The sequence below is a fragment of the Alteromonas sp. G4i13 genome, assembly GCF_054960505.1.
In genome coordinates, this window is sequence record NZ_JBHNYX010000034.1 from 1 (window position 1) to 49492 (window position 49492).

The 49492-nt window shown below is 44.1% G+C and carries 40 protein-coding genes, 3 tRNA genes, 1 other RNA gene and 1 pseudogene; 34 read left to right on the forward strand and 11 right to left on the reverse strand.

Features of this window, described 5'->3' with window-relative positions; translation table 11 throughout:
* Positions 1 to 192 precede the first annotated feature (192 nt).
* Positions 193 to 2616, forward strand: coding sequence for a TonB-dependent receptor domain-containing protein (locus tag ACFI6J_RS15620; protein ID WP_156086076.1), 2424 nt, complete (start codon positions 193 to 195; stop codon positions 2614 to 2616).
* Positions 2617 to 2689: 73 nt separating this feature from the next.
* Positions 2690 to 3265 carry a transcriptional regulator BetI gene (betI, locus tag ACFI6J_RS15625; RefSeq protein WP_289617962.1) on the forward strand — a complete coding sequence of 192 codons (576 nt, stop codon included), beginning with the start codon at positions 2690 to 2692 and terminating at the stop codon, positions 3263 to 3265.
* Between the two features lie 228 nt (positions 3266 to 3493).
* Here the strand turns inward: betI and ACFI6J_RS15630 are convergent, their stop codons facing one another.
* Positions 3494 to 5569 carry a M13 family metallopeptidase gene (locus tag ACFI6J_RS15630; RefSeq protein ID WP_156086077.1) on the reverse strand — a complete coding sequence of 692 codons (2076 nt, stop codon included), beginning with the start codon at positions 5567 to 5569 and terminating at the stop codon, positions 3494 to 3496.
* A complete protein-coding gene (locus ACFI6J_RS15635; protein ID WP_156086078.1) occupies positions 5559 to 6884 on the reverse strand; it encodes a GNAT family N-acetyltransferase in 1326 nt (441 codons plus the stop codon). The genes ACFI6J_RS15630 and ACFI6J_RS15635 overlap by 11 nt, the downstream gene beginning before the upstream one ends.
* Before the next feature lie 118 nt (positions 6885 to 7002).
* On the opposite strand from ACFI6J_RS15635, the gene ACFI6J_RS15640 reads away from it, so the two are divergent.
* From ACFI6J_RS15640 to ACFI6J_RS15685, 10 genes and pseudogenes are all read left to right on the forward strand, one after another.
* Entirely contained in the window at positions 7003 to 7461 is a 459-nt protein-coding gene (locus ACFI6J_RS15640) for a regulatory protein RecX (RefSeq protein WP_014948670.1), read from the forward strand.
* Positions 7462 to 7758: 297 nt separating this feature from the next.
* A complete protein-coding gene (gene alaS / locus ACFI6J_RS15645) occupies positions 7759 to 10356 on the forward strand; it encodes an alanine--tRNA ligase (protein ID WP_014948671.1) in 2598 nt (865 codons plus the stop codon).
* Between the two features lie 134 nt (positions 10357 to 10490).
* Positions 10491 to 10682 carry a carbon storage regulator CsrA gene (gene csrA / locus ACFI6J_RS15650; RefSeq protein ID WP_012517705.1) on the forward strand — a complete coding sequence of 64 codons (192 nt, stop codon included), beginning with the start codon at positions 10491 to 10493 and terminating at the stop codon, positions 10680 to 10682.
* A 565-nt stretch (positions 10683 to 11247) separates the two neighbouring features.
* Positions 11248 to 11339 (forward strand) — tRNA-Ser (locus ACFI6J_RS15655).
* A 37-nt stretch (positions 11340 to 11376) separates the two neighbouring features.
* A tRNA-Arg gene (locus tag ACFI6J_RS15660) sits at positions 11377 to 11453 on the forward strand.
* 53 nt (positions 11454 to 11506) lie between these two features.
* Positions 11507 to 11583 (forward strand) — tRNA-Arg (locus ACFI6J_RS15665).
* A gap of 141 nt (positions 11584 to 11724) precedes the next feature.
* Positions 11725 to 12215: pseudogene (locus tag ACFI6J_RS15670) on the forward strand (acyl-CoA thioesterase).
* Positions 12216 to 12434: 219 nt separating this feature from the next.
* Positions 12435 to 12722, forward strand: a complete 288-nt coding sequence (locus ACFI6J_RS15675; protein ID WP_041693403.1) for an OadG family protein — start codon at positions 12435 to 12437, stop codon at positions 12720 to 12722.
* A gap of 19 nt (positions 12723 to 12741) precedes the next feature.
* Complete coding sequence (gene oadA, locus ACFI6J_RS15680; protein ID WP_156086079.1) at positions 12742 to 14562, forward strand: sodium-extruding oxaloacetate decarboxylase subunit alpha; 1821 nt, start codon at positions 12742 to 12744, stop codon at positions 14560 to 14562.
* A gap of 3 nt (positions 14563 to 14565) precedes the next feature.
* Complete coding sequence (locus tag ACFI6J_RS15685) at positions 14566 to 15696, forward strand: sodium ion-translocating decarboxylase subunit beta (protein ID WP_014948675.1); 1131 nt, start codon at positions 14566 to 14568, stop codon at positions 15694 to 15696.
* A gap of 171 nt (positions 15697 to 15867) precedes the next feature.
* Here ACFI6J_RS15685 and ACFI6J_RS15690 read toward each other — a convergent pair whose 3' ends face one another.
* Genes ACFI6J_RS15690 through pspF form a run of 6 tightly spaced genes read right to left on the reverse strand, consistent with a single transcriptional unit; the run spans position 15868 to position 22464 of the window.
* Positions 15868 to 16674, reverse strand: a complete 807-nt coding sequence (locus ACFI6J_RS15690; protein ID WP_014948676.1) for an ATP-binding cassette domain-containing protein — start codon at positions 16672 to 16674, stop codon at positions 15868 to 15870.
* A complete protein-coding gene (locus tag ACFI6J_RS15695) occupies positions 16674 to 17669 on the reverse strand; it encodes a peptide ABC transporter ATP-binding protein (RefSeq protein ID WP_014948677.1) in 996 nt (331 codons plus the stop codon). Before ACFI6J_RS15695 ends, ACFI6J_RS15690 begins: the two co-directional genes overlap by 1 nt.
* Position 17670: 1 nt before the next feature.
* Positions 17671 to 18564, reverse strand: coding sequence for an ABC transporter permease subunit (locus ACFI6J_RS15700; RefSeq protein WP_014948678.1), 894 nt, complete (start codon positions 18562 to 18564; stop codon positions 17671 to 17673).
* Entirely contained in the window at positions 18551 to 19519 is a 969-nt protein-coding gene (locus ACFI6J_RS15705; RefSeq protein ID WP_014948679.1) for an ABC transporter permease, read from the reverse strand. The genes ACFI6J_RS15700 and ACFI6J_RS15705 overlap by 14 nt, the downstream gene beginning before the upstream one ends.
* A 59-nt stretch (positions 19520 to 19578) precedes the next feature.
* Entirely contained in the window at positions 19579 to 21339 is a 1761-nt protein-coding gene (locus tag ACFI6J_RS15710; RefSeq protein WP_014975926.1) for an ABC transporter substrate-binding protein, read from the reverse strand.
* Positions 21340 to 21342: 3 nt separating this feature from the next.
* Positions 21343 to 22464 carry a phage shock protein operon transcriptional activator gene (gene pspF / locus ACFI6J_RS15715; protein ID WP_061485076.1) on the reverse strand — a complete coding sequence of 374 codons (1122 nt, stop codon included), beginning with the start codon at positions 22462 to 22464 and terminating at the stop codon, positions 21343 to 21345.
* A 222-nt stretch (positions 22465 to 22686) separates the two neighbouring features.
* Between pspF and pspA the strand changes: the two genes are divergently transcribed.
* From pspA to maiA, 7 genes are all read left to right on the forward strand, one after another.
* The gene (pspA, locus tag ACFI6J_RS15720) at positions 22687 to 23370 is read left to right on the forward strand and encodes a phage shock protein PspA (RefSeq protein ID WP_014948682.1); all 684 of its coding nucleotides are present in this window, start codon (positions 22687 to 22689) and stop codon (positions 23368 to 23370) included.
* A 75-nt stretch (positions 23371 to 23445) separates the two neighbouring features.
* Positions 23446 to 23685 (forward strand): envelope stress response membrane protein PspB, encoded by a 240-nt coding sequence (pspB, locus tag ACFI6J_RS15725; protein ID WP_014948683.1) that lies wholly within the window; start codon positions 23446 to 23448, stop codon positions 23683 to 23685.
* On the forward strand, positions 23682 to 24128 hold the full coding sequence (gene pspC, locus ACFI6J_RS15730) for an envelope stress response membrane protein PspC (protein ID WP_014948684.1): 447 nt from the start codon (positions 23682 to 23684) through the stop codon (positions 24126 to 24128). Before pspB ends, pspC begins: the two co-directional genes overlap by 4 nt.
* Before the next feature lie 203 nt (positions 24129 to 24331).
* Positions 24332 to 25132 (forward strand): phenylalanine 4-monooxygenase, encoded by an 801-nt coding sequence (gene phhA, locus ACFI6J_RS15735; RefSeq protein ID WP_014948685.1) that lies wholly within the window; start codon positions 24332 to 24334, stop codon positions 25130 to 25132.
* A 215-nt stretch (positions 25133 to 25347) separates the two neighbouring features.
* On the forward strand, positions 25348 to 26904 hold the full coding sequence (tyrR, locus tag ACFI6J_RS15740; RefSeq protein ID WP_014948686.1) for a transcriptional regulator TyrR: 1557 nt from the start codon (positions 25348 to 25350) through the stop codon (positions 26902 to 26904).
* A gap of 416 nt (positions 26905 to 27320) precedes the next feature.
* A complete protein-coding gene (locus ACFI6J_RS15745; RefSeq protein ID WP_061485077.1) occupies positions 27321 to 28331 on the forward strand; it encodes a fumarylacetoacetate hydrolase family protein in 1011 nt (336 codons plus the stop codon).
* A gap of 155 nt (positions 28332 to 28486) precedes the next feature.
* The gene (gene maiA / locus ACFI6J_RS15750) at positions 28487 to 29140 is read left to right on the forward strand and encodes a maleylacetoacetate isomerase (RefSeq protein WP_061485079.1); all 654 of its coding nucleotides are present in this window, start codon (positions 28487 to 28489) and stop codon (positions 29138 to 29140) included.
* 45 nt (positions 29141 to 29185) lie between these two features.
* Here the strand turns inward: maiA and ACFI6J_RS15755 are convergent, their stop codons facing one another.
* Positions 29186 to 29653, reverse strand: coding sequence for an Lrp/AsnC family transcriptional regulator (locus tag ACFI6J_RS15755; protein ID WP_014948689.1), 468 nt, complete (start codon positions 29651 to 29653; stop codon positions 29186 to 29188).
* Between the two features lie 308 nt (positions 29654 to 29961).
* Between ACFI6J_RS15755 and ACFI6J_RS15760 the strand changes: the two genes are divergently transcribed.
* Positions 29962 to 31020, forward strand: a complete 1059-nt coding sequence (locus ACFI6J_RS15760) for a Glu/Leu/Phe/Val dehydrogenase dimerization domain-containing protein (protein ID WP_061485081.1) — start codon at positions 29962 to 29964, stop codon at positions 31018 to 31020.
* An 86-nt stretch (positions 31021 to 31106) separates the two neighbouring features.
* An RNA gene (ffs, locus tag ACFI6J_RS15765) (signal recognition particle sRNA small type) lies at positions 31107 to 31203 on the forward strand.
* 15 nt (positions 31204 to 31218) lie between these two features.
* Here the strand turns inward: ffs and ACFI6J_RS15770 are convergent.
* Positions 31219 to 31500: a late competence development ComFB family protein gene (locus tag ACFI6J_RS15770; protein WP_014948691.1), complete on the reverse strand. Its 282-nt coding sequence runs from the start codon at positions 31498 to 31500 to the stop codon at positions 31219 to 31221.
* 236 nt (positions 31501 to 31736) lie between these two features.
* Here ACFI6J_RS15770 and ACFI6J_RS15775 point away from each other — a divergent pair, with 236 nt between their 5' ends.
* The 7 genes from ACFI6J_RS15775 (at position 31737) to ACFI6J_RS15805 (ending at position 43472) form a co-directional block, all read left to right on the forward strand.
* On the forward strand, positions 31737 to 32825 hold the full coding sequence (locus ACFI6J_RS15775) for a tryptophan 2,3-dioxygenase family protein (protein WP_061485082.1): 1089 nt from the start codon (positions 31737 to 31739) through the stop codon (positions 32823 to 32825).
* Between the two features lie 250 nt (positions 32826 to 33075).
* Positions 33076 to 36021 (forward strand): TonB-dependent receptor, encoded by a 2946-nt coding sequence (locus tag ACFI6J_RS15780; protein WP_061485084.1) that lies wholly within the window; start codon positions 33076 to 33078, stop codon positions 36019 to 36021.
* A 322-nt stretch (positions 36022 to 36343) separates the two neighbouring features.
* The gene (locus ACFI6J_RS15785) at positions 36344 to 39181 is read left to right on the forward strand and encodes a TonB-dependent receptor (RefSeq protein ID WP_348670627.1); all 2838 of its coding nucleotides are present in this window, start codon (positions 36344 to 36346) and stop codon (positions 39179 to 39181) included.
* A gap of 69 nt (positions 39182 to 39250) precedes the next feature.
* A complete protein-coding gene (locus ACFI6J_RS15790; RefSeq protein WP_348670626.1) occupies positions 39251 to 40390 on the forward strand; it encodes a 2OG-Fe(II) oxygenase in 1140 nt (379 codons plus the stop codon).
* A gap of 17 nt (positions 40391 to 40407) precedes the next feature.
* Complete coding sequence (locus ACFI6J_RS15795; RefSeq protein WP_239299860.1) at positions 40408 to 40665, forward strand: hypothetical protein; 258 nt, start codon at positions 40408 to 40410, stop codon at positions 40663 to 40665.
* A gap of 1 nt (position 40666) precedes the next feature.
* On the forward strand, positions 40667 to 41680 hold the full coding sequence (locus ACFI6J_RS15800) for an aspartyl/asparaginyl beta-hydroxylase domain-containing protein (protein WP_239299859.1): 1014 nt from the start codon (positions 40667 to 40669) through the stop codon (positions 41678 to 41680).
* Positions 41658 to 43472 carry a putative 2OG-Fe(II) oxygenase gene (locus ACFI6J_RS15805; RefSeq protein WP_462555852.1) on the forward strand — a complete coding sequence of 605 codons (1815 nt, stop codon included), beginning with the start codon at positions 41658 to 41660 and terminating at the stop codon, positions 43470 to 43472. The genes ACFI6J_RS15800 and ACFI6J_RS15805 overlap by 23 nt, the downstream gene beginning before the upstream one ends.
* A 6-nt stretch (positions 43473 to 43478) precedes the next feature.
* On the opposite strand, the gene ACFI6J_RS15810 is transcribed toward ACFI6J_RS15805, so the two are convergent.
* A complete protein-coding gene (locus ACFI6J_RS15810; protein ID WP_014975937.1) occupies positions 43479 to 44036 on the reverse strand; it encodes a 2OG-Fe(II) oxygenase in 558 nt (185 codons plus the stop codon).
* Between the two features lie 460 nt (positions 44037 to 44496).
* Between ACFI6J_RS15810 and ACFI6J_RS15815 the strand changes: the two genes are divergently transcribed.
* Genes ACFI6J_RS15815 through ACFI6J_RS15840 form a run of 6 tightly spaced genes read left to right on the forward strand, consistent with a single transcriptional unit; the run spans position 44497 to position 49440 of the window.
* A complete protein-coding gene (locus tag ACFI6J_RS15815) occupies positions 44497 to 45258 on the forward strand; it encodes a DUF3450 domain-containing protein (RefSeq protein WP_014948702.1) in 762 nt (253 codons plus the stop codon).
* A 6-nt stretch (positions 45259 to 45264) separates the two neighbouring features.
* On the forward strand, positions 45265 to 46623 hold the full coding sequence (locus ACFI6J_RS15820; protein WP_156078053.1) for a MotA/TolQ/ExbB proton channel family protein: 1359 nt from the start codon (positions 45265 to 45267) through the stop codon (positions 46621 to 46623).
* A gap of 1 nt (position 46624) precedes the next feature.
* On the forward strand, positions 46625 to 47149 hold the full coding sequence (locus ACFI6J_RS15825; RefSeq protein WP_012517736.1) for a MotA/TolQ/ExbB proton channel family protein: 525 nt from the start codon (positions 46625 to 46627) through the stop codon (positions 47147 to 47149).
* A gap of 11 nt (positions 47150 to 47160) precedes the next feature.
* Complete coding sequence (locus ACFI6J_RS15830) at positions 47161 to 47559, forward strand: ExbD/TolR family protein (protein WP_012517737.1); 399 nt, start codon at positions 47161 to 47163, stop codon at positions 47557 to 47559.
* 1 nt (position 47560) lies between these two features.
* Positions 47561 to 48172, forward strand: a complete 612-nt coding sequence (locus ACFI6J_RS15835; protein WP_014948704.1) for an energy transducer TonB — start codon at positions 47561 to 47563, stop codon at positions 48170 to 48172.
* Positions 48173 to 48174: 2 nt separating this feature from the next.
* Positions 48175 to 49440 (forward strand): tetratricopeptide repeat protein, encoded by a 1266-nt coding sequence (locus ACFI6J_RS15840; RefSeq protein WP_014975939.1) that lies wholly within the window; start codon positions 48175 to 48177, stop codon positions 49438 to 49440.
* Positions 49441 to 49492 lie beyond the last annotated feature (52 nt).

A 49492-nucleotide genomic window follows, 5' to 3' on the forward strand; every position in this document is an offset into this window, starting at 1 on the left:
GTCTGTTAGGCAAAGATTTCTTTGCTAAATTTCTGGGTCCGTTTACAGCTGGTGCGTGTTTACTTGGATGTCATTGAGTAAACAAACATGGAAAATGTTTTATTAATTGATTGTTCAATTAAACTTAACGCTACTGTAACAATTCCTCCCTAGAGTAGTGAGTAAACATTACACAACTACTTTGGGAAACACATGAAAACACACAATAAACTCTCGTTAGCTGTACTTGCAGCACTTTCGTCTATGACTACACCTACAGTGGCGTGGGCAGAGGAAGCAGAGCGTGCTGACGAAGAGCGCATAGAAGAAATTACCGTTGTTGGGCGAAGCGTTTCTTACGCGAATAACGCAACGAGCGACGATATGTTTAAACAACAGGCTAATCTTAGCAGTGTGTTAGCCGCGGTTGATAACCTGCCGGGTGTGCTTATTAACGAAGGTGATACCTTTGGGGCTGATGACTGGTCAACGTCTATTGTTATTCGTGGCTTTCAAGTAAACCTAAATGAGCAGCAAATTGGCATGACGGTAGATGGCATCGCCAACGGTAACTCGAATTACGGTGGTGGCGCGAAAGCGAATCGCTATATCGATACCGAAAACGTAAAAGGCGTTGAAGTTTCTCAGGGTACGGCGGATATCGCTTCCCGTTCACACGAAGCCTTGGGCGGCACACTGAATTTCACCACCATTAACCCGTCTGCGGAGCAGGGCTTAATAACCAGTGTAACTGCGGGTTCATTTGATGCGTCAAAATACTATGTACGCTACGAAACAGGCGAAATCTTTAAAGATACTTACGCGTGGATAAGCCTTTCAAGTCAAGAAAGTTCTGACTTTATGCAGCAGGCAGCAGAGAACACCCGTGATCATTTAGCCATGAAGTTTATCTCTACCGTTAACGACGTGTCTCTTACAGGTTACCTGTCTTACGACGATACCCACGAAGATAACTACCAGCGCATATACGGGCTGGCGCAATATGAGCAAAATCCAGATTGGGACCAGTTAACTGACGAGTGGACAGGCGTGCCTTATCAAGATCAGGCGTATCGTCGAGGTTGGTCTACCCTACGCGAAAACCTTTTCGCTTATTTACAGGCTGACTTTACTATTGGCCAGGTCGATTTTATGACTAACGTGTATTATCACGACAATGAAGGACGCGGCGAATGGGTTCCACCCTATATTGTTGATATCACTGATGACGGAGCAGAAGGGCACTCAGAGCTTATTGTTGGAAATACAGTATTCGGTGGAGAGGAGCTGGGACAAATCTACTTTGTTGATAGACAAGGCAACCAGCTAAGCCCTATTGAGGGGTGTCAAAGCTCACTGACCTTCCCTTATGGTGGTGCAGGTGCAGAATATGACCCAGGCTGTCATGCGCAAGGCGCTATTCCCGTGGGCTCATATCGTCACACCCATTATGATAAAGAGCGTTTTGGCATTAATGCTGATGCTGTGTGGTACACCAAAATTGGTGATTTTGATAATACCGTACGTTTTGGTATTTGGTGGGAAGACTATGAGCGTGGCGAGTCTCGCGATTGGCATAAAATTACCAACTCGTCTATTAGCGTCGATTATGACAACGTGCCTTACTGGGTGCAGTACGACAGAACCTTCCCAGTTGATACCTTGATGTACTATGTGGAAGATGAGCTTGATCTAGGCTTTGCCCGCATTCGCGCTGGTGCCAAGAAGTTTAACGTAGATATCGAGAAAACGGACAACTTTGATTCAGCCAACAACTTAGCGGTGAATACTGACTCAGATACCTTATTCTCTGCCGGTATCGTTGCACCTTTACCCATTGAAGGAGTGGAAGTTTTCGCAGGTTACGGTGAGAACTTTGCGGCAATCAAAGATGCACAACTAGAGCGCAACGATACTGACCTTCGCTTTATAAAGCCAGAAACCGCTGACAACATTGACGTAGGTTTCCGCTACTCTTCACCTGGTTTCAATGCCAGCGTGACCTACTACAATATTGAGTTTAACGACCGTATTCAATTTACCAGTAACGAAACCTCAGAGGGTATAGACTTTCTTGAAGCAGCCGCGGGTGGATACAAAAACGTGGGCGGTATTGAGTCTAGTGGTTTTGAAATTTCAGCAGACATTATGCTAACCGAAGACTTCTCGTTGTTCACTTCTATTACCTTAAGCGAATCAGAATATGTTGCGACGGTAGGTAGTTCAGGTACGCAATACGATACACTTGACGATGCGCTGGCAGCCATCGCAGACCCTGAAAACCCTGAAGTGTCACTGGTAGCTATTGAAGGTAATACGGGTATCGGTACGCCTGACACTATGGCGGTAATTAGCCTTGATTGGGCACGCGATAACTACTTTGCAGGCCTGTCTACCAAGTACGTTGATAGCCGCTACCTGGATATTGATAATGCGGCACAAGTTGATGACTATATCGTTAGCGACTTCTATATTGGCGGCTTTATCGAAAACATTGGTTCAGGTGCTGAAGAGCTAGAAGTGCGTTTAACAGTAAACAACCTGTTTGATGAAGACTATGCGTCTACCATTGCACCAGGTGCATTTTGGATTGGCGCACCTCGCGCTGTTGCAGTCAACGCACGCTTAACCTTTTAATCGTGATATCATGCCTGCGGCGGCATTGTGCTGTCGCAGGTTATTTTTTAGATTTAAGGTTTGGAGTTGTAGCATGCCCAAGGTGGGAATGGAGCCAGTTCGCAAGAAGCAATTAATAGAAGCAACGCTAGAAGTGATGGCAGAAGTTGGCTATCACGGTACAACGATTAGCTTAATTAGCAAAAGAGCTGGGCTTTCTTCAGGGATAATCAGTCACTATTTTGGTGACAAGCAAGGTTTAATTGAAGCAACGATGCGCCACCTTCTCGATGCGCTAAAAATCACGCAGCGTATTGACGATCCGCTAGAGCGGATTGATTTCATTATTGAAAATAACTTTTCACAAACGCAAGGGGCGAGTTCCGCCACCAATACTTGGTTCAACTTCTGGGCGTTGTCACTTCACAACGAAGGCTTGCATCGTTTGCAGTGTATTAACCACAAACGCTTAGAGCGTAATTTAGCGTTTAGTTACCGCAAGCTACTTAAACCTGAGCAGGTCAAAAACGCCGCTGCGTCTACCGCTGCATTAATTGATGGGTATTGGCTTCGTTATTCCATGGGCAGTGTGGGTAACGGTGATTTTTCAGAGGCTGTAGCCCGTTGTAAACAATACGTTCGCGATATAGTTGCCCAATACGGAAGATAAATAAGCAAACGGAAGTTAAACAAGTACTCGGGGCTGGCGTATAAGTACCACCGAGCGAATACTGATTAGAAAAATAAAAAGGGCGGTTCGAGATAAGTCGAACCGCCCTTTTTAATTATCTACATTTTCTAAATGAGCTATGCGGACTGGTATTAGCTGGCGCCAGATACAAATCTCTATCCGGCGCGAGAAGCTAGCATGTGCTCACTAAGTGCTTAACTCAATGAGTTACCAAATTCTTACGCGCTCTTCTGGCGCAAGATAAAGTGCATCATCTGGTTTCACATCAAACGCTTCATACCATGCATCATGGTTTCTTGGTGCTTGTGCACGATAACGACCAGGCGCGTGTGTACCTGCGCGAAGTTGATTCAGCATGCTTTCTTCAGTGCGTTTTTCTTTCCACACTTGTGCCCATGCAAGGAAGAAACGCTGATCGCCTGTTAGGCCGTCAATTACCGGTGCTTCTTTGCCGTTAAGGCTAAGTTTGTAGGCGTGGTAAGCCATGGCTAGACCACCCACGTCACCAATGTTTTCACCCAAGCTGTTGCGACCATTTACGAAGTTACCTTCGATAGGCTCGTACTGGCTGTATTGCTCGGCTAGCATATCTGCTTTTTCTTCAAACGCTGCGCGGTCAGCATCGGTCCACCAGTTGCGCTGAATACCGTTTGCATCTGACTTCGAGCCTTGATCGTCAAAACCATGTCCCATTTCGTGACCAATTACCGCACCGATTGCACCGTAGTTAACTGCTGCGTCGGCGTTTGGATCAAAGAATGGTGGTTGCAAAATAGCCGCTGGGAATACAATTTCGTTGAACGAGCTATTGTAGTAGGCGTTAACGCGCTGCGGTGTCATACCCCAGCGATTGCGATCCGTTTTCTCTAGCTCACGTTCTACCGATTGGTCTTGGAAGAATGTGCGTAGGTTTCGAACATTGCCTACTAAGTCTTTGTCGCTGATGGTTACGCCGTCGAAAGACTGCCATTCGTCTGGGTAGCCAATTTTAGGGTTAAATGCCATTAGCTTTTCTTTGGCATTTACCTTGGTTTCTTCGCTCATCCAGTCTAGGTTTTCAATACGCTCACCTAGTGCTGTACGCAAGTTCTCAACCAGCTCCGCCATCTGCTCTTTTGAGCTTTCTGGGAAGTATTCGTTTACGTAAATCTTGCCGATAGCAAAACCAAGTGACTCAGTACCAGACATTTGGCTCACTGCGCGTTTCCAACGAGGACGAGGCTCTTGCTGACCGCTTAGTGTACGACCAAAGAAGTCAAAGTTGGCTAGGTAGATATCTTCAGAAAGGAAATCCGCATTGTTTGAAATAGTGTGATATTTCAAGTACGACTTCCAATCAGCGAGATCAGCTTCGTTAATAATTTTAATAACGTCTTTTACTGGCTCAGGCTGTGTAATATTTAGCTCAGGTACCTTATAACCGGTTTGAGCAAAATACGTATCCCAATCAAAGCCAGGGTACTCGTCAGACAGCTTGCTACGTTCAATCTGGTTAAGAGTAAGATCGCGGTCACGGCGTTTTTCGCGAGGCCACTGAATTTCTGCAATTTGTGTTTCAAGGGCAAGAATGTTCGCCGCTTTTTCAGCTGCGTTTTCTTCGCCTGCAAAATTTAGCATCTGCTCGATGTGCGCTACATAAGCTTCACGAATTTTAACAAAACGTTCGCTATCGCTCAGGTAGTAGTCGCGATCAGGAAGGCCTAAACCACCAACACCAACACTTAATTGGTATTCATTTGGGTCAAGGCGGTTGTACCACATACCGCCGCCAATTGGCGTGGTTGAGCCTACTAACCAGCTGTTACCAAATGCTTTGGTTAGGTCAGTTTTGTTTTCAATGCTATCGATAGACGTGAGTACGTCTTTAATTGGCTCAATACCTTTTTCGTTGATGGTATCTGTATCCATATAAGCAACGAAAAAGTCGTGAACAAGCTTTTCTTCTGCATTTAGAGAAGACTTTTCCATTAGCCCATCAATGATGTTTTTAACTTGCTCTTCACTACGCTCTGCAAGACCCGTAAACGCGCCGTAGCGAGTTTTGTCAGCGGGCAGCTCGTAGTTGTCGTACCATGTACCGCTCGCGTACATGAAGAAGTCATCACCAGGTTTTACCGCTTCATTACGAGCGGTCAAGTCTACGCCAAAAGAGCCTAGTTCCGCTTCGCCCTTCATTTCTGGCGCTTCAACATTGCTGGTTTGCTCTTGGGCTTTTTCAGGCTGACCGCAACCAGCAAGTCCCAAAGATGCCGCAATCGCTACGGCAAGAAGTTTATATTTCATCGTTTTTCTCGTTGTGATTATAAGTGTCGTCGTTAGGTGCAGTGACACTCGTTGTTTTTAAAGTAGGCACAAATTCCTTGTTAAACGGTAAAGCATTCCGTGCCTGATTAAAATAGCTTGCGATATGTGGCGTTTCTCGCTGTAAAAAGTCTGCTACAGCAGTGTGAAACGACGGATGTTGTAATTTGTGATGAGAACGGCAATAAATGGGCTCGAAGCCTCGAAGTATTTTATGTTCACCTTGGGTGCCGGGATTAAAAAGCGATAGCTTTTTCTCAATGGCGAATTCAATGCCTTCAAAATAACAGCAGGCAAAATGTAGCCCGTCTATTTCTTTCAGTGCTCCCCAGTATCTGCCATACAGTCCTGTCTCATCATAGAAAAAGAGGGCGCTGGCTACTGCTACCTCATTCTCTATTGCCGTAACTATAAGCATGTTATCGCTCATGCTCTCGACTAGCTGCTCAAAGAACGCATCGTTCAAATATCCCACGTGACCGCTTCGTTTTAAATAGGTTACTTTGTAACACTTTGTGAAAAACTGCAGTGTCTCTGGGCTAATCTCACTGCCGGTATGATGGGTGAAGCGAACGCCTTGCTCGTTCAGTTTACGTCGACTTTTCTTGATATCTTTTCTTTTGCGGGAAGTAAGCGCGTTAAGAAAATCGTCGAAATCACCATAACCGTAGTTATGCCACTGAAACTGAACCGCGTATCGGGTCAGGTAGTGGTTGGGAATACTGGGTTGAACTTTGAATTGGTCATTAGGCAAATCATCGGCTAATTCACTGGCCTCAGGCTCGTCTTTACCAATAAGTTGAGCTGAGGTGCTTTCATTGGGAAATAGCCAATGAAAAGAAGATAAAGCCTCACCAAAAACGGACTCTACATGCGCTGTCAATGTATTTTCCAGTTCACTTAAAAGTGACGGAGTAAGCGCAATGTGCCCATCAGAAAGTAGTCTAGAGCCTGTTACAGGCGTGAAGGGGATGGCCGATATCCATTTAGGATAATAGTCGAGACCGTGCTGTGCATAAGCATTAGCCCATGCGTGGTCAAACACGTATTCACCGTAGCTGTGAGTTTTCAGGTAGCCGGGAATAACGAGATTAACAGCCTCATGCTGACCTTTCGCTATAGCAATATGGCAAGGCTGCCACCCAGATTCATTGCTGCACGAGCCGCTGCGTTCTAGCGCATGTAAAAATTCATAAGAAACGAAAGGACCCGATTCTTTTGCGAGGTATTGCCAGCGCTCTTTAGAGATCTGTTCAATCGAATCTATTATTGTTATGCGATAGTTGGATGCTGTCATGCAGTTTACATCATGTAGAGGTTAAGTGCGTAAAACGCTAGATAGTCGCAATGTACGAGTAATTAACGCTAAAATAACGCGGTTTCTACGTTTAATACAGAAGAGTAAGTTTACAAAAATGTCAGAGTTCGACCGAAAAATCATTACCGACGCGATTACTCGCATGCTGGCACGACGAGAGCATAGCTTTAACGAGATTATGCGAAAGTTGCAGCAGAAGGGAATAGCGAGTGATGCTTTCATGCCTATTCTGGAGGAATTCAAAGATGCTGATATCCAAAGCGATGCTAGATTTGCAGAAAGCCGAGCTCGCGCACTGTATTTAAAAGGGAAGGGACCCCGCGCAATTAAATTAGACTTACAGCAATACGGTGTAGATGAAAGTACTGCAGAACACGCAATGAGAGAGATTGACGCTGACTGGTTTGAAAGTGCTAAAAAAGTAAAAGAGAAAAAGTTTGGCGAGTTTTATGAAACCGAATTCGCGTTGAGACAAAAGCAGAAACAATTTCTTCAATATCGTGGCTTTTACCAAGATCACATTGAATATGCTGTAAGCGCAAACGAATCTAGCTAAAACGGCTGGTTTATGCTCATGTTTACCGACAAATAGATGCCGTTGGCGATTCGTTTTATGAATACTGGCTATTTTCGTCTACTTAAAGTGAAATTTGAGCCTATCTTCTCCCCGTTACACTTAACAAAATTGCGTTATCCATGGTATTGTTGCGCAAATTTGTGTGCATTTTAATTATCCAGAGAATTATAGCGAGGATAAGCGTATTGCGTATTCGCAAACTGCCCCGATTATAAAGCTCATTAGAACAGGCAAATCGCACGTTTCAAAAATAGAATAAAGGAAGTTAGGTTTTCAATGACATTATCAACTGCTGACTTACGTAACAAGTTTATCGATTATTTTAAAAGCCATGGCCACCAAGCGGTGGCGAGCTCGTCACTGGTTCCGGCAGATGATCCCACACTTCTTTTTACCAACGCGGGCATGAACCAGTTTAAAGACTGTTTTTTAGGTGCGGAAAAACGCAGCTATACCCGTGCGGTATCGTCACAGCGCTGCGTTCGCGCAGGTGGTAAGCATAACGACCTTGAGAACGTAGGTTACACTGCGCGTCACCATACCTTTTTTGAAATGCTGGGTAATTTCAGCTTTGGCGATTATTTCAAAAAAGAAGCGATAGAGTTTGCGTGGAATTTCCTTACCAAAGAAATTGGTTTGCCAAAAGAAAAGCTCTTAGTCACCGTTTATTCTGAAGATGACGAAGCTTTCGACATCTGGGAAAACCATATTGGTGTTCCAAAAGAAAAGATTATTCGCATTAGTACGTCAGATAACTTCTGGTCTATGGGCGATACCGGTCCATGTGGTCCTTGTTCTGAAATCTTTTACGATCACGGTGCGCACATTTGGGGAGGTCCTCCGGGAACACCAGAAGAAGACGGCGACCGCTTTATCGAAATTTGGAACCTGGTATTTATGCAGTTTAACAAACAAGCTGACGGTACCATGGAGCCACTCCCTAAGCCTTCAATCGATACCGGTATGGGCCTAGAACGTATTTCCGCTATCTTGCAGAACGTGCACAGCAACTACGAGATCGACCTTTTCCAAAACTTGATCAAATCAGCAGCATCAATTGTTGGAAGCGAAGATTTAGAAAATAAATCGCTACGGGTCATCGCCGATCACATTCGTTCGTGCAGCTTCTTAATTTGCGATGGCGTTATGCCATCAAATGAAGGGCGCGGATACGTATTACGTCGCATTATTCGTCGCGCTGTCCGCCACGGCTATCAACTTGGCGCAAACGATATTTTCTTCTATAAGCTTGTAGCATCACTTGCCAAAGAAATGGGTGAAGCGTATCCAGAACTTGTAGACCAGCTACCGGTAATTGAAAAAGTACTACGTGTTGAAGAAGAGCAGTTTAGCAAAACGTTAGCCCGTGGTATGGCTATTCTAAACGATACACTAGAAACTCTAGAAGGCGACACAGTGCCGGGTGACGTAGTGTTTAAGCTTTACGACACCTATGGTTTCCCTACTGACTTAACCAATGATGTAGCGCGTGAGCACGACCTTAAGATTGACGAAGAAGGTTTTGAAGCTGCTATGCAAGCACAACGTGCCCGTGCACAGCAGGCTAGCAACTTTGGTGCAGACTACAATAGTAAACTCGCCATTGACCACACAACCTCATTTACTGGGTACACCGATGTAGAAGGCCAGGCGAATGTGGTTGAACTTATTGCCGACAATGCGTTTGTTGAGAAGCTTGAAGACGGTCAAGAAGGCGTTGTGGTATTAGACAGCACACCGTTCTACGCTGAAAGCGGTGGTCAGGCAGGTGACAAAGGTGTGCTTCGCGTGGCAAACGGTGAATTCATCGTTACTGACACCCAAAAAATGGGTAATGCGTTTGCACACAAAGGTATTGCTAAAGGTTCGGTATCTAAAGGTGATACGGCAACCGCAGCGATTGATGCAGCAAATCGTGAAGCCATTAAAAAGAACCACAGCGCAACGCATTTACTTCATGCAGCACTGCGTGAAATTTTAGGTGAGCACGTAACTCAGAAAGGTTCATTGGTTGAAGCGCCGCGCATGCGTTTTGACTTCTCGCATTTTGAGGCAGTAACGGCTGAGCAACTTGCTGAGATTGAAAGACGAGTTAACCAAGAAATACGTGCAAACCACACGTTAGCAACTGAACTAATGGATTTGGATGAAGCCAAAGCATCAGGCGCAATGGCGCTATTTGGTGAAAAGTACGACGAAAAAGTTCGCGTGGTAACCATGGGGCCATTCTCTGTTGAGCTATGTGGTGGTACTCACGTTACACGTACTGGTGATATTGGCTTGTTTAAAATTACCAGTGAAGCGGGTATTGCATCGGGCGTTCGACGTATCGAAGCAGTTACTGGCGAGCATGCACTTGAAGTCGTGCAAACCCAACAAGCGACACTGTCTTCATTGTCTGCGTTATTGAAAACAGACAGCCAAAATGTACTTGATCGCGTAGTTTCTCTACAAAATCAGACTAAAGAACTAGAAAAAGCACTCAATTCTGCGAAACAAAAATTGGCGAGTCAGCAAGGTGCTGATATGCTTAGTAATGCAGTAGAGATAAATGGCGTTAAAGTTCTTATTGCGAATTTGGAAGGTGTTGAAGCGAAGTCATTGCGTTCAATGATGGATGACATTAAAAACCGAATTGGTGAAGGGATCGTAGTATTAGGTGTGGCTAATGACGCGAAAGTGAATCTTATTGCTGGCGTTACTAAAAACCTCACTAGTAAAGTTAAAGCGGGCGAGCTAGTTAACTTTGTTGCATCACAAGTAGGTGGCAAAGGGGGCGGTCGTCCAGATATGGCACAGGCAGGCGGTGACCAGCCTGAAAACTTGGGCCAGGCGCTAGATTCGGTTAACGCTTGGTTACAAGATAAGCTATAATTATTTTTGTGTATAACAGTGAGTTTTTGAAGTGACGCAGAAACATGGAATCACTGTCGCTTCCATCGGGTCGTGCCGATGGGTTGGCAAATCTTAATGGATGATGTTCAGTATTAAGGAACAGGAGCAAGCGAATGCTTATTTTGACTCGTCGAGTTGGTGAAACGCTTATGGTTGGTGACGATGTAACCGTTACCGTACTAGGTGTAAAAGGGAATCAGGTACGTATCGGTGTGAATGCACCAAAAGAAGTTTCTGTGCACCGTGAAGAGATATACATGCGCATTCAAGCAGAAAAAGGCGGTCAGCCAGGCTCTGCAGAATAATTGCATTATACGCTTCATTGGAAAAGGTCAGCTTACGCTGGCCTTTTTTGTTTTAAGTGAGTAAATCTTATCGGGCTTTAGCGCAAGTCTATTGTTTCTGTTCTATTTCGCCAGAAATGACGTTGTGATGTCTCGCGCTAATGACCAAGTTAAGTCTCTGGGTCGTGCACAGCTTTTTTCTAGCACAATGCCTTCTGGGTGGACGATTTTTAAATAGAGACATATACCGCTTTATTTGAGATTTTGGAGCGTTTTTAAATAACTTAAGTAAGTAATACGAATCAGCGTACTTGGTTATGAACAAATAAATTCAAAACTTTTTGATATTATTCTTGAAAAATTGACTAAATTATTAAGGCGGGTCAGTTAAAACTGCAATGAAGCTGCGCATATTCAAATGCAAATTAACGAGCATCGTTAAATAAAATTCGGTTTAATTGCTTGTATTGCGAACAAATTACTGGTTTTTTGCTCGAATCGTTTAAAATGGCAGCGGGTGAACAATTTCTTTATAAAAAAGGTTTGACTCAGGCCAATGAATCCGTAAAATGCACCCCGCAGTCAAGGAGAGGTGGGTGAGTGGCTGAAACCAGTTCCCTGCTAAGGAACCATACGCATATACGCGTATCGAGGGTTCGAATCCCTCCCTCTCCGCCATTATTCGTTGGCAGTGACGGCCAACAACAAGTTTTGCGCGTGTGTAGCTCAGCTGGATAGAGTACCTGGCTACGAACCAGGCGGTCGGAGGTTCGAATCCTTCCACACGCGCCACTTATTTTAAAGCGTCACCTTTTGATGTAAAATTCAAAAGTACACAAGTTTACGCGTGTGTAGCTCAGCTGGATAGAGTACCTGGCTACGAACCAGGCGGTCGGAGGTTCGAATCCTTCCACACGCGCCACATTGAAAAACCCACCTTTTTAGGTGGGTTTTTTCATTTCTACTCCTTTTATTTTTGTTCTCTCCACTTTCGTCTAAGCGCACTGTTTAAAATTTAAGCTAAACTTAATGTGTCTAACAGCAGTAAAGCGCGAGGTACGCTATGGCACATCCATCTACTACTTTTCGATTTTTAGCAGAACCTACCGACGTAAACTTTGGCGGTAACGTTCACGGTGGCATGCTCTCTATAACAGCTTAATGAAATGGATTGACCAAGCAGCCTATGCCTGTGCCGCGCAGTGGTCCAAATGTTACTGCGTCACGGTGTCTGCCAATGGCATACGTTTCATAAAACCTATAAAAGTAGGTCAGCTAGTTGAGATAACCGCATCGTTGGTACACACTGGAGCGTCAAGTATGCATATCTATGTTGTGGTTAAATCGGGCGACGCCACGGAAAACACTACGTCTGTCGCAAATCGCTGTTTTATAACTTTTATGGCGGTGGACTGTGAGGGAAGCCCAGTAAATGTGCCTGCTTACGTACCCGAGGATGAACGACATATGCAGCTAGAATTAGTGGCGATGCATGCGAAAGATTTCGCTAAACAGCTAGACAGTGACTTTACGGAAAATATAGGCTTTCATTAAGGCGTGAGTATAAATGAACGTAAACGTAGATTGCTGGCATCGGCAACGCTTATGCTAATTCCTAAAATATACTTTTGTTGCAAATTTATTAAAGAATAATGCATTAAGTTTCATTTTGGCGGGTTTTATTCATTTTAAAGTGGTTTTTTATGCTGCTTTGTTGTGTTTTGAAAAACCACGTGATACTTATTCAGGTACGAAATAACAACAGGTTTGAATATGAATTCGGGATCCGTCGCTAGCCTGCTCTTTGAAGCAGCTTCTCTTATGCTTATAGGAATGGTATTTGTTTTCTCATTCTTAGGGCTTCTTATTGTGGGTATTCATCTCATTGCCCGATTTTGTGAAGCTTTTCCCGGTGAAACAGCAGAGCCTTCAGCTCATTTAAAAGGGCCTTCAGCTAATTTGAGTCGAAACAATCAAGCGGTACAACCAGGAATAGACGGAAACGTTATCGCAGCTATTTCTGCCGCAATTCATACCCATCGCCAAAATTCTAAAAAATAAAGCCTAATCAGGAGTTACCATGTCTAAGCCTCTGGCCCTTACCGAGCTGGTTCTGCGTGATGCCCACCAATCCCTTCTTGCTACGCGCATGCGTATTGAAGATATGCTTCCCATAGCGGAAAAACTAGATAAAGCTGGCTTTTGGTCAGTTGAATCTTGGGGTGGTGCTACATTTGATGCCTGTATTCGTTATTTAGGGGAAGACCCTTGGGAGCGCATCAGAAAGCTAAAAGCAGCCATGCCTAACACGAAACAGCAAATGCTGTTGCGTGGTCAAAACCTATTGGGTTACCGCCATTATGCTGACGATGTTGTCACTCGCTTTGTAGAGCGTGCTCACGAAAGTGGCGTAGATGTATTTAGAATTTTTGATGCCATGAATGACATTAGGAATTTGAAAACCGCAATAAAAGCGACCATAGACAGTGGCGCTCACGCGCAAGGGACAATTTCTTATACGGTAAGCCCTGTGCACAATCTTAAGCTTTGGCTCGAAATGGCGAAACAGCTTGAAGACCTAGGGGTTCATTCTATCTGCGTAAAAGATATGGCTGGGCTTTTAAAACCGTACGAGTGCGAGGCATTGATTACCGGATTAAAAGAAACGGTTGATGTACCAATTGCCATGCAGTGCCATGCCACAACAGGGTTGAGTACGGCGACGTATCAAAAAGCTATCGATGCCGGTATTGATATGCTGGACACGGCTATTTCTTCAATGAGCATGACTTATGGTCATAGTGCAACTGAGACCATGGTTTCTATCGTAGAAGGTACAGAGCGCGATACGGGTATTGCACTACCCGAACTAGAAGAAATTGCCAGTTACTTCAGGGAAGTAAGAAAGAAATACAGCAAGTTCGAAGGCAGTCTCAAAGGGGTAGATGCACGTATTCTTTTGGCTCAAGTACCGGGCGGAATGCTAACCAACATGGAAAGTCAGCTCAAAGAGCAGGGCGCTGAAGATAAATTCGAAGAAGTGTTAAAAGAAATTCCACGGGTAAGGGAAGATCTTGGGTTCATTCCTCTTGTTACGCCAACCTCACAAATCGTGGGCACGCAGTCAGTGCTTAACGTACTCACCGGCGAGCGTTACAAAAGCATTACAAAAGAAACCGCAGGCGTTCTTAAAGGTGAATATGGCGCTACCGCAGCACCAGTAAACAAGGAGTTGCAGGCGCGTGTGCTTGATGGCGCAGAGCCCGTGACATGCCGGCCTGCTGACAATATTGCACCAGAGCTGGATACACTGAGTAAAGAGCTTGATGAACTGGCTCAGAAAAAGCAACTCTCGCTGTCAGACGATAAAATTGATGATGTTTTGACTTATGCCTTATTCCCGCAGATAGGCCTAAAGTTTATCGAAAACCGCGGCAACCCTGATGCGTTTGAACCTGCACCTAGCGCGCAAGAGTCGCAAAGCTCGAGTGCGCCTAAGCCTGCTGAAGCCAAGTCAAGCTCACAAGGGGCTACCGCGAGTGAAACTTACGACGTAAACGTAGATGGAAGAGTGTATCGCGTAGAAGTGGCACCTTCAGGTACGCTGACGAGCGTTACACCTGCTAGTGGCTCTCAGACGCAAGCACAGCCTCAAACCAACAGCGCTGCGCCATCAGACTCTAACTCTTCTCAGTCTATTGATGCACCGCTTGCAGGTAACGTATTTAAAGTTTTGGTGAGAAACGGCGACAGCGTGTCAGAAGGCGATGTGGTGATGATCTTAGAAGCCATGAAAATGGAGACAGAGATCCGCTCCGCATTTACAGGTACTGTTACTGACATTACCGTTGGTGAAGGCGATGCCGTAACCAGTGGTCAACCGTTAATCTTATTGGGGTAGTACATGGATAAGTTAATGGTACTTTGGGATAGTACCGCGCTTGCGCACTTTGAAGCCGGCCAGCTGATTATGATGGCAGTGGGTTTCGGCTTGTTGTACTTGGCCATTGTTAAAAAGTTTGAGCCATTGCTTTTACTGCCCATTGGTTTTGGTGCATTGCTTACTAACATCCCTATCGCTGGTTTTTCAGAAGCGGGTGGCTTGCTGCACTACATATACAAAATCGGCATAGATACAGGGGTATTTCCTCTGCTCATCTTTATGGGGGTAGGCGCAATGACTGATTTCAGTGCACTTATTGCTAACCCCAAAATGTTGTTACTTGGCGCAGCTGCGCAGTTCGGTATTTTTGCTACTTTGTTTGGCGCGATAGCGTTAAACCTTATACCTGGCTTTGAGTTTACGTTAAAAGACGCGAGTGCCATTGCTATCATAGGTGGCGCGGATGGGCCTACTGCCATTTTCCTCGCCTCACGCCTTGCGCCTGATTTGCTCGGTGCGATTGCAGTCGCTGCATACTCTTATATGGCGTTGGTACCTATTATCCAGCCACCTATCATGAAAGCGCTGACCACAAAAGAAGAGCGCGAGATAAAAATGGGTCAACTACGACCTGTGTCAAAGCGAGAGAAGATTATTTTTCCGCTTGCTGTTCTGTTTATGACTATCTTGTTTTTACCTGCAGCAACGCCACTTGTCGGTATGTTCTGCTTCGGTAACTTAATGAAAGAGTGTGGCGTGGTAGACAGATTGAGCAAAACAGCCCAAAACGAGCTCATCAATACGGTCACTATTTTCCTTGGTTTAGCAGTAGGATCAAAGCTATCAGCTGAAGCATTCCTTACGGTCGAGACTTTAGGTATTTTGGGGCTTGGGGCTATCGCGTTTGGTATAGGCACTGCCGCAGGCGTACTCATGGCCAAGCTTATGAGTAAGCTGTCTGGTGGCAGTATAAATCCACTGATTGGCGCAGCTGGCGTCTCTGCTGTGCCGATGGCAGCCAGAGTGGTGAACAAAGTTGGGCTAGAAGCAAACCCTCATAACTTCTTACTTATGCATGCAATGGGACCTAACGTGGCTGGTGTGCTAGGTAGTGCGGTTGCCGCAGGTATTCTATTGGCTCTGGTTGGCTAGAAAGCACGAATGCATTGCTGTACAAGGGGCAATTTATTTGCCCCTTTTTTATTGCATGGCGTTTGTTCAAAAAAAGGCTTTCTAGGGTTTTCTTTTTGTGACGAGTCGAGCGTGCCAGTTCGGAACATAAGTGCGCTTCTCAAAGAAAACAGCACCCAAACGATAAGCTCTTTATTCTCGAATTGTGTTTTGTGGCACCAGTGATTGGTAGGCGGTAACGAGTTTCTTAGTGCGCGTATGCTGGGGCCACCTAAAGATAGTTTCGGTCTTGCCTTCTTCTACAATTTCACCGCCTTCCATCACAATAATCCTGTCTGCAATGTGTCGTACAATACCCAAGTTGTGACTAATAAAGATAAACGCCAAGCCAAGTTCTTGCTGAAGCTTCAATATAAGATTCACCGTTTGCGAACGAATGGAAGGGTCTAACGCTGCAAAGGGTTCATCAGCCACTAACACTTTGGGCTTTAACACAATGGCTCTGGCTAGCGCTACGCGCTGCTGCTGTCCATCAGAAAGCATATGTCGATAAAAGTAATAGTGTTCGCGCAAGAGGCCTACCTTCACCAACATATCTTCTATAATTGGTTTGCGTTCTGCTTCGCTTAGGCCTGTATTCAAACGCAATGGCTCATCCAAAATTTTTCCCACAGGAACCGATGGATTCATCGACTCGGAGCTATGCTGCAAGATCATACGAATGTCATGGGTACGTTTTTGCTGGCTATCTTTAGACTGATATTTGGCTAAATATTTGTGTGTGTTAATTTCAATTTCACCTGCATCAGCAGGCAGTGCACCTACCAAGAGCTTAGCCAACAGGGATTTACCTGAGCGGTTTTCACCAATTATTGCAATGGTTTCACCGCGCTTTACGCTTAAGTTCACTGGACCAAGTTGAAAAACTTCAGGACGTTTTAGCCAACGTTTCCTCTCGTTATGAATAAACGTGAGATCTTTCACCTGCATGATATCCATTACAGCTTCTCCATATGTAGAGGGAAGTGACAGCTGTAATTGTGATCGTGAATTTTACGCACGGCTGGCGTTTGTACACAGGCGCGCTGTGCACGAGGGCAGCGCGGACCTAATCGGCAACCAATAGGCAAATGCTGTAGTGTGGGAATAGAGCCACCAAGCGTGGGTAGCAGCGATTTCGGTGGTAAATCTTTTCTGAAGCTCGGCGCGCTGTCTAGTAATGCTTTTGTGTAAGGGTGCAGAGGGCGCTTCTTAATGTGCTTCATTCTACCTGATTCTACAGTCTGCCCTGCATACAACACCGTCATAGAGTGAGACATACTTGCAATTGCCAGTAGGTCGTGACTAACAAACAAGATCGAGAGCGAGCGGGTCTGATTCAAACGCGTGAAGAGCTTCAGAATTTGTGTTTTTGTTGTAGGTTCCATTCCCCGAGTTGGATCATCGGCGATGAGCAATTTAGGCTGTGAAACCAAGGCCATCGCAATCATGAATTTTTGACCTATGTCAGCCGGTATTTGATGAGGAAAAGCGCTTAAATAATGCTTGTGGTACTTTATTCCTACTTTGTGAACGGTGCTTATTGCGATCTTTTTGCGGTGTTGTGCTCGTTGCCAGAACCAGCTCCCTTCAACAAATTCATCGGGAATGCTCTCTTCCAACTGCTCTCCAAGCGTTGCCGATGGGTCTAAACTTGCCTGTGGGTTTTGGAATACGACCGCTATTTCTCGGCGCATTACCTCACGACGCTGCTGCACAGACATACTCAGCAGGTTTTCACCATTCCAACTCATGCGGTCAGCCGTTAAATTCCATTGGCTAGGAAGGGCTCCGCAAATGGCGGACACGATCAAGCTTTTGCCTGAGCCAGATTCTCCTACCAGTGCGCGAATCTCCCCGCTGCTAACTGACAGGTTAACTTTGTCCAACGCTTTAATTGCGCCATCGCTGCTCTGCATTTCCAAGGTGAGGTTTTTAATATCAAGCATTGGCATATTAATGACTCACTCTTTTTCTAAGTGCTGAACGCAAACCGTCACCCACAATGTTGATAGATAGCACCATGAAGAATATTGCCATTCCGGGGACGGCAACGTTCCACGGTGCTAGATAAGCAACATCTAGCCCATCAGCTAGAATAACGCCAAGTTCAGGAAGCGGTGACTGTGCGCCTAAATTCAGAAAACCAAGTGCAGATATGTCGATAACGGCAATAGAAAGTGCAAGCGTGCCCTGTACAACCAGCATTTCGGTCATGTTGGGTAGTATAGAATGAACAAAAAGTTGCCATCTACTGGCACCGTCCAATTTAGACGCCACTATATATTCTTTTTTCATTTCGGCGCGCACAAAACTTCTTGTGTGGTGCACAAACTGTGGAATAAGTGCAAGGGTAATTGCCCACATGCTGTTAACCAGACCGGTACCCAATATTGCAACGATAATAATCGCAATAAGTAGCGTGGGAATGGCCATAAGTGCATCGAGTAAGTGGTTGACGATACTTGAGCGAACACCCCGCAGCATGCCAGCAAAGGTCCCAAGGCTAACGCCGACTAACATGGCAAGCACAACAGTAATGAATGCGGAGCCTAGTGTGATGCGACACCCATAAATTATGCGGGTAAATAGGTCTCTACCCAACGCATCAGTACCGAAAATGTGCGATATAGAGCCATTAGCTAACCAGCTAGGCGGTATTAACAGTCCGTCGATATTTTGTTCCACGGCATCATAGGGAGTGATGATTGGTGCGAACAGCGCGCAAACAACAAACAACGCCAGCATAATCAGGCCAAGCATGGCGATGTGGCTCGCTTTAAATGATGCCCAAGTCCGTTGCCACGGCGACGGATGGAATTCTTCGTCGTATAAACTAAACTGTGGCACGTTCGTATTTCTCTCTGCTTGGGTCAATCATTCGGTTAAACAAATCAACGAGAATCGTGAGTGTAATTACTACCGTGGATACTGCCATCATACCAATTCTAAGGGCAGGGTAATCTCGCTGATAAATAGCTTGAATCAGCCAATTACCGATCCCCGGCCAAGAAAACAAGGTTTCGACAATCATCGCGTTCGTTATTAATGTCGTAATTTGTATCGCCATTAGCGGTAAAATGGGCAGTAACGCGTTGCGCAGAATATGACGAAAGAATATCTGCCAACTTGAAAGGCCTCTAGATATTGCTGCAGCGATATAGGGGCGGTGTTTCACGTCTATAACAGAACGTCTTGTTATACGTATCATCGAAGCGGTGGCGATAGCACCAATGGCAAACGTAGGTAATGCTAAGTGCGATAACGCATCCTTGAAGGCTAAGGTCTTGTTTTCTATGTCAGACAATAATATATCAATGAGAATAAAGCCTGACACGGGTTCGATGTTATAAAGCAAACTGATACGACCCGACAGCGGTGCAGCGTCTAGCTGCAAACTGAAAACCAATATAAGCAGGAGCGCAAACCAAAAAACAGGAAAAGAATAGGTTGTTATACTTGCACTATTTATTAGGTGATCCGACGTTGAATAGCTGCGAATCCCCGCATAATAACCAAGCGGTATTCCAATGAATAACGCCATCAACATGGCATAGGTTGCCAGTTCTATTGTGGCTGGCATCGCAATACCTACCTCTTCTCTTAACGGCAGGCCTGACGTAAAGCTGTATCCCCAGTCACCAGTGAGCAAATTGCCTACATAATAGAAAAACTGGAAAATATAGGGCTGATCTAGTTTAAATTGCCGCTCCAATGCCGCGCGTTGAATTTCATTTTGCGGCACGAGTCCTGTTAGGTTTTCAAGTGTATCGCCTGGAAAAAGGTAGGCGAGTGAAAACGACATAATCGCTAACACCAAAAGCGTTAATATAAATAAAGTGCAGTATCTTACGAGGATCTGGATCACAGTGCTTTTTTTACTCCACCAAAGCGTACACCGCCAAAGGGATTAATGGTCATTCCTTCTAGTTCATTCCTGTATGCCTGATAGCGATAGGCATGTGCGATGGGAACAAGAGGAAGGCGTTCGTATAATAATCGGTTAACTTGCCGGTATATGGCTGTGCGTTCTTCAATATCATCTGTCTGAAGAGCGTCGTTGAGTAACTTATCATAGTCTTCACTGCACCACATGGCACGATTTGTACCTGAGGGTATAGCGCCACAGCTCAATAGCGGACGATAGAAGTTATCTGGGTCTCCGTTGTCGGCAGACCAACCAATTAATACCGAGTCGTGCAGGCCTTCCTGAAGATGGCGTCTGAAGGTAGTCCAATCGTAACTGACAATGGTTGCTTCTACGCCTACATCACGCAAATAACGCTGAATGAGCTCGGCCATCTTTGTTGCGTTAGGATTGTAAGAGCGTTCAACAGGCATAGCCCATATCGTCATAGAAAAGCCGGCCTTAACTCCGGCGTCAGCTAATAATTTGCGCGCTAGAACTGGATTGTAGGCGGTATCGTCTGCGTCATTTTGAAACGCCCAGCTTGCCGCAGGCAGCAGGGTCTTAGCTCTAGTAGCACTGTCAAAATACACCGCTTCTAGCAATGTGTTCTTATCGATTGCGGCCGCTAGCGCACGTCTTACATCTGGGTTATCAAAAGGAGGGCGTTGAGTGTTAAACGCCCAAAATCCAATGTTTAGTCCTGGTTTTTCCGCTAGCGTCAGATCTTCTTTTGCCCGAATCACTTCAAGTTCAGTCTGTGCAGGAAAAGCGGTAGCGTCACATTCACCTGTCATTAATTTAGCCAGTCTCAGTGAGCTTCTTGGCGTAATGTCAAATATAAGCTGCTCTACAACAGGGCGCGTTTCGTCACCGTTTTGTGCTGTACCATCTTGAACAGTATCTTCGCCACCTTGGCCATTTTCAACTTCTTGGTTGGCACTCTCTACAGTATTGTTATCGCTTAGGACTTCATCACTCGTAGGCGCATCTTCCATTTGGTCACGCCAATAGTTGTCGTGGCGCAGGAACTTAATGAAATGGTCTTTGCGATAGCTATCGAATTTAAAGGGGCCAGTACCTACTGGAAGCTCATCGATTTTGCCCGGCGTGCCGGTCTGTGCCAGCTGGTTAGCATATTCTTCTGATAAGATAACGGCGAAATCGGTTGCTAGATTTGCCAAAAATGAGCTATCCCTGCGCTTAAGCGTAATTTCAACGCGGTAGCCGTTTACGCGCTCTACCGACGCGATATTTTGTGCAAGGCCTATGCTTTCGAAGTAGGGATAGCGCCCACCAGATACGTAGTGGTATGGATGGGAGCGTAGGCGCCATCTGTCTATACTGAAGATAACATCGTCGGCGTTAAAGTTTCGTGTTGGCGTGAAGTAGCGCGTATTGTGAAACCATACATCCTTTCTCAGTTGAAAAGCGTAGGTAAGACCGTCATCACTCACTAACCAGCTACTCGCCAAACTAGGCACGATGCGGCCAGACTCAGGGTCGAAATCAAGCAATCTGTCGTAGAGTTGGTGTGAAGATGCATCTGACGTTGTACTTGATGTATCTAGCTGCGGATTGAAGGTAACTGGATTGCTTTCAGAGCAGTATATAATACCCGTATTGTAAAACGCTTGTTTGTTCTGCTTAGCACAGGATGCAACAAGAAGCGCTGTACATATACATAATGACAAACGCTTTACCAAACCATGGGACATGCTTTACGCCTCGACGCTTTCCGCGGAAGAATCTAGTAAGTTATATTTTTTGAGATAGCCTCGCAGCTGATGATACGTCAGGCTCAATTTTTCAGCAGTCTTCTTCTGATTAAACTGACTGTCAGCAAGTGCCTGTTTTATCATATCTATCTCATGTTGTTGAGAACGTTCTTTCAAATCTATGGGATATTCAACAATTTCTGGCTTTTTCACTGGTGCCAGTGGCGTAATGTCTGCACTTTCAATGCGTTCATTGGTGGCAGCGGTCTCTGAAGGGGATTGAGAAACGGGTGAGTCGGACGTATTCACTCTGTCATTGGTCTTCACTCTACCTTTCGGGCGATAAGCTGACTCAAAGGGGTCAAGAACGATTTCATGTACGGGCAGATGAGGGTTATTTGTTCGATATACTGCACGTTCGACCACGTTCTTAAGTTCACGTATATTGCCTGGCCAATCGTAATCAAGAAGGGTTCGCTTCGCCTTCTCTGTAAAGCCGCTGAATAATTCCATTTCCATTTCACGGGCCATATTAATAGCAAAGTTTTCTGCCAACATCATGATATCTTCCCTACGCTCGCGTAGCGGAGGAATGGTAATTACGTCAAAGGCAAGTCGGTCGAGTAAGTCTGCACGAAATTCACCTGCATCGGCAAGCGCGGGTAAGTCTTCGTTTGTAGCTGCAATAAGGCGTACGTCAGTTTTTACTGACTTGCTTCCGCCAACGCGCTCAAATTCGCCATATTCGACAACGCGCAGTAGCTTCTCCTGAATAAGGCCAGAAGTATTAGCCAGCTCATCAAGAAATAAGGTGCCGTTGTGGGCCACTTCAAAGCGACCTTCGCGGCGTTTTGAGGCACCGGTGAACGCACCTGCTTCATAACCGAATAATTCACTTTCCAATAGGCTTTCACTTAAGGCAGCACAATTAAGCTTAATATAGTTCTGATCCCAGCGCTTAGATAAGAAGTGAAGTCGCGCGGCAATAAGCTCTTTACCTGTGCCTCGCTCACCTATTACCAGCACAGGTTTATCTAGCGGTGCAATTTGTGAAATTTGCTCTAAAACTTCTAGAAAACTATTCGCTTGGCCAAGTAAATTGTCTTGCTGTCGATACCTACTCATTAAATCCCTCAAAAGTTAGTCATTTCGACCAATTAATAGTGTAGAACAAAACATATTGAGAAACGAGTATTATTTGAACTTATAAAAAGTGTATGAAAAATAGCAGGTTAGCACAGTTATAAAGTTGGCAAGCATATTGAATACAACTAATACCAAGAGTAACCTATTTATCAAGTGTGGTGTTTTTTAAACACTTACCATTTTTAGCAAGAGGTAATTATTATGGGTATCTTCTCGCGTTTTACAGATATTGTGAATTCGAATATTAATGCGCTTTTAGATAAAGCGGAAGATCCTGAGAAAATGGTTAGATTAATCATTCAGGAAATGGAAGACACATTGGTTGAGGTGCGCTCAGCATCAGCAAAGACCTTAGCCAACAAAAAAGAAATTGTTAATCAAATTGCAAAGTATGAAAGCGATGCAAGTGACTGGGAAGCCAAAGCTGAGCTTGCTTTGAGCAAAGACAGAGAAGACTTGGCGCGTGCTGCGCTGCAGGAAAAGAAGAAGTCTGCAGAAGCTGCTGAAGCGTTAAGTAAAGAGCTGGCTATTGTTGATGAGCAAATCAGCAAACTTCAGGATGAAATTGGTCAGCTTCAAGAAAAGCTAGCGGATGCGAAGAGTCGCCAAAAAGCGATTATTATGCGCCAGAAAACTGCAAGCTCTCGTCTTGAAGTGAAAAAGACGCTGGATAGCACTAAAGTAGATAATGCGATGGGACGCTTTGAGCAATATGAGCGTAAAATCGATGACCTTGAGTCGCAGGTTGAAGCTTACGATCTAGGTAAGAAAACGTTACAGGATGAGTTTGCTGAACTAGAGGCCAGTGACAAAGTTGAAGACGAACTTGCTGCGCTTAAAGCGAAAGTAAAAGGTGCAAACACAAGCACCGAAAAATCAGAATAATAAGAATAGGGTGTACCCTCCGGATGTGAAATCGGAAGGAGGGTAATTACATCAGAGTTTGTAGGAGAGATTGAGATGGATGAAGGTACGATTGCAATGTTGGTGATGCCCCTTGTGGTGTTTTCAATATTCGTTGCTCCAATTTGGCTAATATTACACTATCGAAGCAAGAAGCAAGTGAATCAGGGATTGAGTGCAGAAGAGCACGCATCTTTGCAAGACTTAGCCGAGAAAGCCGAGAAAATGAGCGAACGCATTGAGACTCTAGAGGCCATTTTAGACAGCGAGGCACCTGAGTGGAGGAATAGAGCATGAGAAACGGTAAGCAGCTCTATCGCAACCCAGAAAATGCAAGAATTGCAGGCGTGTGCTCGGGTGTAGCTGAATATTTCGGCTTAGAAACTTGGTTAGTAAGGATTTTAGTTGTAACAGGTTTCTTCTTGTTAGCCGGACCTTTCATCTTTGTTGCATACATTGCAGCTTGGTTCATTCTCGATAAAAAACCTGTTGGGTTAAAAAATGCGCCAACGCAACCTGTTTTCTCAAAAGGTAAGGGATGGACAAATCCCAACGGTGGTCAGGTAAAAAGCCCAAAAGTGGAAGTGAAAACGAAAGTTTGGCAGGCGGGCGAGCCACCAAAACAAGCGTTTCACGATATTCGTAATCGTTTTGAAAAAGCAGAAGTTCGACTTCGTAAAATGGAAACTTATGTAACGTCTCGCGAATATCAACTCAATAAAGAAATTAGCCGTCTTTAATTAGCGATGGCGCACCAAGCAAACTTGAATGAAGCCGCTCGTAATGAGCGGCTTTTTGTTATATAAAACAATGCGTTTACTTGGTTTTGTAAAATTCCTGTTACAGCAAAATCGAGTCGCTCGTAAGGGCTTACACTTTTCGACGTCGCGAATTTCATTAGACTGATAGACAAGTTTTTCAACTCTTATTGGTTACAGAAGTTATGCCAAAGTCAACGCAATACCAGTCGAGACAATCTGACGAGAATGGCATTATCCATTGGTCAGACGAAGAGAACCAAATTTGGTCTGAACTCTATGCGAGACAAATTCCGCTGGTGAAAGAAAGAGCGTGCCAAGAATACTTGGACGGGCTTGATTTGTTGAAGTTAAATGAAAAGGAAATTCCTCAGCTACCCGACATCAACAAAGTACTGATGGAGAAAACGGGTTGGCAAACAGCTGAAGTGCCTGCGTTAATTAATTTTGGCGAATTTTTCAGATTACTGGCGAATAAGCAATTTCCTGTTGCCACCTTTATTCGCACCAGAGAAGAATTCGATTATTTGCAGGAGCCGGATATTTTCCATGAAGTTTTCGGTCATTGTCCGCTACTAACGAATCCTGCATTTGCTCATTTTACTCACACTTACGGAAAGTTGGGTCTTGCTGCCAGCAAAGAAGACCGAGTTTATCTCGCTCGTCTTTATTGGTTCACCGTAGAGTTTGGATTGGTTAGAGCCAAAGATGAATTGAAGATATACGGTGGAGGCATCTTATCTTCTCCTGGCGAGACAATATACGCGTTAGACAGCGACACACCTCTGCGTAACCCGCTCACTGCTATTGATGCATTAAGAACACCTTATCGTATCGATATTATGCAGCCTCTTTATTATATCTTACCGGAATTCGACCATCTGTTTGAATTAGCGGAAATGGATATTATGGCACTCGTAGAAGAAGCGAAGTCTTTAGGGCTATTTTCCCCACTTTTCCCACCTAAAGAGAAAAAAGCCAGCTAACACTATTGTTAATTAAATGTGTTTTATATAGGATGCCGCTCACTGAAGCGGCATCTTTTTTATTTGGTATGCGCGGCCTTTTAATTATGCTCTCTGCGCGTTCTTAAATGTGTGATTCATCGCAAATTTAACCATCTGTAACATTTATCTTGTTATCTTTTTGTAAAAGTATGATATTCTGTACATATATGTTTACAAAATAGCTATAACACCCTATGCGTCTAGAAATAAGCTGTCAGGACCGTCTTGGTATCACTCAAGATGTTTTAGATATTCTCGTTACTAAAGAAATAGATTTACGCGGTATTGAAATTGACCCTGCGGGGAAAATTTTCCTTAATTTTCCCAATATCGAATTTGCAGATTTTCAACACCTCATGCCTCAAATTCGTCGCATCGATGGTATCGACGATGTGAAGACGACGCTTTTCATGCCAGGAGAGCGTGAAAAAAATCAGCTTTCCGCTATTTTAAGAACGTTGCCCGACCCTGTGTTTTCTATCGACGCCAAAGGCAATATCTTGCTATGCAATGAAGCGGTATGCGCGGGGCTAGAAATTCCGAGTAGCGAAATAGAAGGCATTGAAATTGGCGAAGTTGTGAAAGGCTTTAACTTTACTAAATGGATGGACGGTAAATCGCCTGGCCCTCAGTCTTCGAAAGTGAAGTTTATTCAACAGGATTACCTAGCCGATATGCTACCTATTACCGTACCTGACGGCGAGCAGAATATGATCATGGCAGGTGCTGTGGTGATATTAAAATCAGAGATGCGACTAGGGCAACAATTTACCGCGTTCCACCAGTCTCCCACTGATAGCTTTGACCGCTTTGTCACTCAATCTCCGTTTATGAAGCGAGTCGTTCATGAAGCCAAGCGAATAGCTGATTTGGATGCACCTATTTTAATTTTTGGTGAAACAGGCACAGGCAAGGAAATGATTGCCAGAGCCTGTCACCAGTCTAGCCGTCGCAGTGAAGGTGCATTTTTAGCTTTAAACTGCGCGTCTTTACCTGACAGCGTGGCAGAAACCGAATTATTCGGTTACGCAGCGGGGGCATTCAATCAGCCTAATGCAAAAGTGGGGCTATTAGAGCAAGCAAAAGGCGGTACGCTTCTTCTCGATGAAATCGCTGATATGTCTTCTCAGCTTCAAGCTAAACTGCTCCGCGTTCTAGAAGACGGCGAATTTAGAAGAGTAGGGGATTCTGAGCCAGTTAAGGTAGACGTGCGATTTATATGCACCACCTGTCGTGATTTAGGTCAGCTTGTAGAAGAAGGACGATTTAGAAAAGAATTGTACTACCGCTTAAACGTACTAAGTTTGGTTATGCCTTCTTTAAAAGACAGAAGGCAGGATATCGTTCCTCTAGCCGAGTCTTTCATCGTTCAACACAGTACCAAGTTAGGTCGCCGTCCTGCGAAACTCAGTAAATCCTGTGTTGATTTTCTGCAGCAGTACCCGTGGCCGGGTAATGTGAGACAGCTACAGAATGCGCTGTATCGCGCGTTATCACTCCTTGACGGTAAGGAGATTACCAAGGAAGACATTCAGCTTCCAAGTTGTGCGCCAAGCGTCACTTATATTGACGAGAACTTTGACGGCACATTAGACGAAGAAGTGAAAAAGTTTGAAAAGGACTTGCTCAAGCGGTTATATCCTTCCTACCCAAGTACCCGTCAATTGGCTAAAAAACTGGGGTTAAGTCATACGGCAATTGCAAATAAATTACGTGAGTACGGTATTAACAAGGCAACGGTAAAGCTTTAATTATATGGGAGCATTGACCTTTGCCATAGGGTGAAGGTTAATGTGACCAAGTATATTTGACGTCGTTTAGCAAAGTAAAAATGGCAAATGGTCTACGCCAATTTTTATATCGTTAATGCGTTTTTGTGCCTCAGAGCAATATCAATTCATCTGTTACGATAAATTTACATCGCCCACGGAGCAAGCGGGCAGCGCTATACCTGCTCAACAGAGGCTTACTAGCGTACATCCTTTCTTACAGCCAAATAAAACTTCGTCAACAGATCACTTCTCAACGCACACCAACTAGTGGCATAACTATAATCATGGAATTGTGTGTGATGCTGCCGCGTAAAAAGATATAGGTCTTTTATTCAGAACGTATTAATAAAAGACAAGAGCGCCAAGCTGATGAATAATTTTTCGAGGAAAGAACAATGAAACTAGCAACCTATAAGAATGAAACCCGAGATGGCTGCCTAATGGTAGTGTCGAAGGACCTTTCTCGAGCATGCAGTGCACAGGACATTGCGAAAACGATGCAAGACGCACTGGATAATTGGAAAGAGATTGCCCCTCAGCTACAGATGAAATACCAAGCGCTAAATGACAATGCGTGTGACAGCGTGCCGTTTGACGCATCTCGCTGTGAGTCGCCTCTGCCTAGAGCTTACCAATGGGCTGATGGAAGTGCTTACGTGAACCATGTGGAATTGGTGCGAAAGGCGCGTAATGCAGAAATGCCGGAAAGCTTTTGGACTGACCCATTGATGTATCAAGGTGGTTCCGATGACTTTATTGGACCCGAGGATGACATCATACTTCCAAGTGATGATTGGGGAATCGATTTTGAAGGTGAAGTCGCTGTTGTTACCGATGATGTTCCTATGGCGTGTACGCCTGAACAAGCTTCAGAGCGCATTCGACTTATTATGTTAGTTAACGACGTGTCACTTAGAGGGTTAATCCCAGGCGAATTGGCGAAGGGGTTTGGCTTCTTCCAATCAAAACCTGCGTCTAGCTTTTCTCCGGTTGCTGTAACACCAGATGAATTAGGTGATGCGTGGAAAGATAGCAAAGTGCACTTGCCTTTGCGTTCAACCTACAATGGTGAACTATTCGGTAAGCCTGAAGCGGGTCAGGACATGACGTTTGATTTTGGTCAGCTAGTCGCGCATGCCGCCAAGAGCAGAAACCTAGGTGCAGGTGCTATCATCGGCTCGGGTACAGTGTCTAATAAACAGGGTACAGATCATGGCTCTGCCATCGCTGAAGGCGGTGTGGGTTATTCATGTATTGCAGAAGTGCGCATGATTGAGACTATTCGAGACGGCAAACCTTCTACTCCTTTCATGCAGTTTGGCGATCGTATTCGCATAGAAATGCTAGATAAAGAAGGCAACTCTGTTTTTGGCGCCATTGAACAGCAAGTTAAGCCGCTTAGCTAAAACTTTAAAATGAAAAGTAGTGTGGGGTAATAACGCGGTTTACTTAGTAGGCACGTTGTTGTTTTCCCCACTATAATTATAAGAGGGAGTAGAGCGTTTAGATTCATCAAAGCCCTGTACTCCTACCAAAAACGTTTAATAGGTGTGGTAGTACCATGAGTATAAAACTTTACGGCTATTGGCGTTCGACCGCCTCTTACCGCGTGCGGATTGCGCTGAATTTGAAAGGGGTTGAGTACGAGTATGTACCTGTCCATCTTGTAAACAACGGTGGCGAGCAGCACAGTAGCGAATATACGCGTCTCAATCCTGCGCACCTTGTCCCTACTTTGGTTGACGAAGACGAAGATATTATTCTGAATCAATCGCTATCAATCATCGAATATCTTGATGAACGGTATGAAGGCGAACACCAGCTGGTTCCTGAACATCGAACAGAGAGAGCCAGGGTCAGAGCGCTAGCACAAGATATCGCGTGTGATATTCAGCCTTTGGGTAATCTACGTGTACTGAATGCGCTAAAAGGGGATTTTGAGGCGTCACAAGATGATGTGGCGAAGTGGGCATCCCACTGGATAACGCTGGGGTTCGACGGCATTGAAAAGCGTCTTCAGACCCAAGCTGGAAAGTTCTGCTTTGATTTCGATGTTACGCTGGCTGATATTTGCTTAGTACCCCAAGTGTATAATGCGCAACGTTTTAACGTCGATATGAGTCGCTACCCTTTAATTAGTAAGATAGCGAAGAATTGTAACGAGTTAGATGCTTTTGAGCGGGCTAAGCCCGAAAATCAAATAGACGCCACTTAGACTGACGGGGGAGAGTAGAAATGTACTCTGACCCCATTTTTTGAGTTATTGGCGTTTAATCGGTAGCTCGGTGGTGTTTTTCACCTGCTTTAAGGCGAAGGTTGAGCTTAAATGATCGACAAGAGGCAGGTGAGTTAATTTCGTTTTAAGTAAGAATTCGTACTCTTCAATACTTTCCACTATCACTTTTAGTAAGTAATCTTTTTCACCGCTGGTGGTATGACACTCCACGATTTCATCGATGTTTTGTACGGCATTTTCAAAATCGGTTAGCGAGTCACCGTCATGGTTTTTCAACGTGACATAGATAAAGACCGACACACCTAAATTCAGTTTTTTGCTGTTTAGCAATGTGACTTTACCAAGAATGATGCCGTCGGCTTCCATTCGTTTGACACGTCTCCAGCACGGAGTATGCGACAATCCTACACGTTGGCTTAAATCTGCCATCGACACCGTGGCGTCTTGCTGAAGTACGCGCAAAATCTCACGGTCAAATTTATCCAATTTCATTAACACTGTTTCCGTCGTTTTTATGATGTTTATTATATATCAAAAAAAATTCTAGGATAGCTGTCCTAGAAAAATTGTAATCAATTCTATTGCGTTTCAGTTTGTAAATTTCATTAACAAACTTTGCAAGGCCTGTCCTCAAAACAATCGGATACACTTGGCAAAATGTTGCTGATCTTTGCGAGGCCGATAAGTGTACCGCAAATCATCTTCAGACTCTCACATCATCCCAAATGAGCGGCGTTTCGTTTTCGTGACAGCTAGACCTTGGGTAGGCTTTAATTCATCACAGTATTAATAGGGAAAATATGTCAGTTTTTGATCACCCGGAGTTCAATAATCACGAACACGTTGCGTTTTATCATGACGAGAAGGCGGGCTTGAGCGCCATTATTGCTGTACACAATACCAATCTGGGGCCAGCACTTGGCGGTTGTCGCATGTGGCCCTACGTAAATAGTGGTGAGGCATTGACCGATGTGTTGAGACTGTCAAAGGGGATGACGTATAAAGCAGCCATGGCTAACTTGGAGCTTGGCGGCGGTAAATCTGTGATCATCGGCGACCCTCGTAAGGCTAAATCGCCAGAAATGATGAAGGCAATGGGCAAGTTTGTTGAATCATTGGGCGGCAAGTATTTCACTGCTGAAGACTCTGGTATTTCAGTAACGGACTTGCAAACCATGGCAACCGAGTCGGATTACATCGCTGGTGTTAATGCTAAATACCACTATGCGGGCGAAGTACCTGACGGAAACCCGGCTCCGTCTACAGCGTACGGTGTGTTTGTGGGTTTAAAGGCGACGGTAGAGTACGGCTTGAGGCGCAGCCTTGATGGCGTCAGTGTTGCTATACAAGGTATGGGGCACGTTGGCTACCGTCTTGCAAAGCACTTGCATGAGCACGGTGCCAAGCTTTATGTTGCGGACATCTATCCTGAAGGTGTTGAAAAAGCAGTATCTGAATTTGGTGCGACAGCTGTAGCGCCGGAAGAAATACTGAGCCTAGATGTGGATGTGTTAGCGCCATGTGCGTTGGGTGCAGCCATTAACGATTTGTCATTGCCTGAAATCAAAGCCAAAGTAATTGCAGGCGCTGCAAATAACCAGCTTGCACGTGAAGATATTGGTGAATTGCTTCAACAGCGCGGCATTCTGTATGCGCCAGATTACGTGATCAACGCGGGTGGCGTTATCGACATCTTCCATCAGCGTATGGAATCGAGTTCTAATGAAGCGCTTCGCGCACATATTGAGCAAATCGGCGAAACTCTAAAAGAAATTTATACCCGTGCAGAGCAAGAAGGGGCGGCGACAAACCGCGTTGCCAACCTTATTGCCGAAGAGAGATTTTCTTTAAAGGGTTGAAAACTCTCAACCAAATAGTCATAATGCGCCCCGCACTCAGGCAGGGGCGAATGACTTTGCTTTGAATGCGATTTTCTATGGTGGGCTTTTGGTCCTCCCGCAATGATACTCTGTGAACCCGGTCAGGCCTGGAAGGGAGCAGCCGCAGCAGACGACTCATGTGCCGGGATGTGGCTGGAGGCCCGCCACCCAAATTCCTTATTCGTCTTCTTTTTTAGTCTTTTCTATTTCATCTAAGTACTTGAGTGCTTTACTAATAGCATGCTCAACATTCATTTCCATTTGATTTCGTTCGCTCTGAGGCAGGTAAAACGCCATGTCTACTTCGTAGCGGATATAACGTGGTGGAACCTGATTTAAGGCAAGACAGCACAAGTCTGCTAAGTAATCAGGACTTTTCGTGGTATCGAGCCCCAGCTTACTGATTCTTTCTAAAACCAGGTGTTCATAATAGTTATGGATGTCGTCATCTAGTTTCATATTAATTCCCCTTATAATTGTTGTTAGCGCCCTGCGTAAAAGTGCTGTGGTATGCAAATATGTTGTGCGGAAAATACAGCACTTGTCCAACTAATTGGACACATTTTTATACAAGCTAAATGGCACAACACGAACCTTGGCTATATATCCTTATAATGTATAGCTTGTATTCTGTGGATGTCGAGTCGACGGTGATAGAATTACGAAGTTAAACAAAGCAATAAGGCAAGAACGACATGAAAAAAAATATAGAGCCCTGCTACTACGGCGATTACCTACAGCTTGATAAGATTTTGGGGGCGCAGGACTTACAGAGTGAGAAGTACGGTGACGCGGCGCACGAAGAAATGCTGTTCATTATTGTTCACCAAGTTTATGAGCTTTGGTTTAAGCAGGTTCTTCATGAATTAAATGCAGTAATTGATACGTTTAATCAAGAAACGGTTAAAGATCAGCAGCTAACACTAGTGGTGCATCGCTTACAGCGAGTCATACAAATTCAAAAGTTAATGAACGATCAAATTACTATCATGGAAACCATGACGCCACAGCAGTTTTTGTCGTTTAGGGACTACCTGGTGCCCGCGTCGGGCTTCCAAAGTATACAGTTCAAGCGTTTAGAAATATCACTAGGCCTAAAGCGTGATTTCAGAATCGACTTTGATAAGCAAAGCTTCTACAACCGTCTGACTGATAAAGATAGAGCGTTATTGGAAACCCTTGAAAACAAACCTAGTTTGTTTGAGCTGGTCGACAAATGGCTTTCAAGAATGCCGCTTCTAAAAACGGAAGGTTTCGATTTTTGGCAATATTATAAAGATGCGGCAGACGAAATGTTGAAAGACGACCATCATACAATTTCAACCAGTGACATGCTATCTGATACAGAGCGGCGACAAGAGCTAAAAGACTTACAAGCAACGATGGAGAACTTTGATGCGTTGTTTGATGATACGCAGTTTGAAAAGTTAAGAGGCGAGGGCAAGTTCCGCTTGAGTCATAAAGCATTGCTTTCTGCATTATTTATAAAACAGTACTCTGAAGAGCCTATCTTTAATCTGCCGTTCCAGCTTATTACCGCACTCACAGAGATAGACGAGCAACTCACTATATGGCGCTATCGTCACGCAATGATGGTTCAGCGCATGCTGGGCACTAAAATTGGCACTGGTGGATCGTCAGGACATCATTACCTCAAGAAAACCACTGAGTCTAATCGTATCTATTTAGACTTTTTTAACATGGCAACCTTCTTACTTCCCAAAAGTGCATTGCCAGAATTGCCTGAAACTGTAAGAAGACGACTGGGGTTTTATTTGCAGTAGTTCTTTACATTCATAAGATTTAATACAAATTAACAATTTAGCTTAACTTGAGGTAGGTTCAAATGCTCATCGCTCAAAATCATTAGTTTGTCGCAAGTGGTGCATAAATTTGTTGATTATTTCGCTCTGGCTGGTCAATTATTCTTTAGGATAATTTTTATTATCCTTAATAATAACAAGGGTTTAGGTTGGCTTAATTGATATTTAATAAAAGCTTAATACTAAATTACACTAACCAGGGAATACGTAAATGTATCAAATTAAACGAAGTGCAGTAGCATTGGCAGTTGCTCTATCGATTGGGGCAACCGCCCCCGCCTTAGCAAACAACACCAATGGTTCAATTCAGGGAACCTCAGTTCAAGTAAATGGCAACAGTCTTTCAAACGTTACTATTACTATCGAAAATCTAGACACGGGCTTAACGCGTTCTGTTCAAAGTGACGAATCAGGGAATTTCCGTTTCCCATTACTCCCAGCAGGTAATTATAAAGTAACCGCAGAAAAGAATGGGTTTCGCACTACCATTCAAGAATCTGTAAAAGTAGGCATTAGCGGCAAAACAAACTTAGACATGCGTCTTGCTAGTGATGACGTTGAGCGTATTGAAGTAACCGGTACCACCATCGCCATGGTCGACGTGACAAGTTCAAGTACTGGTATCGTAGTAGACAGCGTCACTCTTGATCGAGTACCGGTTCCTCGTAACTTGACTTCTGTAGCATTATTAGCGCCAGGTACAACGCAAGGTGATTCGGCATTTGGTGATTTGCCTTCTATTGGTGGCGCATCGGTTGGGGAAAATGGATATTACATTAATGGGTTAAATATCACTAACTTCCGAACTGGTGTGGGCTCGAGTGAGCCACCGTTTGATATGTACGAAACATTTGAAGTAAAAACAGGTGGATATTCAGCTGAGTTTGGACGTGTAACTGGTGGTGTAATCAACGCTAAAACCAAAAGCGGTACTAACGAATTTAAAGCTGGCGCTAACTTTTACTGGGAGCCCGACGCACTTCGAGAACAGCGTGACTCCTCCCGTAATAACGTCAATGGACTTTACCGAATTGATAACACTCAGGATGAAGTTGATGAGTGGGATGTCAACGTATGGGCGAGCGGTGCTTTGATTGAAGATAAGCTGTTTTTCTACGCACTGTTCAATCCTCGCTCGGCAGAAAATAATTATGCGGGTGAACAAACAAGCACCGCTGAAGGTGTGTTACAGAATGGTTATTTCGAGAAAGATGATGACGCATTCTGGGTAGCAAAACTTGATTGGTACGTTACAGAAAACAATATTCTAGAAATCACCGCTTTCTCGGATGAACGTTCAACGAAAATCACAACCTATGACTCAGTTGATGGCGGGAATTATACCGATGGCCGTGTAGGCTATGAAGATGAAGGTGGTTTAAACTATACAGCAAAATGGACAAGTATCATAAATGACGATTTTTCAATTTCTGCTCAATATGGGATAAACAAGCAAGATAGAACAGTGCGAAGCGAATTGGATGGCAATCCTGTTGTTTACTACCGCTATGACAGCACTGCAGCGTTCGTTCCGACTAATACATGGGCTAACTTCACTGCTGAACAAGGTGATGACGAGCGTGAAGTTATTCGATTGGATGCAGACTGGTATGCGGGCGATCACTCAGTACGGTTTGGAGTTGACTATGAGAAGCTTACCTCAAATAGCAGCACTATCAATTCAGGCGGTGCTTACTATTTGTATTACGTTGACGATAGTGACCCATCGAACGAAGAAATCTACCAAGTACGTCACCGCAACTATAACGTCGGTGGTCAGTTTGATTCTGAAAACTTTGCCTTTTACATTCAAGATCAATGGCAGGTTACAGATACGCTCGTGATTAACGCAGGTCTTCGTAACGATACATTTGAAAATTTCAACGCCGATGGTGATTCTTTTGCCAAATTAGACAATCAGTGGGCCCTTCGTTTAGGTGCTGTTTGGGATGTGTTTGGTGATGGTGAGACGAAAGCATGGGCAAGCTATGGTAGATACTACTTGCCTATTGCAGCAAACACGAATATTCGTTTGGCTGGAGCGGAAACTTATACTCAAGAGTACTACGAGTTTGACGGCTTTGCCGATGAAGCTCTTGGTATTCCAAACCTCACTGGTGCTAAAACGCAACCTGATGACGTGTTTGCAGACGGTACTGCAAAATCTCCAGATGAAATCGTAGATCAAAACTTGGACTCAATGTACTCGGATGAATTCATCGCCGGTTATCAATTCCAGTTGAATGATGAGTGGAGCATGTCAATTCAAGGTACATATCGAGAGCTTTCGACCACTATAGAAGATATGGCAATTGATGCGGCGGTTATTGAGTGGGCTGCAGCGAATGGCTACGGCGACGTATCTGATATCTGGGATGGGTTCCACCAGTATGTACTTACAAACCCTAATTCTGATATGCGTATTGGTACTACCGAGTTGCCGGGTGCTGAAGGTGAGTTAGTTTACATGGACCTATCAGCGGAAGATTTGGGCTACCCTGATTCAATTCGTAAATATGCAGCGGTAGATTTTATGTGGCAACGAGCATGGGACGGAGTATGGATGCTGAACGCAGCGTATACGTGGTCACATAGCTGGGGTAACAACGAAGGCTATGTACGCTCAGATAACGGTCAGGATGACGCAGGTTTAACAACCTTATTTGACCAACCTGGCCTGCTTGATAATGCTTATGGTGACTTACCGAATGACAGACGTCATCAAGTTAAACTTTACGGTGCTTATGCCGTAACTGAAGACTTAACGCTTGGAGCAAACTTACAGTTTTGGACTGGTCGTCCTATAAACGCATTTGGCTATCATCCTACAGATCTTTTTGCTCAAGCTTATGATTCAGAGTCGTTTTTTGCCGGTGGTGAGCCAGCGCCTCGTGGTTCGCGTGGCCGCACGAGCAGCTATTACTCAATCGACGTTTCTGCGTCATACAATATAGATATTGGCGAAGATCAAACATTGGTAGTTCGAGCTGATATTTTCAATTTGCTTAACAACGACCGTGTAACAGAAGTTAATGAAATATATGACGATGAGAGCTCGGCTGACCCAACAAATCCTGATGTAAACCCAAATTATGGTCTACCGACCGCATGGCAAACACCTAGATATGTTCGTTTCAGCGTAAATTACTCGTTTTAAATAGTGTCATAACTAAAAATAAGAACAGGCGCGGGTATACTTAAGGTGTAAACCGTGCCTTTTTTATTGGTTAGTTTAAAAAGCATACTGGCAGGTTGTTTTTTGTGCTCAAAATGTTAAATGTAAGTTAATATTTACGAAACGAGGTAAAAATAGAAAAAAAAATTGAACTTTTGTGAAACACCCGTCTGATCCCAGTTGACCCTTCGCACAGGATGTGGTTATTATCAAAGTGAGGCTTTGACCTTACTAATAATAATTCGTTATATAAACGATTTAAGAAACACACACTAAGAGTTTTAGTGGTCCAGGGAGACAATACATGTTTACAAACTCTAAGCTGGCTAAATCAGTGAAGTTAGCGTGCGCATTCGGTGCTGCATCATCTATCGGCTTCACTGGTGCAGTTAACGCACAGGAAACCGAACAAGCAGCGGAAGCAGTAGAAAAAATCGAAGTAACAGGTTCACGTATCCGTCGTACAGACATCGAAGGTGCAAACCCAGTTACAGTAATGTCTCGAATCGACATTGAGCGATTTGGTGTAACGTCTATCGGTGACGTTCTTCAGGCTATCCCTTCTGCAGGTTCTGCTATTAACACCAACAACAACAACGGTGGTAATGGTACAACTACAATCAACATTCGTGGTATCGGTTCAAACCGTACTCTTGTTCTAGTTAACGGTAAACGCTGGGCTCCAGGTCTTGGCGGTTCAGTTGACCTTAACAACATCCCAGCAGCAATTATCGAGCGTATCGAAGTACTTAAAGATGGTGCGTCTGCTGTATATGGCTCTGACGCGATAGCTGGTGTTGTAAACATCATCACTCGTCAAGATTTTGAAGGCGTTCACGCGTCTGGTTACATGGGTCAATACGATGAAGGCGACGGTAACAAAGAACAGTGGGATATCGGTTTCGGTACTTCAAACGATAAAGGCAACGTTTACTTCAACATTTCTTATGTAGAAGAAGAGCCAACATTCGCGGGTGACCGTGAAATCTCAGCAGTGCCTGTATTCGGCGCACCTACTGGTTACGGTGGTTCATCAGGTACACCTAACGGCCGCTTCTGGTATTTCGATGACGAAGGTACTTCTTTTAACGTTCAAAACGATGGCAACGGTGGTCTAATCCCATGGACTGGAAGCAGCGCTTTCAACTTCGCACCACTTAACTACCTTTCAACGCCTCAAGAACGTACCAATATTTATTCTCAGGGTCGTTATGAGCTGACCGATAACGTTACTGTAAATGTTACAGGTTTCTACGGTAACCGTCGTTCGTCTCAGCTTCTAGCGCCAACACCTTTATTCGTAGGTAACGCTGCAGGTACTACTGGTATCACTATCGCGGCTAACAACCCTTATAACCCAACGGGCTTAGACCTGACTGACGCAGCTGGTTTCGGTGAGCCTAACAGTCTTTTCTTCGCCGGTCGTCGTATGCTTGAAGCTGGCTATCGTCAGTTCGCTCAAAACGTAGACCAATTCCAGTTTAACGGTGGTTTTGAAGGGGTTATCGAACTAGGCGATAAGGAGTTCTTCTGGGACGCTACTTATACGTACGCAGATATCACGCAAAATACGTTGACTGACGGTTTGCTAAACATGGACCGTGTTGCATTGGCGCTAGGCGATGTTGACGCTTGTAACAATTCTGATGATGGATGTGTACCTCTGAATTTCTTTGGTGGCGCGACTGCAATTGGGGAAGGTACAATCACGCAAGAACAGCTTGATTACATTCAATTTACTGCACAAGATGCATTGAATTCTTCTCTTGAAAGCTACACTGCTAACCTTTCTGGCGAAATCATGGAGCTTCCAGCAGGTTACCTTGCTTTTGCTACAGGTTATGAAAAGCGCTGGCAATCTGGTTACGATCAGCCGGACGCGCTAATCGCAGCCGGGATTACTTCTGGTAACTCTCGTCAACCAACTTCAGGTTCATTTAGTGTCGAAGAATTCTATCTAGAGCTTGCTGTTCCTCTACTTTCAGATATGCCTGGCGTTGAGCAACTAGACCTTGAACTAGCGACTCGATACTCTGACTACAGCAACTTTGGTGATACAACAAACTCTAAAGTTGGTCTTAAGTGGCGTGTAAACGAAGACTTAATCGTTCGTGGTACATGGTCTGAAGCGTTCCGTGCTCCTTCACTATCAGAGCTTTTCTTGGGTAACAGCGATAGCTTCGTTACACTTCAAGACCCTTGTAACGGCGGTGAAGCAGGAAACCCAAGCGCACCAGGTTGTGCGGGTATCCCATCAGCTTACGAGCAGCCTAACCCTCAAATCAGAACAACCGTTGGTGGTAACGCTGACCTACAGCCTGAAGAAGCAGAGAGCTTCACATACGGTTTCGTATACTCTCCAGCACAAGTTGAAGGCTTATCAATCACGTTTGACGTATTTGATATCGAAGTTGACAACGCAGTATCAACTGTTGGTGCGCAAAGTATCCTAGATGCGTGTGCTGAGACTGGTACGCAATTCTGTTCACTAATCGAACGTAACTCAGGTGGTGTTGTAACTGAGCTATTTAACGGTCTTGTGAACCTTGGTGGTCAAACAACATCTGGTTTCGATTATAACGTTGCTTATAACTTCGAAACTGAGTTTGGTGATTTCCGTCTTAACTGGGATGGTACTTACGTAGATGAGCGCACTACTATTATCGTTGACCCTGTAACTGGCGAGTCAATTACAGAGAATGACGCAGGTCGCGCTTTTGACCGTGACGTAATTCCACGTCTTCGTACCAACCTGTCTGTTACTTGGGCATACGAAGATTGGACTGCAAACTACCTAGTACGCTTCATCGGCCACACTACAGAAGCTTGTTCGTTCGATGACGATACGGATGAGAATGGTAACTACCTAGAAGATACGCTATGTAGTGATCCAGGTGAGACTACATTTGATGATGACGGTAACCTAGTCAAAGATAGCTTCAACGAGCTTGAAGATATGGCTTACCACGATGTGTCTGTTGGTTATGCAGTTACTGATAACCTTCGTCTAACGCTTGGTGTTAACAACCTTTGGGATACAGACCCAGAAGTTTCTTACACTACGTTCGCGAACAGCTTCGACCCATCAATGTATGAAATCCCTGGAAGATTCTTCTACGGTCGTGTAAATCTTGAATTCTAATTCAATGATTGCATAAGATTTTCAAAAATTTAAAGGCCTCGTAAGAGGCCTTTTTTGTAGGAGAATATTGTGAAGAGCATTGAACAACTCCTGACAAAAGCAGATTCGCATTTTCAAAGGAACGAATACAGTCAAGCTTATGATTGTTTACGCATTGCTGGTCAGTCAGGACATTTGTATGCCGCATTAGACTACGCTTATCACATCGCACCAAATAGCCCCAAAGCAGCTATCGACTATCTGAGCGCATTACCAGACAACTCAAAACCTACTGTAAGGTTTCACTGTATACTCATTTCACGGTTTTATCTATTTAAAGAAATGAATTATGAGCTGGTGAGTGAGCTCGTCAGGCTTGCTTCAGCAGGGCATGCAGAGTCCTTAATTGTATTACTTAGTTGGACTGAGCAAAACACATCGGTTTACGCTCAATTGAAGGGTACATTAGGTCGCCATAATCCCAACATTTATCGTCAATTGTTCATGGGAGACCCTAATTACGCCGATGTTTCTACGTCTTTATGTGAAGATACAACCATCACCACGGTACTTGAAAAGCAAACCTCGCTACTAAATAAAACTAAAACTGCTGTTGATAGCAACGGTATCGTTTGTGAAATGAGCGGCGTACTGTCAGATATTGAATGTGACTACATGCTTCTTCGATACAAAAGTTTACTTCAGCCATCTATGGTTCTAAATCCATTGAATGGTAATCCCATGAAAGATGATATTCGCACGAGTGAGGTCGCTATTATCACTAATCAATGGGTAGATTGGATAAGTCGCGAAGTAGAAGTGAAGATGAGCCGTATGTCTGATACAAAACCTCAGCATGGTGAACCACTAAATTTACTGAGGTACAAAGATGGCCAAGAATACAAACCGCATTATGATGGGTTTACTGATACTCAACTAAAGCAAACCAGTATTATTGAAGAGGGAGGCCAGCGTACCCATACGATACTGGCATACTTGAATTCATTGAGTGAGGGCGCTACTCACTTTCCCAAATTAGGGATAACGATCTTTCCAGAAAAGGGAAAACTAGTGAGTTTTCTTAACGTTGATAAAAATTTGGCCTTAGAAAAACAGAGTTATCATTGTGGCCAACCTGTCTTCACAAACGAGAAATGGATGCTTACAAAATGGGTGAGGTCAAATCGCACCGAATATGGTACGTTAGTTTTCGGAAGTAATTGTAAATAAATGTTCAAGGAAGCAAAATGAAAAAATTTATCCTAGTAAGTCTAGTGACAGCATTCGCAATCTCTGGATGTAATTCAACATCAAACTCTTCATCAAGCGATGTGGCAAGTAACGAAGACGATGGCATGGTGTGTAAGATGGAGCGAAAAGTCGGTTCAAATATGATGCGCCGAGTTTGCTATACAGCAGAAGAAAGGGAAATGATGGAAGAGGCCGCACGCGAAAGCTGGACTCGTATGCAAAGAGGGACTGAAACTTCAGGCTCAGGCTTGTAAAGTGAACGAAGGCTACTATAAAGTAGCCTTCTCGTTTCTAACGCTACTTATTAAAATGACAAAGCAAATTGAACAAGCCCTTAAACAACAGAATTTTGATCTCGCTACAGCGCTTTATTTAGAGTGGTACGAATCTTCTCCCCTAGACTTCAATATCGAAGGTAGCCAGCCTTCACGTGTTAAAGCTACACATATTGCTAACGCCGCAAATCTAGCGCGAAGAGCAGGTTTCAACGAACTGCAGTTTGTTAAAGATATATCTCCGCGATTAGGTGAAATGGTCAAAGTTTTGTTTGGTCTTGCACAACCTTCTTTTTCAAACCCGCTTCAACGACCTAATTTCATTTATATTCCTGAGCTTACCAGTAAACCGTTTTACGATATTCAGGAATGTGAAGGATTAAAGAGTTGGATACAGAGATTGCAGCCTTTTAAAGATGAGTTGTTGGATATAGGCAAAGTATCAAAAAGCAAATATGTTGAAGAGTTTGAAAATCTACCGAATTTGGAAGAGTGGAACAAGCTAAGAGATGAATGGCTCTCTACCCATCTAATAAAAGGTGGGGAACACAGTGAAGTGTTTAAATCGTTAAGTGAACCGCTCCGTGAAGTATTGGAAAGGGCACCATTGGCGCATTGTCCACCTCATGCACCTGAAATGTTTGTTTCTGTGCTAGAGCCTGGGGCATACATCCCTCCGCATTACGGAATTTCAAATTGTAAGCTTACCGTGCATATACCTTTAAAAGTCACAAAACATGCATCGTTGAAAGCGGGAGAAGAAATATTCAAGTGGGAAAATGAACAATCCGCGATGATCTTCGATGATAGCTTTCTACATTCCGCAAAAAATGAGAGCGATGATGTAAGAATTGTGCTTATTTTTGATATATGGCATCCAGACTTATCTTCGTTAGAAAAGGAAGGATTGGCAAAGTTTATGACAAAATTTGCTGTCTGGAACAATGGGGTAGGTAAGTTAGCTAACTTAGATGCACAGTTACGAAGAAAATAATAATAGTATGAATATAGTACAACAGCTCGTCTCAGCTTATAACCAGAAGCAATATCAGCAGATCATCCAATTTATTGAGAAGCAGTTATTTCTGTTGCAAAAAGACCCAGTATTTATTCAACTATTCTGTGGCTCGCTTCGCCAAGTTCAGCGAGTGAAAGAAGCTGAGAAATATTTAGTAAAAGGGCTGAAGAAATTTAAAAATCACCCCGAATTATCAAATGCTTTAGGTAATTTATACCTATCCACTCGGCGAATTGACTTGGCAGTATCAACCTTTCAAAAGGCGAGTAAATTAGCGCCTAACAATGTTGATTTACACTATAATTTGGCACGTGCACTAATTGAAAAAAATGCGTTAAAGCAAGCGCGTATAGCAGCAGAAAAAGTTCTAGCGTTAGTGCCGAATCACGTGCAAACGAAGCTAATTTTGGCAGACATTTTTTCGAAGCAATCAGACTTTAATGAAGCCATAATCGTCTTAAAAGATGTCTTAGCTATTAGTCCAGAAAATATTGTTGCTTTGAACAATATCGCCAATTTGTATCGCAAAATTGAAGACTATGAACAAGCATTAAAGCATTTTGAATTAGCGCTTTCTAAAACTAATGCTAACCCTACTATTTTAAGAAATTATGCAGCAGTACTCGCGCTATCAAATCAAAGAGAGCGCGCGGAAATGGTGTATCTGAAAGCATTGAAAGTTGCACCATCTGATTGGGAGCTTCAGGAGGAGCTGGCCAAGTTTCTATGGGAAGAGGGAGTTGATGCGCCATTTGTTCATATTGAATCATATATCAAACGACAACCTGAAGACGATAGCTTCAGGTTTCGTTTTATTCAGTTGCTAATACAAGCCGACGAATATCATGCGGCAAAAGAGCAATTAGACTTACTTACTACAGAAGCGATTAAGACTCACGAAATTGCGCCATTGAGGGCCAGAGTGCTCAGAGAACTAGGTGAGTATGAGGCTTCTATTGTTGAAATAGAAAATGCCAAAATACAGTCAAATAAAGTGGCGCTATTAAGTGAGAAGGGCTATTCGCTGCTTTGTTTGGGGCGCGCAAAAGAAGCACTCAACTGCTTCAACCAATTGATAAAAATAGAACCACTAAACCAAGGTTGGTGGACAATGTTATCTACATGTTGGTCTATGGCCGAACAAGAAAACCGTTATAAATGGTTGTGCGACTATGACAAGCTTGTTTACGTTAACGCTATTAAACCTAGTCCAGTTGATACTGCTAATTTCAATGAAAAACTAAAAACTGCCCTTGTAGAAAAACATCAGAATCAACGGCATCCTATTGGACAATCATTGAAGAATGGGACGCAAACATATGAAGATTTATTCGTCACATCCTTACCTATCATTAAAGAATTGTCGGAAAACATTTTAGCGCAGGCAAAACTATTTACCGCGCAACAGTGTGCTGACAAAACCCATCCGTTTTTATCACGGTTAAGCGATAAGCTTAAATATATCGGTTCTTGGTCAGTAAGGTTAAGAAATGGAGGCTTTCATAAGTCTCACTACCATCCAGAAGGATGGTTAAGCGGCGTTTACTATGTGGATGTGCCTAAAGCCGTTGATACGGATGGGCAAGGCTGGTTGATGTTTGGTAGGGCTGATATTGCGAATCAACGATTTGAAGGGGATTATGCAGTCAAACCCGAAGGGGGGACGGTCGTTCTGTTTCCATCATACATGTGGCACGGCACTAACGCTTTTACCACTGATGAACACAGATTAACCGTTGCCTTCGATATTATTCCAAACGAAAACTAAACGTAGTTACACTTTTTCTAGCTTAAACGCCAGGGTGTAACGGGGCGTGTAACAAATTCTATTGGGCGGTCTGCCGACGTGTTTGATCGCACCATGGAAAATTGCAACACGAGCAGGTTTTGGTGTGCACGCGAATAAGCAATCGTCGTTGTTGTCATAGAACAACGTTTCTCCTCCCCACTCAATGTCCCATTCAGGTGCAATATAAACCAAAACAGTGAACTCATTCGCATCAGGTGCACAATCTGTGTGCGTAAAAAGCATATCTCCATACGATGCGTGATTCACATATCCTCTATAGGCACTAAAATCTTGTTTTGTAATACCGCGAATGGCCTCAATTGCTCTGTGGTATACGGGGAGGGTTCTAATTTGCTCAGATGTTAGATTCACTGCCCAATGCCGATATTCTTGTGTATCAGGTCTAGCAATTTCGTCTCGCTTGAACGCGCTTACTTGTAAACCTTTGAATAAGCTTTCCGCTTCTGCCTGAGTACAAAGGTCGTCGAAGATCCACAGGGGTTTGTTCTCAATCGTAATGTGGTGAGTTGGCGTGAATGTCATTGCATACTCGTCTGTATTTTGGATTTTTCATGAAGTTTATATGATTAGCCCTTCTTTTAATAGCAAGTAACATCTAGGTTAAAAATCATATCTAATTTCTGCGAGTAGCCAGAAATGCGCGCTGATAAATTGTTAAATAAATTTGGTAATTGATTATTAGTTAATCGATTAAGGTGTCAGTGATGCTCCATTCTTGTTTGATGTCATTATTTTGGAATGAAATCTGCACTGCTAATGAACACAAATTAGGCAGACGGAATGAAATCTACTAGGTGTAAACAGTGTGTTACTTGACTAAACGTAACATTCCATGTGAGTATAATACGTTCGTAGTACTGACAATTGACGTCGGCGCTACATTCCTGAAACAAAATTGTGAAAGTTTTATACGCCCCTTGCCCGAATATTTTCCTATCGGCGAGGATTCAAATAAGAAATTTGGTTGGGAACTATGTCCAAAATGAGCAAGAGAACTCTTATTGCTTCTACTGTTATGGGTGCATTCGCACTAACAGGTAGCGCAGTCTCTGCAGATACGCTTGAAGATCTTCATAAAGAAGAAGCGAAAATCCACGCGGCTGCAGCGAAATCTCAAGAAAAAATCAATACGTTGTTTGAACAGTCTCAAGAACTACTTGTTGAGTATCGTCAAACAGTAGATGAGACAGAAAACCTTAAAATCTACAACGATTACATCGCAAGCCTAGTTGCAGACCAGCAACGCGGTATCGATTCATTACAACGTCAGATCGACAGCATCGAACAAACTAAGCAGGGCATCGTTCCTCTTATGTTCCGCATGATCGACAGCCTAGAGCAGTTCATCAAGCTAGACCGTCCAATTCACTTAGACGAGCGTCTACAGCGTGTTGAGCGTCTTCGCGACCTTATGGCTAACTCTAACGTAACTGTTTCAGAACAGTTCCGTCAGGTACTAGAAGCTTACCTAGTAGAAGTTGAATACGGTACTAAGATCAACTCTTACCAAGGTACTATCGACGACGCAGGCACAGAAGTTACTGTTGACTTCTTTAACCTAGGTCGTACGGCGCTAGTTGCACTTTCTCTAGACCAAACTCACGCATGGGTATGGAACAACGAAAGCCGCGCATGGGAAAAACTGGGTGACGAGTATCTGTCTTCAGTTGTTGACGCAGTTAAAATGGCTAACAACGTCATTCCTGCGGATCTGATTAAACTACCAATTAGCGCAGCGGAGTAATTGTTAATGAAACCAGTATTCAAATCTCTTTTAGCCGCTGCGACAGTTGCAGTTGCAGCAACCGGAGCGCAGGCTCAGGAAGCAAAGAGCCTGAAAGACCTTCTAGACCAGGTTCAACAGAACCGCGTTTCTGAAGCTCGCCTAGATAAGCAACGCGAAGCTGAGTTCCAATCAGCACGTGCTGACAAGCAAGCACTTCTTCGCAAAGCACAAGCAGATCTTAAAGCTGAACAAGCTCGTGGTGACCGTCTACAGAAGCAATTCTCAGACAACGAAGTTACATTAAACGAGAAAGCTGCTGAGCTAGACCAAGCTACAGGTACACTTGGTGAAATGTTCGGTGTGGTACGTCAAGCATCTTCTGAAGCTTACGGCCGTATCTCTACATCAATCGTAAGTGCACAATTCCCTGGCCGTGGTCAGTTCCTTGCTGAAATGTCAGAAGACTCTAAAGGTCTTCCAAACATTAAAGAACTTGAAGACCTATGGTTTGCTCTTCAGAAAGAAATGACTGAAGGCGGTGAAGTAGTTAAGTTCACTACAGAAGTTGTTAACCTTGACGGCGGTTCTTCACAGCAAGAAGTTGTTCGTGTTGGTACTTTCAACCTTGTTGGTGAAGCTGGTTACCTAGCGTATGACGCTGAAGCTGAAGTTGTTCAGCCTCTTGGTCGTCAACCAGATGGTCACTTTGTAGCTTCTGCTGACGAACTAATCGGCGCTACTTCTGGTTTTGTTCCTTTCTTTGCTGACCCTTCTCAAGGTGCAATCCTTGGTCTATTGAAGCAAAAAGCGACAATGTCTGAGCGTTATCATGCTGGTGGTCCAGTTGGTTACACAATCACAATTATGCTTGCGATTGGCCTACTAATTGGTATCTACAAAATGATCACACTAACGATCACTGGTGGAAAAATGCGTTCACAGCTTAAGAACGTAAACAATCCTTCAGAAGGTAACCCACTAGGTCGTATCCTTAAAGTTTACCAAGAGAATAAGACTGCTGATGCAGAAAACCTTGAGCTTAAACTTGATGAAGCGATTCTTCGCGAGCTTCCAAAAATTGAAAGCGGCATCAACGTTATCAAGATCTTCGCAGCGATTGCTCCTCTACTAGGTCTACTAGGTACAGTACTAGGTATGATCGAGACATTCCAAACCATCACACTATTCGGTACAGGTGACCCACGTATGATGGCAGGAAGTATCTCTATGGCTCTTGTAACTACTGCTCAAGGTATTATCGCGGCTCTGCCTCTAATCCTTACTCACAGCATCGTAGCTTCTCGAAGCAAGTCAATCATCCACATTCTTGATGAGCAAACTGCGGGTATCGTAGCTGCTCACTCAGAGTCGGAGAAAGCGTAATATGAATTACCTGATTGGATTATTCGAATCGGTCAGGGACTTTATCGCTACCGGCGGTGACGTACTATACTTCGTTGCTGCCGCGCTCTTTCTCATGTGGGTTTTAATGATTGAGCGTTACTGGTATTTAACCTCGGTCTTCCCAAAGGTGAAGAAAAACATCATCGCGAATTGGGATGCCCGAGCAGATACCACATCATGGTATGCGCATAGAATCCGTGACGCGTGGATTTCTCAAGCGTCAGACGATCTTAACGCTAGAATGCTGATTATCAGAACCATTATTGCAATGTGTCCACTAATCGGTCTACTTGGAACAGTAACCGGTATGATCAGTGTTTTCGAGACAATGGCAACACAGGGCACCAGCAACGCTCGTCTAATGGCAGCTGGTATCTCTATGGCAACGATCCCGACAATGGCGGGAATGGTAGCCGCGCTATCTGGACTGTTCATCAGTTCACGTCTTGAAGCGAAAGTGAAGCTGGCAAGAGAAGGGCTAGTTGATAGCCTGCCACATCATTAGAGAGAGAGATTATGGCTCGAAAAGTCAGAACCGAGGAAGAAGATGCACAGATCGACATGACGCCCATGTTGGATATCGTGTTTATCATGCTGATCTTCTTTATCGTTACCACTGTTTTCGTTAAAGAAGCAGGGATCGAAGTCAACAAGCCAGATGCGAGCCAGGCGATTCTTCACAAAAATGCAAACATTTTCATCGCCGTAACTGAAGACGGAAATGTTTGGCTAGACAAGCGTGAAGTAGCGCCGGACAGCGTAAGAGCGAATATTGAGAGACTGCTTACCGAGCAGCCTACAGACTACGTAATCATTCAAGCTGACGTTAAAGCGAAGCATGGTTTAGTAGTTGAGATTATGGATCAGGTTAAAGCCGCTGGCGTTAACCGAGTCTCGGTAGCGGCAAGGGGATAAGATGTTACGTATAATTGTATCTATACTTTTAGGTGCTGGTGTTGCATTTGCCCTTTTCGTTCTAATGGCCAAGTTGATTGAAAATTCATCTAGACCAGCAGACGAAGTACCGCCTGCACCGGTTATCGATATTGTAATGCAGGAACCAGACGACCAAACGCAAACGCGTACTCGTGTTCCACCACCACCGCCGCCTCCGCCGCCACAGCCTCCTAAAATGGAGCAAGTTGAGCCGGAAACTGCGGAACCTGATGCAGATGGCTTTAGCTTAGCTATTCCAGCTATCGACACAGGTGGTGTTGGTGTAAACATCGGTGGTGTTGGTGCAATGCAGCGTGATGGTGAAGCAACACCTATCGTTCGTATCGACCCGAAATATCCACCTGATGCAGCCCGTGACGGCCGTGAAGGTTGGGTAAGACTGTCTTTCACTATCAACGAAGTTGGTGGTGTTGAAGATATCGAAGTTATCGAAGCTGAACCTAAGCGCGTATTCGACCGTGAAGCACGTCGTGCTCTACGTAAGTGGAAATACAAGCCTAAGATCGTTGATGGCAAGCCAGTTAAACAACCTGGCATGTTCGTACAGCTAGACTTTAAACTGGAGCAATGATCATGATGAAACGTACATTCAAAATGTCAGCCGTTGCTTTAGTGCTAGGCGCAGGCGCGGTGCTTTCAGCACCCGCTGCCCTAGCGCAGTCAGCACCTGTTGTTTGTCCTGGATATGAGAAAGGAAAAACAACGCTTGTAGGTGAGCGTACCGGTAAAAAAGTTCAGAAAGCTTTTGAGTTCTACAATGAAGACCAAGTTAATGAAGCACTAAACGTACTTTACGAAATCGACGCATCTGACGATTTCGATAGAGCTTACGTAAAGCGTTTTATTGGTAACTTACTTGCTGCGCAAGAAGGTCAAGGTGGTAAAGCTTTAGGGTATTTGGTTGAATCAGTTGAACCAAAAGTTCTAAACGACCTTGAACACTCTCAAACACTTAAATTACTAGGTGATTTGAGCATGCAGGAAGAGAAGTACACTGATGCCATTAAATGGTATAACAAGTGGATGGACTTCACGTGTAAAGAAGACGCAGACGTATATACGCGTTTGGCACAGGCTTACTTTGAATCTAAGCAATTAGCGAAGATGGTTGAGCCAGCAGACAAAGCGATTGCTTTGTATGAAGAGCCAAACAAAAACCCGTATGTATTAAAGCTAACTTCTTACTACGAGCGTAAGATGTACCCTGAAACGGTTGCTGTGGCGGAAGATCTTGTTAGAACTTTCCCTCAGGAAAAAACTTGGTGGTCACGTCTTGGCTTTTTCTACATCTTAGTTGAAGACTATAAGAAAGGTCTTTCAACGCTAGAACTTGCTTATATGCAGGGCTATCTAGAGAAAGAGTCAGAAATAAAGACGCTTGCTCAGCTTTATCAAAGTAACGGTATGCCTTACAAGGCGGCCAAGTTGCTTGAAAAGCACGTGAAAGAAGGCTTGCTAAAAAATGATGCCGATATGTTAGCAAACGTAGCTAATGCTTATCACCAGGCAAAGAACTTCAAAACAGCTGCCGACTTGTATGCACAAGCTGCTGCTAAGAGTTCAGACCCTGAGCATTATCGTAAGCAAGGTACACTTTTACTTGTGGCGGAAGACTACAAAGGCGCTATTAAAGCACTAGAGAATGCTCTAGAGCGTGGTGCTGAAGACCCTGAGAAGATTCACTTCACGTTAATGGAAGCGAACTTCTACGCAGGTAACTTCAAGTCTGCTTACAAGCACGTACAAGAAGCTAAGAAAGATCGCTCTCTACGCCGCAACGCTGCAGCGTGGGAACCTTATATCAAGGAAAAAGCGAAGAACCGCGGTATTAGTATCTAATATGTGGTTTTAGCAAAAAAGCCTCCCTTTGGGAGGCTTTTTTTTGCCCTTA

What these genes read in the sequence shown, in the direction of transcription:
- ACFI6J_RS15710 (WP_014975926.1), bottom strand. Translation starts at nt 21,339, where the DNA reads ATGTCCCATGGTTTGGTAAAGCGTTTGTCATTATGTATATGTACAGCG.
- ACFI6J_RS15685 (WP_014948675.1), top strand. Translation starts at nt 14,566, where the DNA reads ATGGATAAGTTAATGGTACTTTGGGATAGTACCGCGCTTGCGCACTTT.
- ACFI6J_RS15830 (WP_012517737.1), top strand. Translation starts at nt 47,161, where the DNA reads ATGGCTCGAAAAGTCAGAACCGAGGAAGAAGATGCACAGATCGACATG.
- maiA (WP_061485079.1), top strand. Translation starts at nt 28,487, where the DNA reads ATGAGTATAAAACTTTACGGCTATTGGCGTTCGACCGCCTCTTACCGC.
- pspF (WP_061485076.1), bottom strand. Translation starts at nt 22,464, where the DNA reads ATGAGTAGGTATCGACAGCAAGACAATTTACTTGGCCAAGCGAATAGT.
- ACFI6J_RS15640 (WP_014948670.1), top strand. Translation starts at nt 7,003, where the DNA reads ATGTCAGAGTTCGACCGAAAAATCATTACCGACGCGATTACTCGCATG.
- ACFI6J_RS15690 (WP_014948676.1), bottom strand. Translation starts at nt 16,674, where the DNA reads ATGGATATCATGCAGGTGAAAGATCTCACGTTTATTCATAACGAGAGG.
- tyrR (WP_014948686.1), top strand. Translation starts at nt 25,348, where the DNA reads ATGCGTCTAGAAATAAGCTGTCAGGACCGTCTTGGTATCACTCAAGAT.
- ACFI6J_RS15810 (WP_014975937.1), bottom strand. Translation starts at nt 44,036, where the DNA reads ATGACATTCACGCCAACTCACCACATTACGATTGAGAACAAACCCCTG.
- ACFI6J_RS15785 (WP_348670627.1), top strand. Translation starts at nt 36,344, where the DNA reads ATGTTTACAAACTCTAAGCTGGCTAAATCAGTGAAGTTAGCGTGCGCA.
- ACFI6J_RS15620 (WP_156086076.1), top strand. Translation starts at nt 193, where the DNA reads ATGAAAACACACAATAAACTCTCGTTAGCTGTACTTGCAGCACTTTCG.
- ACFI6J_RS15635 (WP_156086078.1), bottom strand. Translation starts at nt 6,884, where the DNA reads ATGACAGCATCCAACTATCGCATAACAATAATAGATTCGATTGAACAG.
- ACFI6J_RS15745 (WP_061485077.1), top strand. Translation starts at nt 27,321, where the DNA reads ATGAAACTAGCAACCTATAAGAATGAAACCCGAGATGGCTGCCTAATG.
- oadA (WP_156086079.1), top strand. Translation starts at nt 12,742, where the DNA reads ATGTCTAAGCCTCTGGCCCTTACCGAGCTGGTTCTGCGTGATGCCCAC.
- ACFI6J_RS15675 (WP_041693403.1), top strand. Translation starts at nt 12,435, where the DNA reads ATGAATTCGGGATCCGTCGCTAGCCTGCTCTTTGAAGCAGCTTCTCTT.
- phhA (WP_014948685.1), top strand. Translation starts at nt 24,332, where the DNA reads ATGCCAAAGTCAACGCAATACCAGTCGAGACAATCTGACGAGAATGGC.
- csrA (WP_012517705.1), top strand. Translation starts at nt 10,491, where the DNA reads ATGCTTATTTTGACTCGTCGAGTTGGTGAAACGCTTATGGTTGGTGAC.
- pspC (WP_014948684.1), top strand. Translation starts at nt 23,682, where the DNA reads ATGAGAAACGGTAAGCAGCTCTATCGCAACCCAGAAAATGCAAGAATT.
- ACFI6J_RS15805 (WP_462555852.1), top strand. Translation starts at nt 41,658, where the DNA reads ATGCACAGTTACGAAGAAAATAATAATAGTATGAATATAGTACAACAG.
- ACFI6J_RS15770 (WP_014948691.1), bottom strand. Translation starts at nt 31,500, where the DNA reads ATGAAACTAGATGACGACATCCATAACTATTATGAACACCTGGTTTTA.
- ACFI6J_RS15705 (WP_014948679.1), bottom strand. Translation starts at nt 19,519, where the DNA reads ATGTCGTTTTCACTCGCCTACCTTTTTCCAGGCGATACACTTGAAAAC.
- ACFI6J_RS15775 (WP_061485082.1), top strand. Translation starts at nt 31,737, where the DNA reads ATGAAAAAAAATATAGAGCCCTGCTACTACGGCGATTACCTACAGCTT.
- betI (WP_289617962.1), top strand. Translation starts at nt 2,690, where the DNA reads ATGCCCAAGGTGGGAATGGAGCCAGTTCGCAAGAAGCAATTAATAGAA.
- ACFI6J_RS15795 (WP_239299860.1), top strand. Translation starts at nt 40,408, where the DNA reads ATGAAAAAATTTATCCTAGTAAGTCTAGTGACAGCATTCGCAATCTCT.
- pspB (WP_014948683.1), top strand. Translation starts at nt 23,446, where the DNA reads ATGGATGAAGGTACGATTGCAATGTTGGTGATGCCCCTTGTGGTGTTT.
- pspA (WP_014948682.1), top strand. Translation starts at nt 22,687, where the DNA reads ATGGGTATCTTCTCGCGTTTTACAGATATTGTGAATTCGAATATTAAT.
- ACFI6J_RS15820 (WP_156078053.1), top strand. Translation starts at nt 45,265, where the DNA reads ATGAAACCAGTATTCAAATCTCTTTTAGCCGCTGCGACAGTTGCAGTT.
- ACFI6J_RS15755 (WP_014948689.1), bottom strand. Translation starts at nt 29,653, where the DNA reads ATGAAATTGGATAAATTTGACCGTGAGATTTTGCGCGTACTTCAGCAA.
- ACFI6J_RS15760 (WP_061485081.1), top strand. Translation starts at nt 29,962, where the DNA reads ATGTCAGTTTTTGATCACCCGGAGTTCAATAATCACGAACACGTTGCG.
- ACFI6J_RS15815 (WP_014948702.1), top strand. Translation starts at nt 44,497, where the DNA reads ATGAGCAAGAGAACTCTTATTGCTTCTACTGTTATGGGTGCATTCGCA.
- ACFI6J_RS15835 (WP_014948704.1), top strand. Translation starts at nt 47,561, where the DNA reads ATGTTACGTATAATTGTATCTATACTTTTAGGTGCTGGTGTTGCATTT.
- ACFI6J_RS15825 (WP_012517736.1), top strand. Translation starts at nt 46,625, where the DNA reads ATGAATTACCTGATTGGATTATTCGAATCGGTCAGGGACTTTATCGCT.
- ACFI6J_RS15840 (WP_014975939.1), top strand. Translation starts at nt 48,175, where the DNA reads ATGATGAAACGTACATTCAAAATGTCAGCCGTTGCTTTAGTGCTAGGC.
- ACFI6J_RS15630 (WP_156086077.1), bottom strand. Translation starts at nt 5,569, where the DNA reads ATGAAATATAAACTTCTTGCCGTAGCGATTGCGGCATCTTTGGGACTT.
- alaS (WP_014948671.1), top strand. Translation starts at nt 7,759, where the DNA reads ATGACATTATCAACTGCTGACTTACGTAACAAGTTTATCGATTATTTT.
- ACFI6J_RS15695 (WP_014948677.1), bottom strand. Translation starts at nt 17,669, where the DNA reads ATGCCAATGCTTGATATTAAAAACCTCACCTTGGAAATGCAGAGCAGC.
- ACFI6J_RS15780 (WP_061485084.1), top strand. Translation starts at nt 33,076, where the DNA reads ATGTATCAAATTAAACGAAGTGCAGTAGCATTGGCAGTTGCTCTATCG.